The 57671-nt window shown below is 70.1% G+C and carries 43 protein-coding genes and 2 riboswitches (2 of these 45 only partly in view); of the genes, 20 read left to right on the top strand and 23 right to left on the bottom strand.

The features are described from left to right. The 3 genes from AC07OZ_RS00685 to queG all read right to left on the bottom strand — a co-directional run. Nucleotides 1-69, bottom strand: partial view of an amino acid ABC transporter permease gene (locus AC07OZ_RS00685; protein ID WP_495465265.1) — the start only. Its footprint begins 603 nt before the window's first position; only the first 69 of its 672 coding nucleotides appear in the window; the start codon lies at nucleotides 67-69; its stop codon lies beyond the left edge, outside the window. Nucleotides 70-123: 54 nt separating this feature from the next. After that, a complete protein-coding gene (locus AC07OZ_RS00680) occupies nucleotides 124-960 on the bottom strand; it encodes a transporter substrate-binding domain-containing protein (protein WP_495465264.1) in 837 nt (278 codons plus the stop codon). A gap of 149 nt (nucleotides 961-1109) precedes the next feature. Continuing rightward, complete coding sequence (gene queG / locus AC07OZ_RS00675) at nucleotides 1110-2255, bottom strand: tRNA epoxyqueuosine(34) reductase QueG (protein ID WP_495465263.1); 1146 nt, start codon at nucleotides 2253-2255, stop codon at nucleotides 1110-1112. A 5-nt stretch (nucleotides 2256-2260) separates the two neighbouring features. Between queG and tsaE the strand changes: the two genes are divergently transcribed. From tsaE to AC07OZ_RS00660, 3 genes are all read left to right on the top strand, one after another. Further along, nucleotides 2261-2779 carry a tRNA (adenosine(37)-N6)-threonylcarbamoyltransferase complex ATPase subunit type 1 TsaE gene (gene tsaE, locus AC07OZ_RS00670; RefSeq protein ID WP_495465262.1) on the top strand — a complete coding sequence of 173 codons (519 nt, stop codon included), beginning with the start codon at nucleotides 2261-2263 and terminating at the stop codon, nucleotides 2777-2779. Nucleotides 2780-2939: 160 nt separating this feature from the next. Then, nucleotides 2940-4325, top strand: a complete 1386-nt coding sequence (locus AC07OZ_RS00665; RefSeq protein WP_495466465.1) for an N-acetylmuramoyl-L-alanine amidase — start codon at nucleotides 2940-2942, stop codon at nucleotides 4323-4325. Next, nucleotides 4322-4735 carry a hypothetical protein gene (locus AC07OZ_RS00660; RefSeq protein ID WP_495465261.1) on the top strand — a complete coding sequence of 138 codons (414 nt, stop codon included), beginning with the start codon at nucleotides 4322-4324 and terminating at the stop codon, nucleotides 4733-4735. Before AC07OZ_RS00665 ends, AC07OZ_RS00660 begins: the two co-directional genes overlap by 4 nt. A gap of 45 nt (nucleotides 4736-4780) precedes the next feature. Here AC07OZ_RS00660 and AC07OZ_RS00655 read toward each other — a convergent pair whose 3' ends face one another. Together AC07OZ_RS00655 and AC07OZ_RS00650 are read right to left on the bottom strand one after the other, a co-directional pair. Continuing rightward, a complete protein-coding gene (locus AC07OZ_RS00655) occupies nucleotides 4781-8212 on the bottom strand; it encodes a S41 family peptidase (protein WP_495465260.1) in 3432 nt (1143 codons plus the stop codon). A 245-nt stretch (nucleotides 8213-8457) separates the two neighbouring features. Further along, entirely contained in the window at nucleotides 8458-9108 is a 651-nt protein-coding gene (locus AC07OZ_RS00650; RefSeq protein ID WP_495465259.1) for a DedA family protein, read from the bottom strand. A gap of 176 nt (nucleotides 9109-9284) precedes the next feature. On the opposite strand from AC07OZ_RS00650, the gene mutL reads away from it, so the two are divergent. The 7 genes from mutL (at nucleotide 9285) to AC07OZ_RS00615 (ending at nucleotide 20221) form a co-directional block, all read left to right on the top strand. Then, a complete protein-coding gene (mutL, locus tag AC07OZ_RS00645) occupies nucleotides 9285-11318 on the top strand; it encodes a DNA mismatch repair endonuclease MutL (RefSeq protein ID WP_495465258.1) in 2034 nt (677 codons plus the stop codon). A 156-nt stretch (nucleotides 11319-11474) separates the two neighbouring features. Further along, a complete protein-coding gene (locus AC07OZ_RS00640; RefSeq protein ID WP_495465257.1) occupies nucleotides 11475-13313 on the top strand; it encodes a pseudouridine synthase in 1839 nt (612 codons plus the stop codon). Continuing rightward, complete coding sequence (locus AC07OZ_RS00635; protein WP_495465256.1) at nucleotides 13310-14548, top strand: multidrug effflux MFS transporter; 1239 nt, start codon at nucleotides 13310-13312, stop codon at nucleotides 14546-14548. The genes AC07OZ_RS00640 and AC07OZ_RS00635 overlap by 4 nt, the downstream gene beginning before the upstream one ends. Beyond that, nucleotides 14545-15567, top strand: a complete 1023-nt coding sequence (miaA, locus tag AC07OZ_RS00630; RefSeq protein ID WP_495465255.1) for a tRNA (adenosine(37)-N6)-dimethylallyltransferase MiaA — start codon at nucleotides 14545-14547, stop codon at nucleotides 15565-15567. Before AC07OZ_RS00635 ends, miaA begins: the two co-directional genes overlap by 4 nt. Nucleotides 15568-15661: 94 nt before the next feature. Then, nucleotides 15662-16321: an ABC transporter ATP-binding protein gene (locus AC07OZ_RS00625; RefSeq protein ID WP_495465254.1), complete on the top strand. Its 660-nt coding sequence runs from the start codon at nucleotides 15662-15664 to the stop codon at nucleotides 16319-16321. 40 nt (nucleotides 16322-16361) lie between these two features. Further along, nucleotides 16362-18932 carry an FtsX-like permease family protein gene (locus tag AC07OZ_RS00620; RefSeq protein WP_495465253.1) on the top strand — a complete coding sequence of 857 codons (2571 nt, stop codon included), beginning with the start codon at nucleotides 16362-16364 and terminating at the stop codon, nucleotides 18930-18932. A gap of 167 nt (nucleotides 18933-19099) precedes the next feature. Next, a complete protein-coding gene (locus AC07OZ_RS00615) occupies nucleotides 19100-20221 on the top strand; it encodes a lipocalin-like domain-containing protein (RefSeq protein ID WP_495465252.1) in 1122 nt (373 codons plus the stop codon). Nucleotides 20222-20291: 70 nt separating this feature from the next. Here the strand turns inward: AC07OZ_RS00615 and AC07OZ_RS00610 are convergent, their stop codons facing one another. Next, nucleotides 20292-20795, bottom strand: coding sequence for a GGDEF domain-containing protein (locus tag AC07OZ_RS00610; RefSeq protein ID WP_495465251.1), 504 nt, complete (start codon nucleotides 20793-20795; stop codon nucleotides 20292-20294). A gap of 422 nt (nucleotides 20796-21217) precedes the next feature. Here AC07OZ_RS00610 and AC07OZ_RS00605 point away from each other — a divergent pair, with 422 nt between their 5' ends. Genes AC07OZ_RS00605 through AC07OZ_RS00595 form a run of 3 tightly spaced genes read left to right on the top strand, consistent with a single transcriptional unit; the run spans nucleotide 21218 to nucleotide 23897 of the window. Further along, the gene (locus AC07OZ_RS00605) at nucleotides 21218-21520 is read left to right on the top strand and encodes a hypothetical protein (protein ID WP_495465250.1); all 303 of its coding nucleotides are present in this window, start codon (nucleotides 21218-21220) and stop codon (nucleotides 21518-21520) included. After that, nucleotides 21454-23304 carry a sensor domain-containing diguanylate cyclase gene (locus AC07OZ_RS00600; RefSeq protein WP_495465249.1) on the top strand — a complete coding sequence of 617 codons (1851 nt, stop codon included), beginning with the start codon at nucleotides 21454-21456 and terminating at the stop codon, nucleotides 23302-23304. Before AC07OZ_RS00605 ends, AC07OZ_RS00600 begins: the two co-directional genes overlap by 67 nt. Nucleotides 23305-23324: 20 nt before the next feature. Beyond that, nucleotides 23325-23897: a GNAT family N-acetyltransferase gene (locus tag AC07OZ_RS00595; protein ID WP_495465248.1), complete on the top strand. Its 573-nt coding sequence runs from the start codon at nucleotides 23325-23327 to the stop codon at nucleotides 23895-23897. A gap of 101 nt (nucleotides 23898-23998) precedes the next feature. Here the strand turns inward: AC07OZ_RS00595 and AC07OZ_RS00590 are convergent, their stop codons facing one another. Beyond that, nucleotides 23999-24601, bottom strand: a complete 603-nt coding sequence (locus AC07OZ_RS00590) for a MarC family protein (RefSeq protein WP_377155647.1) — start codon at nucleotides 24599-24601, stop codon at nucleotides 23999-24001. 126 nt (nucleotides 24602-24727) lie between these two features. Between AC07OZ_RS00590 and AC07OZ_RS00585 the strand changes: the two genes are divergently transcribed. Beyond that, entirely contained in the window at nucleotides 24728-25240 is a 513-nt protein-coding gene (locus AC07OZ_RS00585) for an Lrp/AsnC family transcriptional regulator (protein ID WP_495465247.1), read from the top strand. Here the strand turns inward: AC07OZ_RS00585 and AC07OZ_RS00580 are convergent. From AC07OZ_RS00580 to AC07OZ_RS00555, 6 genes are all read right to left on the bottom strand, one after another. After that, nucleotides 25209-27356: a hypothetical protein gene (locus AC07OZ_RS00580; protein WP_495465246.1), complete on the bottom strand. Its 2148-nt coding sequence runs from the start codon at nucleotides 27354-27356 to the stop codon at nucleotides 25209-25211. The genes AC07OZ_RS00585 and AC07OZ_RS00580 overlap by 32 nt on opposite strands. Nucleotides 27357-27499: 143 nt before the next feature. Further along, nucleotides 27500-28465, bottom strand: a complete 966-nt coding sequence (gene xerD, locus AC07OZ_RS00575) for a site-specific tyrosine recombinase XerD (protein WP_495465245.1) — start codon at nucleotides 28463-28465, stop codon at nucleotides 27500-27502. Between the two features lie 113 nt (nucleotides 28466-28578). Then, nucleotides 28579-30180, bottom strand: coding sequence for a DegQ family serine endoprotease (locus AC07OZ_RS00570; protein WP_495465244.1), 1602 nt, complete (start codon nucleotides 30178-30180; stop codon nucleotides 28579-28581). Nucleotides 30181-30276: 96 nt separating this feature from the next. After that, a complete protein-coding gene (locus AC07OZ_RS00565; protein ID WP_495465243.1) occupies nucleotides 30277-31089 on the bottom strand; it encodes a hypothetical protein in 813 nt (270 codons plus the stop codon). Nucleotides 31090-31211: 122 nt separating this feature from the next. After that, the gene (locus tag AC07OZ_RS00560; protein WP_495465242.1) at nucleotides 31212-32681 is read right to left on the bottom strand and encodes an ATP-binding protein; all 1470 of its coding nucleotides are present in this window, start codon (nucleotides 32679-32681) and stop codon (nucleotides 31212-31214) included. Nucleotides 32682-32740: 59 nt separating this feature from the next. Continuing rightward, a complete protein-coding gene (locus AC07OZ_RS00555; RefSeq protein ID WP_088408195.1) occupies nucleotides 32741-33400 on the bottom strand; it encodes a response regulator in 660 nt (219 codons plus the stop codon). 122 nt (nucleotides 33401-33522) lie between these two features. Then, nucleotides 33523-33626, top strand: a riboswitch (glycine riboswitch). A 10-nt stretch (nucleotides 33627-33636) separates the two neighbouring features. After that, a riboswitch (glycine riboswitch) is annotated at nucleotides 33637-33756 on the top strand. A 65-nt stretch (nucleotides 33757-33821) separates the two neighbouring features. On the opposite strand from AC07OZ_RS00555, the gene gcvT reads away from it, so the two are divergent. The 4 genes from gcvT to AC07OZ_RS00535 all read left to right on the top strand — a co-directional run bounded on the left by gcvT (nucleotide 33822) and on the right by AC07OZ_RS00535 (nucleotide 39899). Beyond that, nucleotides 33822-34955: a glycine cleavage system aminomethyltransferase GcvT gene (gene gcvT / locus AC07OZ_RS00550; protein WP_495465241.1), complete on the top strand. Its 1134-nt coding sequence runs from the start codon at nucleotides 33822-33824 to the stop codon at nucleotides 34953-34955. 43 nt (nucleotides 34956-34998) lie between these two features. Then, nucleotides 34999-35370 carry a glycine cleavage system protein GcvH gene (gene gcvH, locus AC07OZ_RS00545; protein ID WP_495465240.1) on the top strand — a complete coding sequence of 124 codons (372 nt, stop codon included), beginning with the start codon at nucleotides 34999-35001 and terminating at the stop codon, nucleotides 35368-35370. Between the two features lie 71 nt (nucleotides 35371-35441). Continuing rightward, complete coding sequence (gene gcvP, locus AC07OZ_RS00540) at nucleotides 35442-38327, top strand: aminomethyl-transferring glycine dehydrogenase (RefSeq protein ID WP_495465239.1); 2886 nt, start codon at nucleotides 35442-35444, stop codon at nucleotides 38325-38327. A 180-nt stretch (nucleotides 38328-38507) separates the two neighbouring features. Further along, the gene (locus AC07OZ_RS00535) at nucleotides 38508-39899 is read left to right on the top strand and encodes an L-serine ammonia-lyase (RefSeq protein ID WP_495465238.1); all 1392 of its coding nucleotides are present in this window, start codon (nucleotides 38508-38510) and stop codon (nucleotides 39897-39899) included. Nucleotides 39900-40052: 153 nt separating this feature from the next. Here the strand turns inward: AC07OZ_RS00535 and AC07OZ_RS00530 are convergent, their stop codons facing one another. After that, the gene (locus AC07OZ_RS00530) at nucleotides 40053-40622 is read right to left on the bottom strand and encodes a Csu type fimbrial protein (protein WP_495465237.1); all 570 of its coding nucleotides are present in this window, start codon (nucleotides 40620-40622) and stop codon (nucleotides 40053-40055) included. Nucleotides 40623-40895: 273 nt separating this feature from the next. On the opposite strand from AC07OZ_RS00530, the gene AC07OZ_RS00525 reads away from it, so the two are divergent. Then, nucleotides 40896-42341 (top strand): DHA2 family efflux MFS transporter permease subunit, encoded by a 1446-nt coding sequence (locus tag AC07OZ_RS00525; RefSeq protein WP_495465236.1) that lies wholly within the window; start codon nucleotides 40896-40898, stop codon nucleotides 42339-42341. A gap of 50 nt (nucleotides 42342-42391) precedes the next feature. On the opposite strand, the gene AC07OZ_RS00520 is transcribed toward AC07OZ_RS00525, so the two are convergent. From AC07OZ_RS00520 to AC07OZ_RS00480, 9 genes are all read right to left on the bottom strand, one after another. After that, nucleotides 42392-43300, bottom strand: coding sequence for a S1 family peptidase (locus AC07OZ_RS00520; protein ID WP_495465235.1), 909 nt, complete (start codon nucleotides 43298-43300; stop codon nucleotides 42392-42394). Continuing rightward, nucleotides 43297-44601: a PilZ domain-containing protein gene (locus AC07OZ_RS00515; RefSeq protein WP_495465234.1), complete on the bottom strand. Its 1305-nt coding sequence runs from the start codon at nucleotides 44599-44601 to the stop codon at nucleotides 43297-43299. The genes AC07OZ_RS00520 and AC07OZ_RS00515 overlap by 4 nt, the downstream gene beginning before the upstream one ends. 75 nt (nucleotides 44602-44676) lie before the next feature. Beyond that, nucleotides 44677-47559 carry an XrtA/PEP-CTERM system TPR-repeat protein PrsT gene (gene prsT / locus AC07OZ_RS00510; protein ID WP_495465233.1) on the bottom strand — a complete coding sequence of 961 codons (2883 nt, stop codon included), beginning with the start codon at nucleotides 47557-47559 and terminating at the stop codon, nucleotides 44677-44679. Between the two features lie 34 nt (nucleotides 47560-47593). After that, nucleotides 47594-48961, bottom strand: a complete 1368-nt coding sequence (prsR, locus tag AC07OZ_RS00505; protein WP_495465232.1) for a PEP-CTERM-box response regulator transcription factor — start codon at nucleotides 48959-48961, stop codon at nucleotides 47594-47596. Next, nucleotides 48958-51096, bottom strand: a complete 2139-nt coding sequence (gene prsK / locus AC07OZ_RS00500; protein WP_495465231.1) for an XrtA/PEP-CTERM system histidine kinase PrsK — start codon at nucleotides 51094-51096, stop codon at nucleotides 48958-48960. Before prsK ends, prsR begins: the two co-directional genes overlap by 4 nt. Nucleotides 51097-51173: 77 nt before the next feature. Beyond that, nucleotides 51174-52550: a TIGR03013 family XrtA/PEP-CTERM system glycosyltransferase gene (locus tag AC07OZ_RS00495; RefSeq protein ID WP_495465230.1), complete on the bottom strand. Its 1377-nt coding sequence runs from the start codon at nucleotides 52548-52550 to the stop codon at nucleotides 51174-51176. A 521-nt stretch (nucleotides 52551-53071) separates the two neighbouring features. Next, entirely contained in the window at nucleotides 53072-54214 is a 1143-nt protein-coding gene (locus AC07OZ_RS00490) for a branched-chain amino acid ABC transporter substrate-binding protein (RefSeq protein ID WP_067273920.1), read from the bottom strand. A gap of 340 nt (nucleotides 54215-54554) precedes the next feature. After that, complete coding sequence (locus AC07OZ_RS00485; RefSeq protein WP_495465229.1) at nucleotides 54555-54983, bottom strand: DNA polymerase III subunit chi; 429 nt, start codon at nucleotides 54981-54983, stop codon at nucleotides 54555-54557. A gap of 47 nt (nucleotides 54984-55030) precedes the next feature. Beyond that, the gene (locus tag AC07OZ_RS00480; RefSeq protein WP_495465228.1) at nucleotides 55031-56491 is read right to left on the bottom strand and encodes a leucyl aminopeptidase; all 1461 of its coding nucleotides are present in this window, start codon (nucleotides 56489-56491) and stop codon (nucleotides 55031-55033) included. 28 nt (nucleotides 56492-56519) lie between these two features. Between AC07OZ_RS00480 and lptF the strand changes: the two genes are divergently transcribed. After that, nucleotides 56520-57671, top strand: the 5' portion of a protein-coding gene (lptF, locus tag AC07OZ_RS00475) for an LPS export ABC transporter permease LptF (RefSeq protein ID WP_495465227.1). 48 nt of this gene lie beyond the right edge of the window; the window shows 1152 of its 1200 coding nt (coding positions 1-1152); its start codon is at nucleotides 56520-56522; its stop codon lies off the right edge, out of view.

Genomic DNA, 57671 nt, shown 5'->3' with positions numbered 1-57671 from the left:
CGTCGTGAGGACGCCGCCGGCGATGAGTGCCCGGTATTCCCACAATGAAGCGAAGTCCCACTGATACATCCCGGGCGCTCCCGGCTGTTCAGCGACGACGGCCGGGCCGCTGTCCGGGGCCGTTCAAAACCGCACCTCCGGAGGGAATCTGTCGACCGCCACGTTCGCGAGCTTGTGCATGTTCGCGACGAGCGCCGCCCGCACCCGGCCGCTGGCGCGGGCCTCGGCGATCCAGGCATTCAGCGCCTGCAGGAATCGGGGATCGGATTGCTGTCGGACGCCGATGCACGACGGCGCGGACTCGTGGGGCGTGGGAATGACGAGGTGGCCGATGCCCGGCCGCTTCGCCACCAGCGCGGTGGACAGCAGGATCGCGAGGATCTGGCAGTCTGCACGACCGCTCTGCACGGCCATCGTCGCGGCGGCCGTCGAATCGAAGCGCTGCACGTTCGCATGCGTCAGCAAGCGGGTGGCGACCTGGTCATGACTCGATCCGACATCCACCGCCACGGTCACGCCGGGCTGGTCGATGTCGGCCCAGGTCTGCAACGCCAGGCCCTTTCTGGCCACGACGGTGTTCATGTTGTTGAACAGCGCCTCCGTGAAATCGACGGCCTGTCGCCGCCGTGCCGTCGGGGCGAGACCGAAGTGCGCATCGACCTTGCCGGTGCGCAGGTCCAGGACGGCATTGCCCCAACTGGTGGCCACCCATTCCACGTCGACCTGCAGATGGCGCGCCAGGTCCCGGCCCAGGTCGATGCAGAACCCCTGGTACTCACCCGAGACCAGGTCCTTCACGGAATACGGGACGGCGCCCGGGACGACGCCGAGCCGCAGCTTGCCGGTGCGCCTGATCCGGGACAGCGTCGATTCCGGCGCCTGCGCGCCCGCCAGCGGCGCGGCGCCCGAAGCGATCGCGGCGGCGGCGCCTGCGACGAACTGTCTGCGTGTGGGATGCACGGTCTTCTCCCGGAACGTGGAGGGTCCGATGGCGTCGTTGATCGGCCGTACCTTCGCAGTGTTCCGGGGGTGTCATTCAGTTCGCACGACGACGATGCGCGCGTCCATCGGCCTTGCGTCGCGTCGCAGCGGCCCAGGAGCTCAAGGCCTCAAGGATCGAGCGCCCACACGATGTGCTCCGCGAGCAACGGCGTCGCGTCCTGCAACGCGGCTTCCAGCGCGGCACGCATCTCTCGGCGCAGGTCCGGCGCCAGGTCTTGCCTCAGCGCGTTCCCCATCGCCACGGCGATGTTGCGCTGCCAGCGCGCATGGCCGATGCGGCGGATCGCGGAGCCTTCGGTGCGCTTGAGGAAGGTCGCCTCGTCCCAGGCGAAGAGTTCCAGGAGCGACGCGTGCCCGAGCGGCTCGCGCCAGGCGAAGTCCGGCAGCGCGTTCCTGCGCGCGAACTTGTTCCAGGGGCACGCAAGCTGGCAGTCGTCGCAGCCGTAGATGCGGTTGCCGATCGCCTCGCGGAACTCGATCGGGATCGGCCCGTCCTGCTCGATCGTCAGGTAGCTGATGCAGCGTCGCGCGTCGAGCCGGTACGGGGCGATGATCGCCCCGGTCGGGCAGGCGTCGAGGCAGGCGCGGCACTGGCCGCAATGCGCGGTGACGGGCTCGCTGGGCGGCAGTTCCAGGTCGAGGTAGATCTCGCCGAGGAAGAACATCGAGCCGCTGTCGCGGTGCAGCGTCAGCGTGTGCTTGCCGCGCCAGCCGATGCCGGAGCGGCTCGCGAGTTCGACCTCCAGCACCGGCGCGGAGTCGGTGAACACGCGGTGCCCCATCGGCCCGACGCGTTCCTGGATGCGGTCCGCCAGTTGCTGCAGCCGCTGGCGCAGGACCTTGTGATAGTCCCGGCCGCGGGCGTAGAGCGAGACCTGCGCACGCGACGGGTCGCGCATCGCGGCCCACTCGCGGTCCTGCCAGTCGTCGCCGGCCGCCTCGGGCAGGTAGTCCATGCGGGCGGTCAGGATGCTGATCGTGCCCGGCACCAGCTCGGCCGGCCGCGCGCGCTTGAGGCCGTGGGCGGCCATGTACTGCATCTCGCCATGGAAACCGGCGTCCAGCCAGGCCTGCAGGCCGGCTTCCGCATCGCTCAGATCGACGTGGGCCACCCCAATCTGTGAGAATCCGAACTCAAGCGCCCAGGCGCGTACCTCGACCATCAGCGCAAGCAGCGCGTCGGGGTGTCGGGAGGGGCTCACCGCGTCTTCGGAGGACGCGTCGGGCCGTGGGGTGTTGACCAGGGAATTCATCGCAGTTGAGCATTCTAGAAACCCGCCCGTACCGTTGGCCCGACGAGGCCGCCTGCGAACGTTTCGCACAGGCGTTGGCCCGCTGTCCGCAGATCGCGGACCTCAGCATCGAACTCGACGGCGGCCTGGGCGCCGGCAAGACCAGCCTGGTCCGCCATCTGCTGCGGGCGCTGGGGGTCACCGGCCGCATCAAGAGCCCGAGCTACGCGGTGGTCGAAGACTACGCCCCGCCGGGCCTGTCCGGTCAACCCGCCCACCATTTCGATTTCTACCGCTTCAGCGATCCGCGCGAGTGGGAGGACGCGGGCTTCCGCGACCTGTTCGCCGCGCCGGGGCTCAAGCTCAGCGAATGGCCCGAGAAGGCGGCCGGCATGCTGCCGACGCCAGACCTGCGGCTGTTCCTCACGGTCAACGACGACGACAGCCGCGACGTTCGAGCTGAAGCGCACACGGCGCGGGGTCAGGATTTGCTGGCCGAGCTGGACCGGCAACTCGCCGGTTTTTCCGCCGGCCATTCCGACTGATCCGGTGGCAACCGCCAAGCCTCACATGAACGCAGACATGAACGGAGACATGACCGGCCTGCCCTCCTCCCGCATGGACGCGCCCGCGGACACGGCCGCCGGGACCCCGGTGGTCCGCGCCGACACGCCGTCGCGCGGACGCCGCAAGGCCCTGGGCCGCATGGGCGCCACGGTGCTGAGCTTCTCCGTGCTGCCCGCCGTGCCGGCGTTGGCGGCGAGCTCCGCCAACATCGTCGCGGTGCGCGTCTGGCCCGCGAGCGACTACACGCGCGTGACCATCGAGTCCGATCGTCAGCTGGCCGCCAAGAGTTTCATGGCGGCGAATCCGGACCGGCTCGTCATCGACATCGATGGGCTCGAGCTGAACGCGGGCCTGAAGGAACTGCTGGGCAAGGTCAAGCCGGACGATCCGTTCATCGCAGGCGTGCGCGTGGGGCAGAACCAGCCGCGCGTGGTGCGCATCGTGCTGGACCTGAAGCAGACGGTGGCGCCGCAGGTGTTCACGATCGAGCCGGTGGCGGCCTACCAGAACCGGCTGGTGCTGGACCTGTACCCGACGCGCGAGCGCGATCCGCTGCTGGACCTGGTGCGCGGCAAGGAGGCCGCCGAGAGCGCCGCGGCACAGTCGGTGAACGACGCGCTGGGCGAGCTGATCGGCCGTATCGACCGGCCGCTGACGGCGGCCTCCTCGGCCGAGCAGGCCGCCAGCGCCGCGGCGACACCACCGCAGCGTCCTGCGAGCGCGACGGCGATCGCGAAGATCGACACCCCGCCGCCAGCCGCGCCGCCGCTGAAGGAAGTGGCGCCGGAGATGAGCCAGACCAAGCTGGACCGGCTGATCGTGATCGCGATCGATCCGGGCCACGGCGGCGAGGATCCGGGCGCGATCGGACCCACGGGCCTGAGAGAGAAGGACGTGGTGCTGGCCATCGGCAAGAAGCTGCGCGACCGGCTGAACTCCAACCCGCGCATCCGCGTGATGATGACTCGCGACGCGGACTTCTTCGTTCCGCTGAACGAGCGGGTGCGCAAGGCGCGGCGGGTGCAGGCCGACCTGTTCGTGTCGATCCACGCGGATGCGTTCATCACGCCGAAGGCGCGGGGTGCCTCGGTCTTCGCGCTGTCGACCAGCGGCGCGAGCTCGACCAACGCGCGCTGGATGGCCGACAAGGAGAACGCGGCCGACGTGATCGGCGGCGTCAACACCAAGGTGGTGAAGGATGCGGGCGTGCTGCGCGCGATGCTGGACATGAGCACCTCGGCGCAGATCAAGGACAGCCTGAAGCTGGGCGGCGAAGTGCTGGGGCAGATCGGCAAGCTGGCCAAGTTGCACAAGGGCAGCGTCGAGCAGGCCGGCTTCGCGGTGCTGAAGGCGCCGGACGTGCCGTCGATCCTGGTGGAGACGGCCTTCATCTCCAACCCCGAGGAAGAGGCCCGATTGCGCGATCCGGACTACCAGGACGACCTGGTCAAGGCGCTGGCGACGGGCATCGCGCGCTACTTCGCGAAGAATCCGCCGCTCGCCGCAAGACATCGCGCGCTGTGACGGTTCGCGACGATCAGCCTGCGGCGCCCCAGCCGCTGTTCGGTTTCGGCTCGATCCTGCTGGCGGGGTTCATCGGCGGACCACTTGCTGCAGGCGTGCTGGCCTTCTTCAACCTGCAAACAGCCCCGGCGCGCGCACGCCAACTGACGCTCGGATTCTTCGTGGCGGCGACCGCCGTCTGGTGGTGGTGCCTGATGCACGTGCCACCGGATGCGATCTCCCAGCTACTGGCCCACGTCCCGGTGTGGCTCGTCCTGAGCTTGCCCACATGGCTCATCCTGCGGGACTGTCATCGCGCTCACAAGGCGGCCGATGGGAAGTTCAAGTCGGCGTGGCTGGCAGTTGGAATTGCGATGCTCGTCAGAATCGCGTTAGGGACATTGGCGCTCGCCACATCCTTGCTCCAATGAGAAACGGGGCCGAAGCCCCGTTCTGTTCTGCATCGGCGAGATGCCTTACTTGCCGACCTGCGTCGGCATCGGCGGAGCGACCGTGCGCTGGATCGGCTTCCAGGTCTTGAGGCGTTCGAGGACGTTCGCCACACCTGCTTCCAGCTGCACATCGCGGCCGGCGTTGACCGCCACCGGATCCAGGTCGACATCGATGTCCGGCGAGACGCCTTCGTTCTCGATGCGCCACTCGCCTTCCGGCGTGAAGAAGCGGAAGAACGGCACCACCAGGAAACCGCCGTCGATCAGGCTCGGGTTCGCCGAGATGCCGATCAGGCCGCCCCAGGTCCGCTTGCCGATCAAGGGGCCCAGCCCCGTGCGCTTGAACGCATAGGGCATGAAGTCGCCGCCCGAGCCCGCGTCCTGGTCGATCAGCATCGCCTTCGGGCCGTAGATGGCGCCCGCGGGCGTGTCGTAGATCAGGCCGTCACGGTCCTTCCAGCTGCCCAGGTAGGCGCGGTTCAGCAGCTCCGTCACGTAGTTCGCCGCCTGGCCGCCGCCATTGCGGCGGTCGTCGACGATCAGCCCCGGCTTGTCCACCTGGCCGAAGAACATCCGGTTGAAATGCTGGAAGCCGGGGCCTGCCGTGTCCGGCATGTAGACGTAGGCGATCTTGCCGCCGCTCAGGCGATCCACTTCCTCGCGGTTGTGGTCGATCCAGGCCCACTGGCGCAGACGGCCCTCGGTCGCGATCGGCTCGACGGTCACGCGTCGCGCGCCCTGCCCGTTCGCGTTGGCCGACACCGTCAGCTGCACCTGCTTGCCGACCGTGTTCTCCAGCTGCTGGTACAGGTTGTGCGCGCCGTCGACCGGCTGGCCGTTGACCGCCAGCAGGTAGTCACCCTCCTTGACGCCCAGGCCCGGCGCCGCCAGCGGCGCCTTCAGGTACGGATCCCAGCGGTCGCCCTTGAAGATCGTCTTGATGCGGTACTTGCCGTTCTCGACACTGAAGTCGGCGCCCAGCAGACCCACCGCGACACGCGCCTCCTGGTGCACGTCGCCGCCGCCCACGCGGTTGTGACCGACCTGCAGCTCGCCGATCATCTCGACCAGCAGGTCGTTCAGGTCCTCGCGGCGCTGCACGCCCGCCACCAGCGGCGAGTAGCGCTGATAGACGCCCTTCCAGTCGAGGCCGTGCAGGTTCGGGTCGTAGAAGAACTCCTTCTCCATCCACCAGGTCTCGTCGAAGATCTGGCGCCATTCGGCGCGCGGATCCACGCGGGTCTTCAGACCCGACAGGTCGATGCTCTTGGTGTCGATCTTCTCCTTGGCATCGGCGATCTCGAGGCGGCCGCCGCCCGGGCTCAGCAGGATCTTCTTGCCGTCCGGGCTCAGGCTGTAGCCCTCGATCTGCGGCTTGACCATCTTCGCCTTCTTCTCCTCGAAGTCGAAGCGGTACAGGTCGCCCTTGCCGCCATTGCCGCCCTCGGCGTCGATCGACACCCCCGGCTGCTTGCGCTCGATGTAGAACAGCGCGCCGTCGTCCGCCACGCCCAGGTCGTCGTAGCGCGCGGTCGACACCGGCAGGCCGACGATGCGGTCCTTCAAGCCGGCGAAATCGATGCGCACCGGCTTGACCTTGGGCTTGACGTCCTTGCCGTCGTCCTTCTTGTCGGACTTCTTGTCGTCCTTCGAGTCCTTGTCCGACTTGTCGCTCTTGTCGGACTTCTCGTCCTTCTTGTCCTCGTCGGCCTTCTTGTCCTTGCCGTCCTCGTCACCCGCCTTGGGCTCGAGCGGCGACTTGCCGTCCGCGCGCAGCACCGCCGCGTACAGGCCCATGCGCACCGAGCGCTCCTGCGTGGACATGTCCAGGCCCACCTGCGCCGGACCCGAGTTGATCGACGCGGCGAAGAACAGCACGTCGCCCTTGGTCGAGAACGCCGGCAGGCCGGCGTGGCTCAGGCCGTCGGTGACGGTGTGCTGCTGGCCGGTCTGGAAGTCGGCGATGCGGATCTGGCTGAAGAAGTTCTTGCCGACCACCGTGTAGGCCAGGTAGCGGCCGTCGGGCGAGAAGCCGACGTCGAAACCGGCGCGGCGCTCGCTGCTGTCGATCTTGGCCAGCTTGCCCGACTGCGCGCCGGTCAGCGGGAGCTGGTACAGGTTCAGGTGGTTGTCCTGCAGCACCAGCCGCGCGCCGTCGGGCGACCACGCGAGCAGCGTGTAGTAGCCGGTTTCCGGCAGCAGCAGCTTGCGCGTGGGCTTGTTGGCGGCCTGGTCGCCGAGCTGGTCGCGGATCACGACTTGGTGGCGCATGCCGGGCTCGTCGGAGACATACGCGACCTGCTGGCCGTCGGGGCTCCACAGGCCGTCCTTCTCGCGCACGCCGGAGGTCTGCGTCAGGTTGCGCACGACGCCGTCCTTCACCGGCACGGAGAAGATCTCGCCGCGCGCGCTGACGACGACGCGCTTGCCGGTCGCCGACAGCGAGGCGCCGGTCATCGTCTTGGCCGCATCCTTCCACTGCAGGCGCGCTTCGTTGCTCGGCTCGTTCAGCGCGATGCTGAGGATGCGCGAAGTGCCGCCATCGATGCCGACTTCCTTCAGCTGTCCGCCCGCCTCGTAGACGATGCGGCCGTCGCGGCCGTCGGCGCTGCGGACGTCCCAGACGGCTTCCTTCGTCAGCTGGCGCAGCGCCTTGGTCTTGGTGTTGAACGCGAACAGGTTGGCCGCGCCGTCGTTGCGGTCGGAGATGAAGACGACTTCGTCGCCCATCCAGATCGGGTTGCTGTCGGTGGCGTTGACGTGCGGGATCTGCTCCCAGGTCTTGCCCTTGGGATCGAGGATCCAGATCGGCGGTGTCGTGCCGCCGCGGCTCTGGCGCCAGCCGCTCGGGCCGGAATACGCGGCGCCGTTGGGCCGGTAGGCCAGGCGCGTGCCGTCGGGCGACCACACGCCCTCGTAGGCGACGGCCTCCATCACCTTCTGCTCGAAGCCGCCGTCCACCGGCACTTCGAACAGCTGCTTGCTGCGGGTGTTCAGCACCTCGCGGTTGGAGGCGAACAGCACGCGCTTGCCGTCAGGGCTCCAGCCGGTCACCTGATCGGCGGCCGGGTGCCAGGTCAGGCGGCGCGGTTGACCGCCGCTGGCGGCGATCACGTAGACATCGGTGTTGCCGTCGTAGCCCGCGGAGAACGCGATCCACTGGCCGTCGGGCGAGAAGCGCGGCGCGAATTCACCGGCCGCGTGACCGGCGAGCCGGCGCGGCTGGCTGCCGTCACGGTTGGCGATCCACAGGTCGCCGCCGTAGACGAAGGCCAGATGGCGCGCGGACACGGCGGGATCGCGCAGCAGCATCGTCACGGCGGGCGCCGGCGCGGCAGTCGCGGTGGCCGCGGCAGAAGCAGTCGCGGCCTGTTGGGCCTGCGTGGGAGCTGCCGCGATGACGGCGGTCAGACTCAGGGCCAGGGTGATGGCCTTGCTGAGGAGGCTGGGTTGCATGAGCGTGATCGGCGGTGAAAACAGCGGGCGAGAATAGCCCTGCGGATTCACCGTGACGAAGCTCACCCCCGGGGTTTGCGCGCTCTGCGGGTCGGTGTTTTCCCTTTGCAGGCTGCCTACCTGCCACGGTCAGTGCGTTGGCCGCTGGTGCAGGGGGCCACAGGCGTCAAGCGCCTGAACCCCCAGCACCACCGTCCCCGATCACTCGTGGTGTACGCCGTGTTGGGGCTCGCTGTCGGCGTCGATCAGGCAGTGGTGGTCTTGGCGCGCGAGGCGCGCCATCCGCCATACAACGCGATCAGGCCCGGGATCAGGATCATCGCCCAGATGATCTTGCTGAGATGGGTCTGCACGAACGGGATGTTGCCGAAGAGGTAGCCCGCGATCGTGAGACCCACGACCCAGATCACGCCGCCGGCGACGTTGTAGGCCGTGAAGCGGCTGCGGGTCATCGCCGCGACGCCAGCCACGAAGGGCGCGAAGGTGCGGATGAAGGGCATGAAGCGCGCCAGGATGATGGTGACGCCGCCGTGCTTCTCGTAGAACTCGTGCGCCGCGTCGAAGGCGCGCTTGTTGAAGAAGCGCGACTGCTCCCACTGGAAGACCTTGGGCCCGAAGTAGCGCCCGATCGTGTAGTTGCACTGGTCGCCCAGGATCGCGGCCACGAGCAGCACGGCGATCGCCAGCGGCAGGCTCATCATGCCGGTCCCGCACAGCGCGCCGACGACGAACAGCAGCGAGTCGCCCGGCAGGAACGGCATCACCACGAGACCGGTCTCGACGAACACGATCAGGAACAGCAGCGCGTAAACCCACATCCCGTAGGCGGCGACGAACTCGGCGAGGTGCTTGTCGACGTGCAGGATGAAGTCGATGAGGAAGTGCATCAGATCCATGGGCGCGGATTATGGCGGGCGCATTCTTATGCGCTCGTGAAGAAACGGGAACGCAGGAACGGGAGAACGTGGAGATCGATCCCCCCGGAAGTCCGGTGTGGTCCACCGAACAGAGTCAAGCCCTCAGATGCGCAGTGGTCGGCCCTGGAACTGCGCCACCTCCTACAATCGCCCCCATGGATGACACCCTCGCCCCCACGGCGAACGCCGCGGTCGCCTTGGCCCCCGCCCCCCCCGCCGGCCGGCGCGCGATCCGCGAACTCCCCGATGAACTGATTTCCCAGATCGCCGCCGGCGAGGTCGTCGAACGCCCGGCTTCCGTGGTCCGCGAACTCGTGGACAACGCGCTGGACGCCGGCGCGGGCCAGATCCAGCTCAAACTCATCGCCGGCGGCGTCCGCAGCCTCATCGTCGAGGACGACGGCCACGGCATCCCCGACGGCGAACTGCCCCTGGCCATCAAGCGCCATGCCACCAGCAAGATCGGCACGCTGGACGACCTCGAGGCCGTCGCCACGATGGGCTTCCGCGGCGAGGCGCTCGCCGCCGTCTCGTCCATCGCCGAACTGGCCCTGGTCTCGCGCTACAACGGCGCCGCGCATGCATGGCGGCTGGAAGCGCGCACGGGCGAACTCAGCCCTGCCGCCCGTGCCAGAGGCACCTCCGTCGAAGTGCGCGAGCTGTTCTTCAACACGCCCGCCCGCCGCAAGTTCCTGAAGAGCGAGAGCACCGAGCTCGCCCACTGCCTCGAAGCGCTGCGCCGCCATGCGCTGGCCCGCCCCGACGTCGGCTTCGCCGTGTGGCACGAGGGCAAGCTGGTCGACCAGTGGCGCGCCGCGCCGCTGCCGCAGCGGATCGCGGAAGTGCTCAACGAGGACTTCATCGCGCAGAGCCGCGAGGTCTTCGCTGAGGTCGGCCCGATGCGCATCCATGGCCGCGTCGGCCTGCCCGAGGCCGCCCGCGCCCGCGCCGACATGCAGTACGTCTACGTCAACGGCCGCTACGTGCGCGACAAGCTGATCTCGCACGCGATCCGCTCGGCTTTCGACGACGTGCTGCACGGCCACCGCCAGCCGAGCTACGTGCTCTTCATCGACGTCCAGCCCGAACTGGTCGACGTCAACGTCCATCCGACCAAGATCGAGGTCCGCTTCCGCGACGGCCGCGAGATCCATCAGCAGGTGCGCCGCGCCGTGGTGGCCGCGCTCGCGCTCTCGCGCAGCAGCGAAGACGCCCAGCACACCGCCGACGGTCCGGGGTCGACCGAATCCGCGCCCCCGTCCGGCCGCCAGCGCTGGACCGGCACGCCGGCATGGGAACAAGGCGGCATGGCCGGCGCAGGAACGTCGGGCACCGACGGACAGGCGCCAGGAAACGCGACTTCCGGCCAGAGCGCCTACGAGCCTCCGGCCGCCTACACCGCGCCCTCCGCCCGGTTCGCCGGCCCCGAGGGCTGGCGCGCGCCGATCCCCACCCGCGCGCAGACGGCACTCGCGCTGGAACAGGCCGAGGCGCTCTATGCGTCCGGTCCGAGAGGCGGCCTGCCGACCGCGGCGGCATCGGCTTCCGCGCTGTCCGCGCTCGGCGCGGCGCCTGCCGGACCGCTGCCGTCCAGCCAGGCCGGCGAATGGCCGCTGGGCCGCGCGATCGCTCAGATCCAGGGCGTCTACGTGCTGGCCGAGAACGCGCAGGGCCTGATCATCATCGACATGCACGCGGCGCATGAGCGCGTCGTCTACGAGCGCCTGAAGGCCGCGCTCGTCGAGACGCGCATCGACTCGCAGCCGCTGCTGATCCCGGTGACCTTCGCCGCGACGCCGGCCGAGATCGCCACCGCCGAGGCGCAGGCCGAGACGCTGCAGCGCCTGGGCCTCGACATCGCCCCGCTGTCGGCGAAGGTGCTCGCGGTGCGCGAGCGCCCGGCGCTGCTGGCCGGTGGCGACGTCGTCGAACTCGCGCGCGGCGTGCTGGCCGAACTGGCGCAGTTCGACGCCAGCCATGCGATCGAGCGCGCGCAGCATGAGATCCTGGCGACGATGGCCTGCCATGGCGCGGTGCGGGCCAACCGGCAGCTCACGATCGATGAGATGAACGCGCTGCTGCGCGATATGGAACGCACTGAGCGCGCCGACCAGTGCAACCATGGCCGCCCGACCTGGCGACAACTGACCCTCCGCGACCTCGACGCGTTGTTCCTGCGCGGGCGCTGAGTCCGGGCGACTCACCGCGCCCGCCCATCGTCCGCTCCGCTTTTCATTCCGTTTCCGTTCCTGCTTCCGTTCCTGTTTCCGCTCCCGTCTCCGCACCGCCCGCCTCCCGTCTCCTTCCGCCCCGCGATCCCGCAATTCACCCGACGCAGTACCGACATGGCCACGCTCAAACTCAACAAGAACAAACCGGCCGATGCCAAGTCGGCGGACAACGCCACCGACAAGGGGCCGCGCCGCGCGCCGCTGCGCGGCAAGGGCGTCAACAAGCCGCGCCCGACGCTGGCGCAGGCCCAGGCCGACCGCGCCGAACGCGAGGCCGCGTTCCAGCAGCGGCTGGCCGAGGAAGGCCGGCAGCGCCAGGGCCCGCGTCGTGACGATCGCGGCCCGGATGCCCGCGGCCCGCAAGGCCGCGACGACCGCCGTGGCGGCCCCGGCGGCCGTCCGCCGCGCGAAGGCGGCAGCTACGGCGACCGGCCCGATCGCGGTCCGCGCCACGACGATCGAGGCGGCCAGGGTGGCCCGCGCGGCCAGGGGGACCGCCCCGGCTTCTCCGGTCGACCCGAGGGTGGCGAGCGCCGTCCGTACGGCGACCGTCCGCGCTCGGATGACCGTCCCCGCTTCGAGGGCGACCGCCCCCGCCGGGATGACCGATATGGCGATCGCCCTGCCCGCCCCCAGGGGGACCGCCCGCAAGGAGACCGTCCTTACGGGGACCGCCCGCAAGGCGATCGTTCCTATGGGGACCGGCCGCAAGGGAATCGCTCGTACGGCGATCGTCCGCAAGGGGATCGACCCTACGGCAACCGTCCTCAAGGCGATCGTCCTTATGGAGACCGTCCTCAGGGCGATCGGCCCTATGGTGATCGCCCGCAGCGCGACCGCGCCTATGGCGACCGCCCCCAAGGCGACCGGCCGCGCGATGATCGGCCCTATGGCGATCGTCCCTACGGTGACCGGCCTCAAGGGGATCGTCCTCAAGGCGACCGTCCCTACGGCGATCGCCCGCGTCGCGACGATCGCGGCGGTGACCGCTACGGCAACGGCCCCGGCACTGGCCCGGGCAACCGCTACGGCGACGAACGCCCGCGTCGCGCGCCCTACGGCGACCGCGATCCGGGCCATCCGTCCGACGTCCACGCCCGCGCAGAACGCGAGGAGCGCGCCGAGCGCACGGACCGTCCGCGCCAGCCGGACGCGCCGCGTCAGCCCGCGCCGGTGCGCCTCGCCGACCAGGACGCCGGCGAGCGCCTGTCCAAGCGCATGAGCGAACTCGGCCTGGCCTCGCGCCGCGAAGCCGACGAGTGGATCGAGTCCGGCTGGGTGACCGTCGACGGCCAGCTCGCGACGCTCGGCCAGCGCGTCGGCCCGGACGCGAAGATCGAGGTCGACCCCGCCGCCCGCGAACAGCAGGCGCAGCGCGTGACCATCCTGCTGAACAAGCCGATCGGCTACGTCTCCGGCCAGGCCGAGGACGGCTACGAGCCCGCCTCGGTGCTGGTCAAGGCCGACACCCATTGGGGCGAGGATCCGTCCAAGATCCAGTGGGCGCCGGGCCACGGCCGCGGCCTCGCGCCGGCCGGCCGGCTGGACATCGACTCGACCGGCCTGCTGGTGCTGACCCAGGACGGCCGCATCGCGCGCCACCTGATCGGCGAGGACTCCGACGTCGAAAAGGAGTACCTGGTCCGCGTCGCCGTCGAAGGCGGCGATCCGGAGCAGGCCCCGCAGCACGCGCTCGACCCGCGCGCGGTCGCCATGCTGATCCACGGCCTGGAACTGGACGGCGTGCAGCTCAAGCCCGCCAAGGTGAGCTGGGCCAACGAGGACCAGTTGCGCTTCGTCCTGCGCGAGGGCCGCAAGCGCCAGATCCGCCGGATGTGCGAACTGGTCGGCCTGAAGGTGCTGGGCCTGAAGCGCGTGCGCATCGGCCGCATCCCGCTGGGCCAGCTCCCGCCGGGACAGTGGCGCTACCTCGCGCCCTGGGAGCGTTTTTGAGCGTTCCGTCGCCCACGGCGGCTGACCGCGGCGCGAGCCCCGCGCCCGCGCTGCAGGTCGTCGCGCTGGCGATGCTGCTCGGCCTCCAACCGGTCACGACCGACCTCTACCTGCCCGCCCTGCCCGGCCTCCGCGCCGACCTGCACGCGGGCATGGGGGCGACGCAGCTGACGCTGTCGGCGTTGATGCTCGCGTTCGGGCTGTCCCAGTTGCTGCTGGGCCCGCTGGGCGACCGCTTCGGCCGCCGGCCGGTGCTGCTGGGCGGGCTGTCGCTGTACGTCGTCGCCGCGATCGGCGCGGCGCTGGCCTCGACGATCGAGGGCCTCGTCGCCTGCCGCGCGCTGCAGGGCCTGGGTCTGGCGGCGTCCGTCGTCGTCGCCCGCGCGATGCTGCGCGACTGGTTCGAGCCGCAGGAAGGCGCGCGCATGATGGCCAAGGCGCTGTCCGGCCTGGGCGTGATCGCGCTGGCCTCGCCGCTGATCGGCGGCGTGCTCGCGGCCGGCGTCGGCTGGCGCTGGGCGATCCTGGCGACCGCCGTCTTCGGCGCGGCGACGCTGGCGCTGATCGCATGGCGCATCCCCGAGAGCCTGCCCCGTCCCGACCCCGCCGCGCTGCGCCCCTCCGGGCTCATCGCCAACTGGCAGACCGTGCTCTCGAACCCGACCTTCCGCGCCTATGCGCTGCTCACCGCGCTGGCCTATGCGACGCTGTACGCGTTCCTCGCCGGCTCGAGCTTCGTGTTCATCGAGGTCCTCGGCCTGCGCCACCCCACCTACGGCGCGCTCGTCGCCGGCGGCGCCGCGCTCTACGTCACCGGCACGCTGATCTGCCGGCGCTGGCTGCGCACGCTGAGCATCGCCGACACCGTCGCGCGCGGCGCCTGCTTCACCGCAGTGGGCGCGCTGGGCATGGGCCTCGCGGCCTTCGTGCTGCCGCCGTCGCCCTGGGCGCTGATGATCCCGCACGTGGGCATCATGATCGGCCACGGCGTGCTGCAACCCTGCGGCCAGGCCGGCGCCGTCGGTCCGTTCCCGCGCCAGGCCGGCGCGGCCGCGGCGCTGTCGGGTTTCGCGATCGCGCTTGCCGCCTTCGCCGTCGGTGCGTGGCTCAGCGCCAGCCTGAACGGCACCGTGACACCGCTCGCCGCCACGATGATGGTGCTGGGCCTGTGCACCGCCACCTGCGCCTGGACGCTGGTCCGCCGGCACGGCCAGCCCTCCCCTCGTCCCGCATGAGCGACCTTCCCCTCCCCGACCCCGGCGTCGATACCAACGCCAATGCCAATGCCGGCGCAGGCGCAGGCGCCGACCTCGCTTCCGGGCACGACCTGACCCCGCTCTGCCTCGCCGGCCCGACCGGCTGCGGCAAGACCGCCGCGGCGCTCGCGCTCGCGCGCCGCCAGCCGGTCGAGATCATCAGCATCGACTCCGCGCTGGTCTACCGCGGCATGGACATCGGCACGGCCAAGCCGACACCGGAAGAACTCGCGTCGGTGCCGCATCACCTGATCGACATCCTCGAGCCGACGGAGAGCTACTCCGCCGCACAGTTCGTCCGCGACGCGCTGCGCCTCGTGCCGGAGATCCAGGCGCGCGGCGCGCGTCCGCTGCTCGTGGGCGGCACGATGCTGTACTTCAAGGCGCTCTTCGACGGGCTGTCGGAGCTGCCGCAGGCCGACCCCGCGCTGCGCGCGCAACTCGACGCCGAGGCCGCGCGCGACGGCTGGCCCGCAATGCATGCGCGTCTGGCCGCGCTCGATCCCGAGACCGCCGCGCGGCTGGCGCCGCTGGACTCGCAGCGCATCCAGCGCGCGCTGGAGGTCTGCCTGCTCAGCGGCGAGCCGATGTCGGCGCTCTACCGGCGCCAGCGCTCGCAAGGTGTCGACTGGCCGCTGATCTCGCTCGAACCGTCCGACGAGGCCCGCGCCTGGCTGCATGCGCGGCTCGCACAACGCTTCGCGCTGATGCTGGAACAAGGCTTCATCGACGAGGTCCGCCGCCTGCGCGCGCGCGGCGACCTGCACCTGGGCCTGCCGTCGATGCGCTGCGTCGGTTACCGGCAGGCGTGGGAACTGCTCGACGCGGACGAGGCCGCGCCCGACCTCGCGGCCTTGCAGGAGCTCGGCACCGCCGCCACGCGGCAGCTTGCCAAGCGCCAGATCACCTGGCTGCGCGGCATGCCGGCACGCCGCATCGTGCCGGCCGAGGCGCCGGACGCGCTCGACCGTCTGATCGCACACGTCGACACGATCTGACCCGTCCTGCGGCGGCACAGGCGCCACAATCCATCGATCGACCTCCGGCTCCTCCACGACGATTGGGAAGATGGTTTCGACGATGGTTCCGACGATGGATGTCCCGCTCCTCACGGCCACCGGCCTGACCAAGCGCTACGGCACGCAGACGCTGTTCGAGCACCTGTCGCTCACATTGCAGCGCGGCGAGATGCTCGCGCTGCTCGGCGAATCCGGCAGCGGCAAGTCCACGCTGCTGAACGGCCTGGCCGCGCTGGAGCCGCTGGACCGGGGTCAGGTCGTGCTGCTGGGCCGCGACATCCTGTCGCTGGACGAATCCGGCCAGGCGCAGTTGCGACGCGAGCAGCTGGGCTTCGTGTTCCAGGCCTTCCACGTGCTGCCGCATCTGAACGTGCACGACAACGTCGCGCTGCCGCTGCTGCTGCAGGGCAAGCCCGATGCGAAGCGCGTGGCCGAGATGCTCGACGCCGTCGGCCTGGCCGCGCAGGCGCGGCACCTGCCGCGGCAGTTGTCCGGCGGCCAGTTGCAACGCGTCGCGATCGCCCGCGCACTCGTGCACCGGCCGGTGCTGGTACTGGCCGACGAGCCCACCGGCAACCTCGATCCGTCGCATGCCGATCAGGTCATGCGGCTGCTGCGCCAGCAGTTGCTCGAGCAGAACGCGGCCTGTCTGCTGGTGACGCACTCGGCGCATGCGGCGGAACATGCGGACCGCCGGCTGCGGCTCGAGAACGGTCACCTCGTCGAGGCCTGAGCCCGAGATGAGCCCGAGATGAGTCCGAGATGAGCCCGCAATGAACCAGGTCGTCGCCTCCTCCGCATTCGCCGGCCTGCGCCGCGCCTGGGGCTGGTGGTGGCAGCTGTCGTGGCCGGCATTGCGCCTGCAGTGGGGCCGCCAGCTCGCGGCGCTCCTGACGATCGCGCTGGGGCTGGCGCTGGCCGGCGCGGTGCACTGGATCAACGCATCGGCGCTGGCGCAGTTCGAATCCGCCGCGCGCCAGAGCAGCGCGGTGGCCGACACCGAACTCAGCCCCGCGCCCGGCGCCGCGCCGCTGTCGGACCGCTACTTCGCCGAACTCGCCGCGCGCGACGACATCGCGGCCCTCGCGCCGCGGCTCGACGCCAGCATCCGGCTGCAGGGTCGCGACGGGTCCTGGCAGCGCGTCCGCCTGATCGGACTGGATCTGGTGCAGCTCGGCGCCTTTCATCCGCAATGGTTCCCCCGGCTGGACGGCGCCGACCTCGGCCGCGCGCTGCGCGAGCCGGCGCTGCTGGTCAGCGACGCGGCGTGGACGCGGCTCGGCTTCGATGTCCCTCCCTCATCCCTGCGCGTCGATCTCCCGGACGAGCCGAACCCGCTCCCGGTCGCCGGCCGCGTGCCGGACCGCCAGCAGCCGCTGGTGATCGTCGACATCGCCTGGGCGCAGCAACTGCTGCATCGCCCCGGCCAGCTCGACGCGATCCTGCTGCGCATGGCCTCGGGCCGCGCGGTGCCCACCGACTGGCCCGCCGGCGTCCAGGCCCGCGCGCCCGAGGACCAGGCCCGCCAGCAGGCCGACGAGGCGCGCCGCCTCACGCGTGCCTACCGGCTCAATCTCGGCGTGCTGTCGCTGATGGCGCTCTTCGTCGGCGCGTTCATGGTCTTCGCGGTGCACAGCCTGTCGGTGGCGCAGCGGCTCCCGCAACTCGCGCTGCTGGGCGTGCTCGGCATGAGCGCGCGGCAGCGGCTGGCGCTGCTGGTGTCGGAGGCGCTGGCGCTCGGACTCGCCGGCGCGGTGTTGGGACTGGGGCTGGCCGTCGCGCTCGCGGAACTGGGCCTGCATGCGCTCGGCGGCGATCTCGGCAGCGGGCTGACCGGGCTCAGCGGCGGACGGCCCGAGCTGCAGCTCTCCGGCGCCTCGATCGCGGGCCTGCTTGCGCTGGGACCGCTGGTGAGCCTGGGCGCGGCGGCCCTGCCGCTGGCGCGTCTGCGCGGGCTGCCGGTCGCGCAGGTGCTCAAGGGCCTGGGCAGCGGCGGCGAGGCCGGCCGCTGGTGGTGGATGGGCCCCGTGCTGCTGGTCGCGGCCGTGCCGCTGACGGGGATGCGCCTGGTCTTCGGACTGCCGCTCGGGACCTACGCGGCGATGGTCGCGCTGCTGCTCGGCGCGCTGGGCACGGTGCCCTTCGTGCTGCGCGCGATCACGGGCCTGCTGCGCGGCTGGGCCGCGCGGCGCGCGCTGCCGCTGCTGGCCGTCGAACGCGCCCGCGACCAAGCCGGCGAAGCGGGCCGATTGATCGCCGGCGTGCTGGTCGCGCTCGCACTCGCCGTGGCGATGCTGGTGATGGTCGCGAGCTTCCGCAATTCGCTGGACCAATGGCTGAGCGACATGCTGCCCGCCGACCTCTACCTGCGACAGACCGCCCGCGACAGCGCCCAGCAGGGCCAGCCGATGCCGCCGGGCCTGGCCGCGTCGGCGGCGGCGTTGCCGGGCGTCGAACGCGTGGCGGCGCAGCGCACGCGCGCGATCGGGATCCGGGTGCGCGGCATGACCGGCGGCACGACGCTGCTGGCGCGGCCGCTCGATCACCGGCTGCCGCTGCAGGGCGAGGCCGCCACGCTGCCCGACGGCCTGCAGCCGGTCTACATCAACGAAGCGATGCGCGATGAGCTCCGCCTCGCGCCCGGGGACCGCTTCATGCTCCGGCTCGACGGACGTCAGTTGCCGGTCGGCGTGAAGGCGATCTGGCGCGACTACAGCCGCCAGAGCGGCGCCGTGCTGATGGAGCGGCGAGACTGGGAGCGGCTCAGCGGCGATGCCGCGATCACCGAGCTCGCGCTGTGGCTGAAGTCCGGCGCCGATCCGATCGCCGTCCAGCAGGCGCTGCGCGACGCCACCGGCGCGCCGGAGTCGCTGGAGATCGCGTCGGCCGGCGAGCTGCGCCGTTTCTCGCTCGCGATCTTCGACCGCAGCTTCGCGATCACCTACTGGCTGCAGGCGGTGGGACTCGGACTGGGACTGTTCGGCGTCGCCGCCAGCCTGTCGGCGCAGCTGCTGGCGCGGCGGCGCGAGTTCGGCCTGCTCATGCACCTCGGCCTGACGCGCGCGATGCTGCGCCGGCTGGTGCTCGCCGAGACGCTGCTGCAGGCGCTGGCCGGCGCGGTCATGGGCCTGCTGGTTGGCCTGGCCATCAGCGCGGTGCTGGTGTTCCGGCTCAATCCGCAGAGTTTCCACTGGAGCATGGACTGGTCGGTCCCCGGCTGGCGCGTCGCGGCGCTGCTGGCGGCCAGCCTGCTCGCCACCGGCGCGACGGCCGCCTGGGCCAGCGCGCGCGCGCTGCGCGCCGGCAGCGGCGAGGCCCTGCGCGCCGTGCGGGAGGACTGGTGATGATCGGACGACGCCCGCTGCTGGGCGGATTGGGACTCGCAGCGCTCACGACGACGCCGGGGTCTGCCTTCGCGCAGAGCCGGAGGGTCCCTGCCACGAAGGCATCGGCGCCGCCATCCGCAGCCGCATCGACGGCCTTATCGACGGCCTCATCGGCTTCTGAAATCTTGTCCGCCGCGCCGCTGCATTTCCCGCGCGACCATGGCGCGCATCCCGAGACCCGCGTCGAGTGGTGGTACGTGACCGGGGTGCTGTCCGCGGGATCGACTGCCAATGAACCGGCAGCCAGGACCGGCAAGGACGGCGCCGGCAGCCCGCGCCCGGACTTCGGTTTCCAGCTCACCTTCTTCCGCGTCCGCAACGACCTGAAGCGTCCGTTGCAATCGGCTTTCGTCCCGGACCAGATGATGCTGGGCCATGCGGCGATCTCGGACCTGGGCCGGCAGCGGCTGCTGCACGACCAGCAGGTGCTGCGGCACGGTTTCGCCAACGCGCGGACCGAGCTCGACGACACCCGCGTGCGCCTGGGCAACTGGCAGTTGCGCCGCATGGCGGGTGCGGGCGGTCCCGGCGCGGCTGACGGACGCGGCGGCCACAGCCGCTACACGCTGCTGATGGCGAGCGAGCACGCCGGCTTCGCGCTCGAGCTGACGCTGGACGCGCCACAGACGCCTCTGCTGCAGGGCCGCGCCGGCTGGTCGCGCAAGGGACCCGGCGCGCAGCAGGCGAGCCGCTACGTCAGCGAGCCGCAATTGAGCGGCACCGGCCGGCTCGCCTTGCGCGAGGACGGCACGCACGGCACACGCGACGTGCGCGCCCGGGCCTGGCTCGACCACGAATGGAGCAACCAGTATCTGGGCCGCGGCGCCGACGCGGCACCGGACCGCGCGGTCGGCTGGGACTGGCTGGGGCTGAACCTCGACGACGGCGCGTCGCTGACGCTGTTCCGGATGCGGGGGCAGGACGGCACGGTCATCTGGACCGGCGGCAGCTGGCGCGCGGCGACGGGCGGCGCGCCGGTCGACTTCGAACAGCAGCTCCAGTTCGAGCCGCTGGCGTTCTGGAAGAGTCCGGTCAGCCTGGCCACCTACCCGGTCCGGTGGCGGATCCGCACGCCGCGCGGCACCTACATCGTGGAGGCCGCCTACGCGGCCCAGGAGATCGACGCGCGCCGCAGCACCGGGTTCCCGTACTGGGAAGGCGTGGCGCGCGTGGCGGACGAGGCCGGCCGCACGCTGGGCTGGGGCTACCTGGAGATGACGGGCTACGCGGGCAAGGTGCCGTTGTAGCGCCGGCCACGCGGCCAGGAGGCGTGATGGCGGCGTGCTACGCCGGCAGGCGTACCGTTGTTGCGCCCGGCTAGGCCGGCCTGGTGCCGCTGTAGCGGTTGCGCCCCGACGGGATCGCCGCGTAGGCGCGCACGCAGTTGCAGCCGGCGCCGCGCGCCATCGCCAGCGCCTGGCGGGCCTGCTGCAGCAGCTGGTCCGCGCCCTGCTGCGGCTCGCGCCGCCAGTCCTGCCAATGGGCCAGTCCCAGGCTCGCGCTCAAGGGCAGCGCCTGCCCCGACCAGCGGTAATCGAGGGTCGCCACGCGGGCGCGCACCCGGTCGGCGGCGTCCAGCGCGCCCAGCGGATCGGTGCACGGCAGGTAGGCGGCCCACACGCCGCGCGGCAGGGGCAGCAGCCAGTCGCCGCCGCGCAGCTGCTGCCGCACGAGCTGGTCGAGCCGCTCGTCCAGCGCCTGGATGCAATCGTCGCCGTACTGCTGCTGCAGGCGCGCCCAGGGATCGAGCTCCAGCAGCATCAGCACGCCGTCGTGGCGGTGCCGCTGCGCGCGGGCGGCCTCGCGTTTGAGGTCGTCCATCAACTGCGCCTCGTCGGCGGCGGCGATCCGCGCCGGAGGCTCGCGACGCGCCAACCAGCGCCGCCGCAGGGAAGTCCACCAGGCCCCTGGGCCCCTGTCCGAGTCTTGAGCCATGCCGCCCACCTTCGCCGGAGATGAGGATCGATTGCAGCACAGGAGCAAGCCGCGCGCCGCCCCCTTGAGCGAGGGAGGATAGGCGCTTGCGCCACGGTCCGTCTCGCCAGTTGTAACGAATCCGGACGCGCCGCAGGGACGCGTGCCGCCGGTCCGCGCCTGCTCTACAGTCAACGGCTGTGTCCAGCGCCCGCGGCCCCGCCGCCCTGCCCGTGCACGCCACAACAGAACAAGGTTCGCGAGATCCGGGAGACTCGCCAGACGCCACGTTCCATGAACCGGGCGTCCCGCCGTCCGGCGACCTGCCGATGCCGGCCGTGGTCGGCGCGCTGCTGGTCCTGCTGACCGGCCTGGCGCTGACGCTCAGCGCGATGCTGTGGAACCGCAACCGCGTCGTCGCCGAAGGTCACCGCGTGCTCGAGGCCCAGATGGAACGCCTGCAGCACGACGTCGTCCAGCGCTTCATGCAACCCGCCTCAAGGGCGCGCGCGGCACGATCGCCGCGCTGCACGGCCGGCTGGACCGCAACGCGTTCCGCGCCTATGTGCAGTCGCGCGACCTGCCGCGCGAATTTCCGGGCGTGCGCGGCTTCGGCTTCGTGCCCCGCGTGATGCGCGAGGACCTCCCCGCCTTCATCGCCGCCGAACGGGCCGACGGCGCGCCGCAGTTTTCAGTGCGAAGCTTCGGCGACTCCGCGCCGGACCTCTTCGTCGTCGCGCACATCGAGCCGCTGGCGCAGAACTATCCGGCCTGGGGCTTCGACCTCGGATCGGAAACGGTCCGCCGCCGGGCCATCGAGCAGGCGATCGCCGCCGGCGAGGCGACGCTCTCCGCGCCGGTGCCGCTGGTGCAGGACCGCGCCCACGGGCCCGGGATGCTGCTGCTGGTGCCGGTGTTCCGCGACGGCGCCGATCCGGCCACCCCCGAGCAGCGTCGCCAGGCGCTGCTGGGCGTGCTCTACGCGCCGCTGGTGGCGCAGGAGATCCTGCACGGGCTCAAGGAGGGGCTGGCGGCCGCGCCGATGGACTTCCGGCTGCTGGTCGACGACCACACCCCGGTCGAGGACCTGCTGCTGGATTCGGCCACCGGCATCCAGCCGCTGGACGCCCCGCCGGGCGCGCGGGCCGGCTTCGACAACCGCGTCGTCGCCGTCGAGCATCGCGTCGAGATCGCGGGCCGCGCCTTCCGCGTGGAAGCCGCGTTGACGACGGCCTACGAGCGCGCGGTCATCGACGCCGCGGGCTGGGGGCCGGGGCTGATCGGTCTCGTGCTGACGGCGCTGCTGGCGGTGACGACCTACCTGCTGGCCGCCGGGCGCGCCCGCGCGCAGGCGCTCGCCGACGCGATGACCGAGGACCTGCGCCGCCTGACGCTGGACCAGCAGGCGATGCTGGACACCGAGGTCATCGCCATGGCCAAGCTGCGCGGCCGGCGCATCGTGTGGAAGAACGGCGCGCTGGAACGGCTGTTCGGCTTCGGCAGGGACGAGATGCTGGGACTGCCGGTGCGCGAGCTCTACCTGGACGAGGACAGCTTCGTCGCACTCGGCCAGAACGCCTATCCCGTGCTGCGGCGCGGCGAGCACTACCGCAGCCAGCAGCAGATGCGGCGCAAGGACGGCGGCCTCGTCTGGGTGGACCTGAACGGCGTCGCGCTGCCGGGCGAACGCGACGAGGAGATCACGCTGTGGATGATGGTCGACATCACGCAGAGCAAGGCCTACGAGGCCCGCGTGGAGCGCGCCGCCTTCCACGACGCGCTCACCGGCCTGCCCAACCGCGTGCTGCTGGCGGACCGGCTGCGCCAGTCGATCGCCTCGGCGCAACGGCTGAAGCAGGCGGTGGCCGTGGTCAACCTGGACCTGGACGGTTTCAAGGCCGTCAACGACACGCACGGCCACGACGCAGGCGACGAGGTGCTGAAGGCCGTTGCGCAACGGCTGCTGGCAGGCATCCGTGCGACGGACACCGCCGCGCGCCTGGGCGGCGACGAGTTCGTGGTGCAGCTCTCCCCGCTGCCCGCCCCGACCGACAGCCGGCCCATCTGCGAGCGGCTGCTGCGGGCGATCCTGGAACCGGTGCGGCTGAGCTCGGGCGCGATGGTGCAGGTCGGCAGCAGCATCGGCGTCGCGCACTACCCGCTCGACGGGGTCGACGCCGAGGTGCTGATGAGCCGCGCGGACCAGACCATGTTCGAGTCCAAGCGCGCCGGGCGCTGCCGGATCCGCTGGCTCAACGGGGCGCTGCCGCCGCACGAGATCGATCTCTCGGCGTTGCGGCAGTCCGCGGCGGCAGCCTGGACCGCGGCGGGTCGCGAGAGGCCTGGGCCGCCAGGATCGCCCGAGTCGCCGGAGTCGCCGGAGTCGCACGAAGGTGACCACAGTCACGCGCGCTGAGCGCGTCGTACAGTGTGGCGATGACGATCCTGACCACCGCCCGGCTCCGCCTCGAGCCGATGACCGACGCCCACCTGGACGGGCTGTTCGAGATGAACCGCGACCCCGAGGTGATGCGCTACATCACCGGCAAGCCCGACACGCTGGCGGACACGCAGGCCATGATCGACCGGGTCAAGAAGCGCTGGGGCGACTGGGGCTTCAGCTGGTGGACCTTCTTCGAGATCGAGACCGGCGAGATCGTCGGCGCCGGCTGCATCCAGCATCTGCGGGGCGAGACGACGAACCCGCACGAGATCGGCTGGCGCCTGCGCCGCGACCGCTGGAGCCGGGGCTACGGCTCGGAGGCGGCGCGCCGGATGGCGGCCTTCGCGTTCGACGACCTGAAGGCCCCCGAGATCGTCGCGGTCTGCGAGCCGGAGAACGAAGGCTCGGCCCACATCATGAAGAAGCTCGGCATGAGCTACCGCGAGACGCAACGCTGGCACGACGCGGACATCGCGGTCTATGGCATGACCGTCGACGAATGGCGCCGCTCGCCGTCCGCCGCGAAGGCGGCAGAAGAGATGTCGCCGATCGCTCGCGGCGTCTGACGCGGCGTCGGTTTGGGATGCACCGCTAGGCGCAAACCGGAGCCATAGCAGCGCTATGGCGAGGATTTGCAACGACGCGGAGCGCCCAAACCGGCGCTGCGTCAGAGGCCGCCGACGAAATAGCGCTTCAGGCCGGACAGGATCATCTCGACCGCGATGGCGGTCAGGACCAGGCCCATCAGCTTCTCGATCGCGGAGACGACCGAGTCGCCGAGCAGCTTGCGGATCCGGTCCGCCAGGATCAGCGCGAGGAACGAGATCACCATCGCCGTGAACAGCGCGCCTATCCACTCGGCGACGCGGTCCGGCTGGCGCGAGGCCAGCAGCAGCACCGTCGCCATCGCCGACGGGCCGGCCAGCAGCGGCACGGCCAGCGGGAAGATGAAGGGCTCGCGGCCGGTCTCGACGCCGTAGGCCGATTCCCCCGCGTGGCTGAAGATCATCCGGATCGCGATGATGATCAGGATCACGCCGCCGGCCACCTCGAGCGAACGCTCGGACAGGTGCATCAGCCGCAGGAAACCTTCTCCCAGGAACATGAACGCGAGCAGCACGCCGAAGGCGATGGTCACCTCCCGCAAGGCGACCTTCAGCCGGCGTTCGCGCGGCACGGCCCGCATGATGGGGATGAAGATCGGCAGGCTGCCGAGCGGGTCGAGCACCAGCAGCAGCAGGATGAGGGCGGAGAGAAAGCTGTGATCCATGGGGCGGGATTCTCGCCGATGGCGACCCGCGGGCGGCCGGACGTTGGCGCGCCGCCACGCACGCTTCGTTCACTGGTCTCCATAGAATCGCAAGGATTCCTCGCCACGATGCCGATGACGAACAAGATGACCACCCGGAAGGACAAGAAGACCACGCCCGCCCGGCCGACGGGCCCCGTGGCGCTGGATGCGATCGACCTGCGGATCCTGGAGGCGCTGCAGCGCGACGGCCGGATGTCCAACGTCGAGCTCGCGACCCAGGTCCACCTGTCGGCGCCGCAGTGCTTCCGCCGCGTGCGCGCGCTGGAGGAGCGCGGCGTGCTGCGCGGCTACCGCGCCGACGTCGCCCCGCTCGCGCTGGGGCTGAGCGTCACCGCCTACGTCAGCCTGAACATCACGGCGCAGGCCTTCGTCCGCGTGCGGGAGATCGAGTCGCTGATCCGCGACTTCCCCGAGATCCTCGAATGCCACACCGTATCGGGCGACTCGGACTACCTGCTGAAGGTGGTGGCGCGCGACCTGCAGGCGCTGTCCAAGTTCCTCACCGACAAGCTGATGCAGCTGGACGGCGTGGCCGACGTGCGCTCGATGATCTGCCTGGAGGAGATCAAGCCGCCGGCGGGGCTGCCGGTCGGCTAGCTGGGACCTGCTTGGACGGCACGGCGGATTCCAGGGCCGCGATCGTGTAGTTCAAGGCCTCGTGCTCGCGTTCAGCAGTCCGGAACGCCGGACTCAGGCTACCGGGGTCACCCGACACGGGGTCGCTCGAGCGGGCCAGGCGTGTCATGGTCGTCAGCAGGTCGTCCCGCTTGTCGCGAAGCGCCGCCAGTTGGCCGCCATCGCCATGGAACGCGCGGATGAGTCGCAGGCGGGTGTCCGGTTGCAGGTCATCGAACGCGTGGCCGGCGGCCTTCGCGAGGCTCTGGAGGATGAAGTCGGCGTCGTCGCCGGTCTTCGTCCTGGCGCCTTCGCGTGCCGGGTCCCGCTTCGCATGGAGACGGCGGAGCTGGTCGACGACGAGTGTCATCCGGTCCGTGACCTCGTCCGCCCATGGGCCCGCTCCCTTGCCGAACGTGACGGCGCGCTTCAAGGTCTGAACCAGCCCCTGGGAGCTCTCGATCTCCCGGAACAAGGTCCCCATCGCCCTCCGCAGCGGCCGCTCGCGCGACGTCGTCCCCAGCGTGGGTTCGCTCGCGGCGCGCGCCTGGGCCAGGGCGCGCGTCGTCGCCGCTTCGGCATCCCTGGCGGAACGCAGGAGATCCGGGGCCGAGCTGGACCTCGGCAGCGCGGTGGGCGAATCCGGCGCACGGGCCATCGCCGAGATGATCCTGCGATCCTTGAGCCGGGCGGCCGCGCGATCGTCGGCTTCGGGGTCATGCGTTGCCACGGCGGGCAGGCGCGCCAGCATCCGATCGACTTCCGCGAGGGTGCTTGCCCGCGTCGGCATCAAGGGCTGAGGCAAGTCGGTGCCGGTGGGGATCGGCTCATCCAGCAGCGCTGGTTCCGCGTCCCGCTGTCGAACGGGCGCCCGGGGCTCCTGCGCGATGACGGGTGTCGATGCCGGCGATGCTGGCGATTCCGACGCGTCCTCGACGACGACGAAAGATCCCTCGCCTACGCTGCCGGACTCGAACACGTCGTCCTCTGTCCAATCGACATCGCCCAGAGACGACACATCGCTGATGCTGTAGCAGCCGCTGGTGCTGCTGCCACGGCTGGTGCCGCTGCCACTGCTGCTGCTCCCATCGCTGTCGCGGCCGGAGTCCGGTGGCATTCGGCGTGGCCTCCAGACGAAAGGCGGCTGGAACAGTGCTTCCGGCGGAGAAGGCCTCGCTCCGGCCCGGCCCTCCGAGCCGTCGCGGCGGCCGTCCGCCGGCCGCCCCGCGGTCGGGTTCAGGAACAGTTCCTGGTTCTCGGCGAAGGCTGACCCGCGCCTGCGCGCGCCCTCGCCGATGAACTCGTTGTCGGCCCACCGGAGCTCATCGGAAGGCACGGTCGCACCGGGGCGTCCGCTGAACTCATGAGCCTGCTGATGGCTCATCTGTCGCAACAGCACCGCCGCGGCGCCGGAACGGCCGGCACCGTCGTCGCAGACGACCGCCATGCGCGCATCCTGGCCCTCGGCCGCATGGCGCATCCATGACGCATGTCCACGCGCCACGCCGTCCCGGAACGCCTGGGGACGGCGCGGATCCGCGATGACCTCGTGCGCCCGCACGAGCTGCGAGGAGACCGTCCGCCCGCCGCAGGACACGTCGGCCTGGATCAGCCAGCTGCCGTCGTCGGTCGGCACGTCGACGCGGTAAAAGGTCGCCGTCACCGGCTCGCCGTCGGGCCCCGGCATCTGCCAGCGCTGCGACCCGCCCGGCTCGCGGAGCCTGGCCAGCAGCGGCCCCGGCACATGGCCTTCGGCCACGATGAGGTCGGTGATGCCGAACTCATTCAGGGCACTGGCGAACAGGATCGCGCCATGTGACTCCATGGTCGCCTGCGACAAGGGCAAGGCCGCCTGCATCACGGGCGGAAAACCCCGGAAGGCCGGCGTCATCGCCGCGTTGAGCATGGCCGGGACGATGCCCGCCAGCCAGCCGCCGGGCGCCGCCGCGGCCAGCATCATCAGGTTGGCCTCCAGGATGCCCGGTCCCAGGGACGGCCAGGGTTGATGGAGGAGGGAGCCGGCACCGCCAGCGGCCAGGCCGCCTTGAAACGGGGTCGACCTCACCTCGAACGAATGCGGATGGGCGTGGAGATACATGGGGAGTCGGCATTCCCGATGCGGGACTGCGGCCAGGTGCTGGAATGTGGGATTGGTGCTCCCTCGCCCGGCTCCGGTTCCCCCAGCGGACCGCCGCCGCCCGCTCACCCCGCCCGCTCACTCCGCCCGTTCACTCCGCCCGTTCACCCCCGCGGGTGATGCGCCGCGTGCAGCTGCTTGAGCCGCTCCCGCGCGACGTGCGTGTAGATCTGCGTCGTCGACAGATCCGCATGCCCCAGCAGGAGCTGGACCGCGCGCAGGTCCGCGCCATGGTTGAGCAGATGCGTCGCGAAGGCATGCCGCAGCGTGTGCGGCGAGATCGGACTCGTGATCCCCGCGATGAGCGCGTACTTCTTGACGATGCGCCAGAAGCTCTCCCGCGTCATGGCCTGGCCGAAGCGGCTGAGGAAGAGGTCGTCGGTATTGCGCGCGCTGAGCAGTTGCGTGCGCCCTTCCTTCAGATAACGCATCAGCCAGACGTGCGCCTCCTCGCCGAACGGCACCATCCGCTCCTTGTCGCCCTTGCCGGTCACGCGCAGCACGGCCTCCCGCAGCCCCACGTGCACGCTCTTGAGCGTCACCAGCTCGGTCACGCGCAGGCCGCTCGCATACATCAGCTCCAGCATCGCGCGATCGCGCAGGCCCTGCGCGGTGCCGACGTCGGGAGCGTCGAGCAGCGCCTCGACCTGCTGCTGCGACAGCGTCTTGGGCACGCGCATCGGCTGCTTGGCGGTGATCAGCTTGAGCGTGGGGTCGCGCTCGATGCGGCGCTCGCGCAGCGCCCAGCGGAAGTAGCGCTTGAAGACGGACAGGCGCCGGTTCGCCGAACTCGCCTTGCCGCCGTCATGACGCGCGGCGGCGTAGCCCATCAGGTCCAGTTCCTCGACCTGGTCGAGGGTCCGGTCCCGCTCGGCGGCGACCCAGTCGGCGAGCAGCTGCAGATCGCGCCGGTAGGCCAGCTGCGTGTTGCGCGAGAGGCCTTCCTCGATCCAGAGCGACTCGACGAAGGCATCGATGGCCCGCCCGCTGCGCTCGCGCGCGGCGGAAGGGGAGACCGGTCCGGTGCCGGAAGAAGACGGGAATGTGGACGCGGAGGTGGACGACGACATGCCGCGCATGATGCGCGAAAAAAAAGGGCCCGCGCCACCACGCGCGGGCCCTACGGAGCAACCGCCACAGGCAGCGGTTGGTTGGGGACCGGGAAAGAGGAAGACTCGGCGCGTCAGCCGATGCGCACCGGCACGAAGATCTTGTCGCCGCCACGCTGCACCAGCAGCGCGACCGACTTCTCCGCGCCCTTCACGGCGCTGCGGACCTGATCGATGGATTGCACCGGCGTGCCGTTGACCGCCAGCAGCACGTCGCCGGGGCGCACGCCCGCCCGCGCCGCCGCGCTGCCGTCGCCGACCTCCTGGATCAGCAGGCCGTCGCGGGTGCCGAGCTGGCGGCGCTCCTCGGGCTGGAGCGGCCGCAGGGCCAGGCCCAGCTTGACGTGATCCGCGTCCGCATCGCCACCGCCGTCGCCGCCCTTGGCGACCTTGGCGCCCTTCTCGTTCGCGTCGCCGAGGGTGGCGGTGATGGTCTCGCGCTTGCCGCCGCGCCAGACGTCGATGTCGACCTTGTCACCGGGCAGCGACTGGTCCACCAGCGCCGGCAGATCGCCGCTGGACACGATGCGCTGGCCCTTGAAACCGAGGATCACGTCGCCCGAGCGCAGGCCGGCCTTCGCGGCCGGGCCGTTGTCCTCGACGTTGGCGACCAGCGCGCCCTCGGGACGGTCCAGCTTGAAGGAGTCGGCGAAGCCCTGGTTGACCTCCTGCACGACCACGCCCAGCTTGGCGTGCTGCACCTTGCCGCCCTTCTCGATCTGCTGGCGGACCTTGTTGGCCACCTCGACGGGAATGGCGAACGACAGGCCCTGGTAGCCACCCGACGCGCTGTAGATCTGCGAGTTGATGCCGACCACTTCGCCCCGCGCGTTGAACAGCGGACCGCCGGAGTTGCCGGGGTTGATCGCGACGTCCGTCTGCAGGAACGGGACGCGGCTTTCGTCCGGGCCCAGCGAGCGGCCCTTGGCGCTGATCACGCCGGCGCTGACGCTGTTCTCGAAGCCGAAGGGCGAGCCGATCGCCAGCACCCATTCGCCCACGCGCAGGTCCTTGGTCGCGCCCAGCCGGACCGTCGGCAGGTTCTTGGCCTCGATCTTCAGCACGGCGACGTCGGTCGACTTGTCGCTGCCCAGGACCTTGGCGCGGTACTCGCGGCGGTCGGTCAGCTTGACGACCACTTCCTGCGCGTCCTGCACGACGTGGGCGTTGGTGAGGATCACGCCGTCGGTGCTGACGATGAAGCCGGAGCCTTGGCCGCGGATCTCGCGGCTGCCGCCCTCGCCGCCACCACCATTCGGACCACCGGGCATGCCCGGCACCCCGAAGCGGCGGAAGAACTCGTAGAACGGATCGTCGGGATCGATCTGCGGCGCGCGCGCGGCCCGCGTCTTGACGGTGCCGGACACGCTGATGTTGACGACCGCCGGGCCTTGCGCCGCGGCGATCTGCGCGAAGTCGGGCATGCCCGAGGGCGGCGGCGTGAAGTTGCCGGCCGGAGCGGCGGCGTTCGCCAGCGGCGTCGTGACCGCGGCCACCTGGGTGTCGCCCTTCGACGTCGAGGCGCCGTCGGTCGACGCCGGCGCCGAGGTCTGCGCGACCGGCATCAGCTTCCCGTTGCGCATCGCGAGCGCACCGCCCGCGGCCCCCAGCACGCCGGCCGCGGCCAGCGCCCACACGAGTTTCTTCACCGGAATCATCTTCTCCACTTGAGCCATCTGAACCTCCAGATTCACTGGGAGTCGGGGACCAGGGCGGAGGGCCTTGGCGCCGACTCGATGGCTGAAGTTTGAGCAGCTTCGCTTAGGTCGCTCTTAATCCGGTGCGGGCCCGCGTGAAGCGGTCCGTGGCAGCTCGCGCATCGCGTTCAGCAGGTCCCGCATGACGCGATGGCGCTCCGGGCCCGGCCCTCCCTGGCCCTGCTCGAGCACGCACCGGCGATCCAGATGACGCAGCGTCGCGGCGAACGCGCCCCGCGTGGCCGTCGTGCGGCGGATCCAACGCTGCTTGCCTCGCTCGTCCAGCGCGTCGAAGGCCCGGCTCACCACCGTCTTGCAGATCTCCGCACTGACCGAGCGCCGCAATCCGGATTCCAGGTGCTTGGGCAACCTCGCCAAGGTCGGTGCCGCGAGGCTCATCGCCAGCCCCGAGACGGAACTCTTCTTCGGCTTGAGCAGCCCGGTGAGCCAGCCCGACAGCCCCGTGGGCCGGGTCATGCGCCGGGCCAACTGATCCGCGGAGATCTTCAGCGCCGGAACACGCACGCCGCTCGCGTACAGGTCCTCCTGCTGGCGCACCGTTCGGCCCGGCGCGGCGGAGAAGCGGCCGGAGGGGGGCTCGGGGCCGCGATAGGCCCCGTTCTCGATGCCGGGCACCTTCGGGATCGCCTTCTCCGGACGGTCCTCGTGGGCGGGCGTCGCCACCCGCTGGGACGCTTTCAGGCGCTGGTGGCCCCAGAAGCGGGAGAAGCGCGACGGCGCCCTGTCCGCGGGCGCCCCAGGACCGGACGGCCGGCCCGTGTCGACATCGACATCGGCGCGGGCTTGCCGCGGCAGATCGAGCGGCGCGTGCTCCAGGCCGGTGACCGAACTCGCGGGCGTCCAACCGCCGAGACTGTGGATTGACATGACGGGACCTCGTGACAGCCTAGGGAGTCACTGGGTGGGCGCTCAGGGGCTCGGGTTCGCCGGAAACCCGAGCCGCGGCGCGCCGTCCGCCAGCAGTCCGCCAGCAGTCCGCCAGCGGCCGGTCAGCGGCCGACGGCCGGGCCGTTCGAATCGTTCGGACCGTTCGAGTCGTTCGAATCGCTCAAGGGGATCAGGCCCGTCGCGATCGCGGTCCCGGGCGCCGGCAGCACGGCGGCCTGCGCGGTCCTCGACAAGGGCATCGCCAGTTCGACCCTCAGCCCGCCCAGCGCCGTGCTGTGACCCAGCCGCAGCGTGGCGCCGTGGTCGTCGGCGATGCTGCGCACCAGCGCCAGCCCGAGACCGCTGCCCGGCGCCTGCTGCGCCTGCGATTCGGACCGGTAGAAGCGGTCGAACACCCTCCCCCGCTCGGCGTCGGGGATGCCGGGGCCGTCGTCCTCGACCACCAGCAAGGCCTGACCCCCGCTGCGCTCCAGACTCAGGTCCACGCGGCCGCGCCCGTACTTGATGCCGTTGTCCAGCAGGTTGCGCAGCAGCATCGTGAGCGCCTCGCGATGGCCGTCGACCAGCACCGCATCGCAGCGCTCCATGCCGAGGTCGATGCCACGCGCCTGCGCCAGCGTCGCGCCGTCGATGACGGCATCGCGGCACAACGCGTCCAGCGCGATCGGCTGCGCCGGCGCCTGCACCTTGGCGCTGTCCTGGCGCGCCAGCGCCAGTAGCTGCTCGATCAGGTGGGACGCCCGGTCGATGCCCAGGCCGAGCTTCTCCAGCGCCTGGCCGCGCGCCGCCTCGTCCGGCGCGCGGCGCAGGGACTGCAGCTGCAGCTTCAAGGCGGCCAGCGGGGAGCGCAGCTCGTGCGCGGCATCGGCGACGAAGTGCTGCTGCTGCTCGAAGGCCTGGCGCACCCGGTCCAGCAGCGCGTTGAGTTCGGTGACCAGCGGCTGGACCTCGGCGGGCACGTCCTCCTCGTCGACCGGGGCCAGGTCTTGCGCGGCGCGGCGCGAGAGCTGCTGGCGCACCCGCTCCAGCGGCGCCAGCGAATGCGACACCACCCACCACACGACCAGCGCCAGCATCGGCAGCATCAGCGCGGTGGGCAGCACGGTGCGCCACGCGAGCTGGCCGGCCATGCGCTGGCGCACGGCGATGTCCTGCGCCACCTGCACGACCTGGAAACGCCCCTGCACCGCGAAGACGCGGTAACGCTTGCCGCGCAACGCGACGTTCGAGAACCCCAGCACCGCGCGCTGCGGCAGCCAGTCCGGCCCGGCCGAGCGGTACAGCGGCGTGCCGTCCAGGCCCCAGACCTGGACGATCAGGTCGATGCTCTGCTCCTCGCCGAGCGGCAGCGGCAGGCCCGTGCCCATGCCCGCGCGCAAGGAGAGCGCCACCTGCTGCATCTGGTAGTCGAAGATCTCGTCGGTCTCCATCAGCGCGTTGCGGTAGGCGCTCATGCCCTGCACCAGCGCGCCGGTCAGCACCGCGCCCAGCAGGAACAGCAGCAGGCGGTAGCGCAGCGAGCTCGGCAGCAGCTGCATCCGCCCCGTACCGCGGCCGAAGATGCGGCTCAAGATCCGGCCGATCCGGCTCCAAGGACCGCGGCGGCCCGCGCCGGCCCCGGCGTCCGGGGTCATTCCTTGGGAACGCGGTAACCGACGCCGCGCACGTTCTGGATCAGTTCCGCGCCCAGCTTCTTGCGCAGGCCGTGGATGTAGACCTCGACGGCGTTGCTGCTGATCTCGTCTTTCCAGCCATAGAGCTTTTCCTCGAGCTGCTGGCGCGAGAGCACCATGCCCGGGCGCGCCAGCAGCGGCTCCAGCACGGCCCACTCGCGCTGCGACAGGGTGACCGGATGGCCGTTGGCGGTGACCTCTCGCGTGGCGGGATTGATGCTGACGCCCATGTGCTCGTAGACCGGCTCCGCGCGGCCGGCGGCGCGGCGCAGCAGCGCGCGGATGCGGGCGAGGAGCTCGTCGAGCTCGAAGGGCTTGAGCACGTAGTCGTCCGCGCCGGCGTCCAGGCCGGCGACCCGCTGGGCGGTCGCGTCGCGCGCGGTGGCGATCAGCACCGGCACCGCCTGCTTGCGGCCGCGCAGCGCCTGCAGCACGCTCATGCCGTCGCGCTTGGGCAGGCCCAGGTCCAGGATCACCAGGTCGTAGGTCTGGGATTGCAGCGCGGTGTCGGCGATCTCGCCGTCACGCACCCAGTCCACGGCATAACCCTCGGCGCGCAGCAGCTCGAGCAGCTGCTCGCCGATCATCAGGTCGTCTTCCACCAGCAGGAGTCGCATGGGCGCGATTGTGCACGCGGCGGCAAAGTTGCAGGCAAGCGGGCGGGCGGACGGGCACCTCGGCCGCCGCGCGTCGACCGGCCCGGTCGGCGCCTCATCGTTCCCGATTCCATGACTACAATGCGCGCCTGTCAGGAGAGAGTTCCCTCGCGGGAGCCGCCGAAGGCGCAGTGGCACTGGTGATCCCACGCTGCGAACGCTCAGGCAAAAGGACTGACGAAACGCTCGAGACATCGGGCGTCCTCACTGGAGAGAGACGGGGCGGACCTTGCGGTCGAGCCCGTCCACCGAAGGGGCAAGCCACCGGTCAAACGCCGGCGGCCAATCTCTCAGGTAAAGCGGACAGCGAGGGCATCTCCCCCACCTTGACGTGACAGGTTCACAGTCGGGGTGGTCACGACGAATGCCCTCGGAGCGAGACATGTCCGCTGATCAGACCCTGAATACGCCCCTGCACAAGACCCCCCTGCACGCGCTGCACGTCGAGCTGGGCGCCAAGATGGTCCCCTTCGCCGGCTACGACATGCCGGTCCAGTACCCCGCCGGCGTGATGGCCGAGCACAAGCATGCGCGGGCCAAGGCGGGCCTGTTCGACGTGTCGCACATGGGCCAGGTGCTGCTGGTCGGCGACGACGCGGCCGCCGCGCTGGAGACGCTGGTCCCCGTCGACATCGTCGACCTCGGCCTGTTCAAGCAGCGCTACGCGCTCTTCACCGCCGACGACGGCGGCATCCTCGACGACCTGATGGTCGCGCGCCGCACCGACGGCCTGTTCGTCGTGGTCAACGCCGGCTGCCGCGACCAGGACATCGCGCACATGCAGAAGCACCTGTCGGGCCGCTGCGAGGTGCGCCCCCTGCCGGACCAGGCGCTGCTGGCGCTGCAGGGCCCGCAGGCGGTGACGGCGCTGTCGCGCCTGAACGCGGACGTCGCCAAGCTCGTCTTCATGACCGGCGGCTTCTTCGAGCTGGACGGCATCCCGACCTTCGTGACCCGTTCGGGCTACACCGGCGAGGACGGCTATGAGATCTCGGTGCCGGCCGACCGCTCGGTGGAACTGGCCCGCAAGCTGCTGGCCCAGCCGGAAGTGATGCCCATCGGCCTGGGCGCGCGCGATTCGCTGCGCCTGGAAGCCGGCCTGTGCCTCTACGGCCACGACATCGACACGACGACCACCCCGATCGAAGCCTCGCTGACCTGGGCGATCCAGAAGGTGCGCCGCGCCGGCGGCGCCCGCGCCGGCGGTTATCCGGGCGCGGTGGTCATCGACAAGCAGTTCGCCGAAGGCGTCGCGCGCAAGCGCGTGGGCCTGGTCAGCTCGGAACGCATGCCGGTGCGCGAAGGCGCGAAGCTCGTCAACGCGGACGGCCTGGAGATCGGCGTCGTCACCAGCGGCACGCTGGGCCCGACGGTCGGCAAGCCCGTCGCGCTGGCCTACGTGCAGACGCCGTACGCCGCGCTCGGCACCGAACTCTTCGCCGAAGTGCGCGGCAAGCGCACCCCGATGACGGTCTCTTCCACGCCGTTCACGCCCAACGGATACTTCCGCGGCTGATCCGCGATCCTGGGTCACGTTTATCCCTACACGGAGCCTCTCCATGAGCATCAAGTACACGCCCGACCACGAATGGGTCGACACCACCGACGGCATCGCGACCGTGGGCATCACGGTCCACGCGCAGGACGCGCTGGGCGACGTCGTGTTCGTGGACCTGCCGGATGTCGGCAAGTCCTTCGCCGCCAAGGAAGTGGCCGGTGTCGTCGAGTCGGTCAAGGCCGCCGCCGACGTCTACGCGCCGGTTTCCGGCGAGATCGTCGAAGTCAACGAGGCGCTGCGCGCCGACCCGTCGCTGGCCAACAGCGACCCGCTGAAGACCGGCTGGTTCTTCAAGGTCAAGCTGTCCAACCCGTCGGAACTCGACGAGCTGATGGACACCACGGCCTACGACGAGCTCGTCAAGAACAGCTAATCACCGAGCGATGCGCGCAGGGCCTGCGGGCCCTGCAGCAATGAATTCATTTCTCCAGGATCGCCCCCGCCATGTCCGCCCTGCCCTCGTTCGCCGAACTTGAAAACGCTTCCGAGTTCCACGCCCGCCACATCGGCCCCGACGCCCATGACGAGACGCTGATGCTGTCGGCCATCGGCGCCGCGTCGCGCGCCGCGCTGATCGACGCCATCGTCCCGGCCGCCATCAAGCGCGCCGCGAAGATGGACCTGCCGGACGCCGTGACGGAGTCGCAGGCACTGGCCGAACTCGAGGCCATCGCGGGCAAGAACCAGATCCTGAAGAGCTTCATCGGCCAGGGTTACCACGGCACCATCACGCCGGGCGTGATCCTGCGCAACATCCTCGAGAACCCCGCCTGGTACACCGCCTACACGCCCTACCAGGCCGAGATCTCGCAAGGCCGCATGGAGGCGCTGGTCAACTTCCAGACCATGGTCTGCGACCTGACCGGCATGGCCATCGCGAACGCGTCCATGCTCGACGAGGCCACCGCCGCCGCCGAAGGCATGACGCTGGCCGCGCGCATGGGCAAGAGCAAGAGCCAGGTGTTCTTCGTCGCCGACGACGTGCTGCCGCAAACGCTGGAAGTCGTGCGCACCCGCGCCGAACCGCTGGGCATCACCGTCCAGGTCGGCAAGGCCGAGGACGCGGGCAAGACCGAATGCTTCGGCGCGCTGGTGCAGTACCCCGGCGTGACCGGCGTGGTGCGCCCGCTGCAGGCGATCGCCGACGCGGTGCACGCGCAGGGCGGCCTGCTGGTGGCCGCCGCCGATCTGCTGGCGCTGACGCTGATCGCGTCGCCGGGCGAGCAAGGCGCCGACATCGCCGTGGGCACGACCCAGCGCTTCGGCATGCCGATGGGCGCCGGCGGCCCGCACGCCGCCTACATGGCCTGCCGCGACGAGTTCAAGCGCTCGCTGCCGGGCCGCCTGGTCGGCGTGTCCGTCGACTCGCACGGCAAGCCGGCCTACCGCCTGTCGCTGCAGACCCGCGAGCAGCACATCCGCCGCGAGAAGGCCACGTCCAACATCTGTACCGCGCAGGTGCTGCCGGCCGTCGTGGCCAGCATGTACGTGGTCTATCACGGCCCGCAAGGCCTGAAGCGCATCGCGCAACGCGTCGCCGCCTATGCCGCCGTGCTGGCGCAGGGCCTGAAGGCGCTGGGCCTGACGCTGGTCCATGAGACCTCGTTCGACACGCTGCACGTGAAGACCGGCGCGCACACCGGCCCGGTGCTGGCCGCCGCCGTCGCCGCCGGCATGAACCTGCGCCGCGCGAGCGAGGACAGCATCAGCCTGACGCTCGACGAGACGACCACCCGCGCCGACCTGCAGGCGCTGCTGACGGTCTTCGCCGAAGGCAAGCCGGTCGCGGACGCCTTCGCCGGCGCTTCGGCCTCGACGCTGATCCCGGCTGCGCTGGCCCGGACCAGCGCTTACCTGACGCATCCGATCTTCAACATCCACCACTCCGAAACGGAGATGCTGCGCTACATCCGCCTGCTCTCCGACAAGGACCTGGCGCTGGACCGCAGCATGATCCCGCTGGGCTCGTGCACGATGAAGCTGAACGCGACCAGCGAGATGATCCCCATCACCTGGCCCGAGTTCGCGCAGGTGCACCCGTTCGCGCCGCAGAGCCAGCTGCAGGGCTACGCGCAGCTCGACCAGCAGCTCACCGCCTGGCTGTGCCAGGCGACCGGCTATGCGGGCGTCTCGCTGCAGCCCAACGCCGGCTCGCAGGGCGAGTACGCCGGCCTGCTGATCATCAAGGCCTGGCACGAGTCGCGCGGCGACGCGCACCGCAAGATCTGCCTGATCCCGGAATCGGCGCACGGCACCAACCCGGCGTCGGCCCAGATGGTGGGCATGCAGGTGGTCGTCACCAAGTGCGACAAGGAAGGCAACATCGACCTGGCCGACCTGAAGGCCAAGTGCGAGCAGCACAGCGCCAACCTGGCCGCGATCATGATCACCTACCCCTCGACGTACGGCGTGTTCGACACGCACGTCAAGGAGATCTGCGCGCTGGTGCATGAACACGGCGGTCGCGTGTACGTCGACGGCGCCAACATGAACGCGCTGGTCGGCATCGCCGCGCCGGGCCAGTTCGGCGGCGACGTGTCCCACCTGAACCTGCACAAGACCTTCTGCATCCCGCACGGCGGCGGCGGCCCGGGCGTCGGCCCGGTCTGCGTGGTCGAGGACCTCGTGCCCTTCCTGCCGGCGCACCGCTCGGCGGGCCTGGGCGAGAAGACCGCGATCGGCGCCGTGTCCGCCGCGCCGCTGGGCAATGCGGCCGTGCTGCCGATCTCGTGGATGTACATCCGCATGATGGGTGAGGTCGGCCTCAAGGCCGCGACCGAGACCGCGATCCTGTCGGCCAACTACGTGGCCGCGCGCCTGTCGGACCACTTCGACATCCACTTCAGCGGCAACATCGACGGCGTCAAGGGCGGCGGCGTGGCCCACGAGTGCATCCTGGACCTGCGCCCGCTCAAGGACAGCTCGGGCATTTCCGCCGAGGACGTCGCCAAGCGCTTGATCGACTACGGCTTCCACGCGCCGACGCTGTCGTTCCCGGTCGCGGGCACGCTGATGGTCGAGCCGACGGAAAGCGAATCGAAGTTCGAGCTGGACCGCTTCATCGCCGCGATGATCCAGATCCGCGAGGAGATCGCGAAGGTCGAATCCGGCAAGTGGACGCGCGAGGACAACCCGCTGGTCAACGCACCGCACACGGCCGAAAGCCTGCTGAAGACCGAGTGGTCCCACGGCTACAGCCGCGACGACGCCGCGTATCCGGTGCCCGCGCTGCGCCACGTGAAGTACTGGTCGCCGGTGGGCCGCGTGGACAACGTCTACGGCGACCGCAACCTCGTGTGCTCCTGCCCGCCGATGTCGGCCTACGAGTGACCCCCTTCCTTCGTATCGCCTAGCACCAGGAGGGGGACGGAGCCCTGTTTTCTCCATGTCCCCCGACCGCTCCGCGGTCTCCTCCTAATACTTCCGAAAACAGGGCTCCGTCCCCCTCCTCCACCAACGCCCTGCCCTTCGCAGACGTCGGAGAAAGGGGGATCCACTTCGAGGTCCGCCATGGCAGTCTCCGTCTTCGACCTGTTCAAGATCGGCATCGGGCCCTCGAGCTCGCATACCGTCGGCCCGATGCGCGCCGCGCGCATGTTCGTGCAGCGCCTGCGGCATGAGGGCGTGCTCGACCGCACCGTGCGCGTCGCCACGGCGCTGTACGGCTCGCTCGGTGCGACCGGCAAGGGTCACGGCAGCGACAAGGCCGTGCTGCTCGGGCTGGCCGGGCACGAGCCCGACACCGTCGACATCGAATCGATTCCCGGCATCCTCGAAGGCATCCGCAACGACAAGCGCATCGCGCTGGGCGGTGATCACGTCGTGGCCTTCGACGAGGCGCGCGACCTCGTCATGTACCGCCGGCAAAGCCTGCCGCTGCACGCCAACGGCATGCGGCTGATCGCCTACGACGCCGAGGGCAACGAGATCCAGAACCGCGTGTACTACTCGGTGGGCGGCGGCTTCGTCGTCAGCGAGGAGGTGCTGGCCGACGGCAGCAAGCAGAAGCAGATCGCGCCGGACACGACCGTGCTGCCCTATCCCTTCAAGTCGGGCGCGGAGCTGCTCGAGTTGACCGAGAAGGAAGGCTGCTCGATCGCGGAGATCATGCGCCGCAACGAGCGCCACTGGCGCACCGACGAGGAGACCCGCACCGGGCTGCTCAAGATCTGGCACGTGATGCAGGAATGCGTCCAGCGCGGCTGCCGCACCGAGGGCGTCCTGCCGGGCGGCTTCAAGGTGAAGCGCCGCGCGGCCGCGCTGTATCGCGACCTGATCGCGCATCCCGAGGCCGCCTTGCGCGATCCGCTGCAGGTGATGGACTGGGTCAACCTGTACGCGCTGGCGGTCAACGAGGAGAACGCGGCCGGCGGCCGCGTCGTGACGGCACCGACCAACGGCGCGGCCGGCATCGTGCCGGCGGTGCTGCATTACTACGCGCGCTTCGTGCATTCGGCCAATGAGGACGGCATCGTCGACTTCCTGTTGACGGCCGCGGCGATCGGCATCCTCTACAAGGAGAACGCGTCGATCTCGGGCGCGGAGGTCGGCTGCCAGGGCGAGGTGGGCGTGGCCTGCTCGATGGCCGCCGCGGCGCTGTGCGCGGTGATGGGCGGCACGCCGGCGCAGACCGAGAACGCGGCCGAGATCGGCATGGAGCACCACCTGGGACTGACCTGCGATCCGGTCGGCGGCCTGGTGCAGATCCCCTGCATCGAGCGCAATGCAATCGCATCGGTGAAGGCCATCAACGCGGCGCGGATGGCGCTGCGCGGCGACGGCACGCACCACGTCAGCCTGGACAAGGTCATCAAGACCATGCGCGAGACCGGCGCCGACATGATGACCAAATACAAGGAGACCGCCCGGGGCGGTCTCGCGGTGAACATTGTCGAGTGCTGACACGCCGCCGACGTGTCAGAGGGGGAGGCCGATTCGCGTGCCCCGGCGGTACTGCTGGCCGGAATCAATCGCGAGTCTGCGGCGAAAGCTGTCAGCACTCGAGCAAACGGTCGGTCCTGATGGCACAGGATCGGGACCGGGATCGAATCAGCCTCAGTAGCTGATCGTCACGGTGACGGTGTCGGTGTAGCTGCCCGGCACGACGCTGGCCAGCGACGGGATGCGGCCGTAGACCGACAGCGACTGGGCCGAGCCCGAGCCGGTGCCGTTCTTCGCGCTGGAGGACGAGGTGCCGTCGCCCCAGACCGAGCTGCGGCCCGAGTCCAGGTACAGCTGATAGCCCAGGGTGTCGGAGCCGCTCTTCATCGTGCGGCTGCTGAAGTTGGTCGCGCCGCCCGCGTTCGCGCCGGCGTTCAGCGCCACCGTGTAGGGCGTCGTGTTGGAGCAGGTGACGGTCAGCGTGGACGTGGCGTCCAGCGGCGTGCCGGCGACCAGCGGATCGATCGCGGAACCGAAATTCAGGTTGGAACCGGACACCGTGCAGGAGCTCGTGATCGTGGCCGTCACCGGGAAGGTGTTGGTCACCGGCGTGGCGCCGCGCGCCTCCTGGACCGCGCTGAACAGCAGGCCGGCGCCGATGGCCAGGCTGCTCAGCAGCATCGCGGACTTGAAGCCGCTGTTGCGTTCGGCGCGGATCGCCTTCAGATACTTGGTCGTGCTCATGTGGTGTCCCCCTGTTGATGGAACGAATCTTCCGCCTCAGTGCGTTGGCGCGGCAGACGCGCATGCCTCATCGCGCGGTGCACGGATGTCGGCAGGCCGTGTAGGCGATCGACCGACAGCTGACAGCCCGCGGCAGCAGGAAACGCCGGGCAGGCGAACGGCACTGGCGGCCAGGCCCCGCGCGCTGCTACAAGCGCGTCCGTGTCGATTTCACGAAGGCCCGCGCGTCGTGGGGGCAGACACCCTTCCCTCCTCGACGAAACGATTCATGCCATGACATCCCACCTTGATCCGAAACGGCGCCGCTGGCTGGCGCTGGGCGTGCTGTGCCTGGGCGTGCTGATGATCGTGCTGGACACGACCATCGTGAACGTGGCGCTGCCCTCGATCCGCGCCGACCTGCATTTCACCGAGACCTCGCTGGTCTGGGTGGTCAACGCCTACATGCTGACCTTCGGCGGCTTCATGCTGCTGGGCGGGCGGCTGGGCGACCTCTACGGCCACCGGCGCATGTTCCTGGCGGGTCTGGCGCTGTTCACGGCCGCGTCGGCAGCCTGCGGGCTGGCGCACACGCAGGAGCTGCTCATCGCGGCGCGCGCCGTGCAGGGGCTGGGCGGCGCGGTGGTGTCGGCGATCTCGCTGTCGCTGATCATGAACATGTTCACCGAACCCGGCGAACGCGCGAAGGCCATGGGCGTGTACGGCTTCGTCTGCGCGGGTGGCGGCAGCATCGGCGTGCTGCTCGGCGGGCTGCTGACCAGCACGCTCAGCTGGCACTGGATCTTCCTGGTCAACCTGCCCATCGGCGCGGTCGTGATCGGACTCTGCCTGTGGCTCATCGAGCGCGGCGGACCGACCGCGCCGGACGAGTCGCTGGACTGGGCCGGCGCGGTGACGGTCACGCTGTCGCTGATGCTGGCGGTGTACGCGGTGGTCAACGGCAACGAGTCGGGCTGGACCTCGGCACGCACGCTGGGGCTGCTCGGCACCGCGGTCGCGCTGCTGGCCGCCTTCCTGGTGCTGGAGACGAAGGTCGCGCATCCGCTGATGCCGCTGTCGCTGTTCCGGCTCCGGTCGGTGGCGGTGTCCAACGTGATCGGCGTGCTGTGGGCGGCGGCGATGTTCGCGTGGTTCTTCCTGTCCGCGCTCTACATGCAGCTGGTGCTGGGCTACGACGCGATGCACGTGGGCCTGGGCTTCCTGCCGGCCAACCTGATCATGGCCGTGTTCTCGGTGGGCCTGTCGGCGAAGCTGGTCATGAAGCTGGGGCTGCGCAAGCCGCTGTGCGGCGGGCTGCTGCTGGCGGCGCTGGGGCTGGCGCTGTTCGCGCGCGCGCCAGCGGACGGCGGCTTCTGGCTGGACGTACTGCCGGGGATGCTGCTGCTGGGACTGGGCGCGGGGGTCGCGTTCAACCCGGTGCTGCTGGCGGCGATGAGCGAGGTCGCGCCCAGCGAGTCCGGCCTGGCCTCTGGCGTGGTGAACACGTCCTTCATGATGGGCGGCTCGCTCGGGTTGGCGGTGCTGGCCAGCCTGGCGGCGGCGCGCACGGCGGAGTTGGGCGCGCTGGGCGCCGCGATGCCGGCCGCGCTGGCGGGCGGCTACCGCGTGGCGTTCGCGGTCGGCGCGGTGTTCGCGGCGTCGGGCGGCCTGCTGGCGCTGTTGCTGCGCGAGCCCGCGCCGCAAGCCGGCGCGGCGGCGCCGGTGGCGCATCCGGGGTGAGTCCCTGACCTCTCGGTCAAGGCCGCGATCACTCAGTGATCACGCGCCGGTCACTTCCCCAGCAGCGGCCACACGTACTTCACCGGCACCGCGTAGGTGATGCCGCTCGGCGCGCTGAGCGCCGATTCACGGGTGCCCTTGAGCACGACCATGTTGACGATGCCCACCACCTTGCCGGTGCGGATGTCCAGCAGCGGACCGCCGCTGTTGCCCGGATAGGCCGTCGCGTCGAGCTGCAGGAACTCCATCGCGCCTTCGCGCAATTGGCGCACCGCGCGTTCGGACAGGGTGTTCGAAGTCGGCGCCGGCAGCGCCGCGCGCGTGATCGCGGCCACGGTGCCGCGGTGCGTCGCCATCGTCACGCCCAGCGCGGTACCGATCGGATAGCCCATCAGTGCGATCGCGGCGCCTTCGCGCACGACCGGTTGGTCGCCTTCCACCTCGGCCAGCGGCAGGACGTCGACGAGCGCGCCCTTGTCGTCGGCCAGTTCCAGGATCGCCAGGTCGCGCGCCGTGTCCCGGCGCAGCAGCTTCACGGCCCGCAGCTGCGGCTGACCGGACGCGTTGCCCGCGGCGGGCACCATGACCATCAGGTCCTTCTCGACCGGATTCGGGATCACATGCGCGCAGGTGACGATGCGCCTGCCGTCGGCGACCGCGAATCCCGTGCCACGGAAACCGAAACGCGGGTTGTCCGTCGCCGCGAACGTGCCCACGGCCACCACGGCCTGCCGGCTGCGGTCGATCAGGTCGGGCAGCGTGTTGGACATCTCCTGCGCCCGCGCCGGCGCGGACGCGCCGAGCAGGCCGGCCATGCCCAGGGCGCCCCCGGCGCCCAGCGCCAGCCACTCGCGGCGGCGCGTTGCGCCCGCGCGCGTGCCCGCGGTGATCGGCTCATTCGCCGCATCCCTCTCCGGATCGAGCAGGGGATCGAACTTCGGATCAAGACGACCAGTCATGCGGCCAGGTCCTTCGTCGTGGTGCCCATCTCCAGCGTGGAGACGAAGCTGCGCCAATGGCGGTCGGGTTCGTCGATGCGGAAGCCATAGAAGCTTCCCTGCTCGGTGTCCTTGCGGCGCACCGCGCGTGCGGTCACGTGCGCGGTCTCGTTGTGGCCGAGCTCGATCTCCACCGTGCCGTCCTGGTTCAGCGGCAGGTCGTGGTCGCACTCGGCCTGGAAACCGTGCGCCGAGACCTCGATCACATCCAGGTCGAAATGGCCCAGCTGGCTGTCGTTGGCCGCGCGGATGTCGAGGTGCCCCGGGCAGCGGATCGAGTAGCGCGGGTATTGCCGCAAGGAACGCCCCAGGTCCTGGCCGCCGCCGCTGAGCATCGGCAGCACCTCGCGGAACTGGGCGTCATCGCGATACACGGACCACAGCAGCGCCTTCTTGCGGTCGTCCATCGTCGGGAAGACCGGCACGACGCGGTTGAAGAAATGGTCGAGCAGCGCCGGCGTCATGACCGGGTCGTTGGTCGTGTGGAAGCGGCGCTCCGGCAAGCGGATGTTGGGCAGCCGGTGGCGGAAGAAGTAGTGGTGCAGGTTCTTCTCCGGCCGGCGGCCGCGGTAGCGGCGCTCGAACAGCGCGTCCGCCTCTTGCAGGTCCAGCGTCGCGCCGACCGCGGGCGCGCCGTTGGCGAAGTCGTACTCCGCCACCGTCTGCTCCCGGAGTCTCGTGAAGGACAGCAGCGCCTCGTAGAGCTCGATCTTGTCGGGGTTCACCGCGATCACCAGGTGCCGCGTGTCGAAGTACTCGGTGCAGTACTGGTGCATGAACTTCATCAGCGGGAACAGGATCGCGCCGCCGGTCTTGCGGAACGCCGGCGCGACCGCCAGCGCGGAGATCTCCGCGACCTTCCCGCCCTTGGCGCGCACGCCCTCGAGGTCGAAGACCGACTGCAGCGGGAAGCCGAAGACGCCCTCGCGCACCATCGAGATCGTGCCCACCACCACCCCGTCGTACTTGGCGCACAGCGTCGTGGTCGTCGGCAGCGCGTGATAGATTGTCACGCGCATGCCGCTGGGGTCGGGCTTCATGAAGCCGCTGCCGACGTAGGCGTCGTGCAGGATGCGGAAGCAGGCGTCGAGTTCCTCCTGCGTGTCCGCGACCTTCAGCTCCAGGCGCTCCGACGGGGCGGGATCGCAGTCCACCATGCGCCGGTAGACCGCGAAGCGCATCGGCTTCGGCAGCGAAGAGAACAGGCGCCGCAGCCCCTGATGGAGCCGCTTGCGCAGGCTGGATCGTCGAATCTGGCTCATGACCGTCCCCTCCCCGGGCGCGGTGGTGCCACCGTCACGCCATCCCCGCGGCGATCGACCTCTGGATCGGACGCCTCAACGGATCGCGGCCTGCAGCTTGCGCACCTCGGCTTGTTGCTCGAAATTCGGTCCCAGGTCCGCCAGGCGCTTGAGTTCCGCCTCGGCCTCGCCCTTGTTGCCGCCGGCCACGTACAGCTGCGCCAGGCGCAGCCGGTACGCAGGGATGGTCGGCGCCTGCTTCACGGCATCCTTCTGCACCTCGATGGCCTTGGCGTTCTGCCCCTTGGCGGCGAGCGCCTCGGCCAGCGTGTCCATGTACGGCGGCACATTGGGACGGAGCTTGTTCGCTTGCTGGGCAAATTTCAAGCCCTCGTCCGCCTTGCCGGCCCGCAGCCTCAGCCAGGCGACGTTGTTGGCCGCTGCCGCGTTCTCCGGATTGACCGCCAGCACCGCCTGGTAACGCTGCTCGGCCTCAGGATAACGACCGGCGTTGAGCGCCACGTCGCCAAGGTGATACGAGAACAGCTCGTCCGACTTGAACTTCGCCAGATAGGCGGTGCCCCAGCGGTCCGCCTCGTCCTTCTTGCCGGCCTCGATCAGCGCGCTGTGCAGCGCGATCGCGAGTTCGGTGTTGGGCACCGTCGCGCCGGCCTCCGTGGCGAGCTGATCCGCCTTGCGGTAGGCCGCGATCGCAGCCGGCAGATCCTTGCGCGTGCGGGCGATGTCGCCCTCGAGCTTCCAGCCCAGGCCGAATTTCGGCTGGGCCGTCTGCAGGCCCTTGGCCGTCGACTGGGCCAGATCGAGCAGCCCCAGCTGCAGGCTCTTCTCGACCACCTTGCGGGCCAGTTCCCCGTCGCCGGGCGAGATGGCCTGGGCACGCTTGAGCGCCGCGGTCGCCGCGGCCTTGTCGCCCGCCTGCGCATGGAGATCGGCCAGTCGCAACGGCCCCAGCGGCGATCGCGGCTGCAGCGTCGCCACCTTGTTGAAGCTGCTGATCGCCTGCTGCCGGTCTCCGGTCGCCGCCTGCACCTGTCCGAGCAGGTCGACGAGCGACGGGTTGTCCGGGCTGGCCGTCACGCCTTCCTGGGCCAGCGAGAGCGCCGTCTTGAAGTCCTTCTTCTCCATCAGCAGGCCGACGGCCGCCTGACGCGGCGCGGGCTCGTCCGGATGCTGCTTGGCGAGTTCGACCAGGCGCTTGGCCGCCGCGTCCTTGTCGATCAATTGATGCGTCAGTTTCAGGCCCAGGATGGCCATCTCCGCGCGCAGGTTCTTCGGGTCGGCCTTCAGCACCACCTCGTAGCGCTTGACGGCCTGCTCGGCCTTGCGATCCTGCAGATCCTGCGCCGCGAGGCTGTTGGCGGCGGTCATCGAGCCCGGGTCGCGCTTGACCGCTTCCTCGAAGCCGGCCCGCGCGCCCGCGCGGTCCCCGCGCAGCAGCGCCAGGCGGCCGCGCAGCTCGGACGGCGTCGCCGACTTGGGATCCTTCTTCTCCAGCGCCGCGATCGCCTGCGAGGCGCCCTCGCTGTCCTTCTTGCGCGCCAGGACGCTGATCAAGGCGATGTCGGCCAGCGTGCCCTTGTCCTCGGCCGCCAGCTGCCGCAGCGCCGTCAGCCCGGTCGCTTCCTGGCCCTTCTGGATCTGGTTGAGCGCCAGCCCGACGCGGCTGCGCACGTCGTTCGGATTGGCTTCGGCGGCGCGCGCCAGGAAGCGTTCCGCTTCGGCGCCCTGCCCCTGCTTGAGGCGGATCTCCGCGGCCAGCGCGAGCGCCTCGGACGAGGTGAGCTTCGCGTCGAGCGCGGGTTGCAGCGTCGTCATCGCCTGCTCGGCGTCGCCGCCGCGCAACTGCAGCTGGGCCAGCGCGACGCGGGCCGACTGGGCCTCGGGGCTGGTCTGGATGATCTTGCTGTACTGCGCCTCCGCCTGGCGGAAGTCGCCGTTGGCCTGCGCCACGCGGCCGGCCAGGAAGAGCGCGCGCTCATTGGTCGGCGCCGCCTTCAGCAGGGCCTGCGTGAGGTCGGTCGCCTCCTTGACCTGGCCCGAGTCCATCGCGAACACCGCGCCGTAGTAGTAGGTCTGCGGATGCTGCGGCGCCGCCGCCTTCATCGCGGCGACCGCGTCCTTGGCGCCGGCCTTGTCGCCGGTGCGCATCAGCTGGTTGATCAGGCCGGCATGCGCGCCGACCAGCTTCTTGTCGATCTCCAGCGCCTTGCGGAAGCTCGCGATCGATTCCGCCGAGGGGGCTTCCGCCAGCACCTGCAGCTCGCCCTTGAGCAGCCAGGCCTCGGCGGATTGCGGCGACTTCTCGAGCATGCGGTCGACCTCGGCGCGGGCCTCGGGCAGCTTGCCTTCGCTGGACAGGAGACGCACGTTGACCAGACGCACCGCCGCGTTGTCAGGGGCCGCGCGCAGCGCCGCGTCGGCGGCCCTGCGGGCCTCGGCCATCTTCTGCTTCGCGACATAGGCGCCGACCAGCGTCATCTGCAGGTCGGCCTCGTCGGCGGCGTTCTGCAGATGGGCGTTGCCGTACCGGCCGAGCAGCTCGTCAACCTTGCCCTGCATCAGCAGCAGGCGCACCTGCAGCGCGACCAGCGCGTCGCCGCCGAAGCCCTGCGTCTTGGCCTTCTCGGCCTCGATCGCCGCGCCGGCGACATCGCCGCTGTCCAGCAGCGCCTTCGCGAGCAGGAAACGCGCCTCGGCCAGCGTCTCGTCCTTCTGCAGCGCGTTCTTGAGCTGGATGATCGCCGCCTTGTTGTCCCGCTTCTCCAGGTGGCCCTTGGCGGACTTCACCAGGTCCTGCGCCGACTCGCCGAAGCAGCCCGCCAGCAGCAGCGCCGAGCCCAGCGCCAGCGCGGTGGCGCCGCGCCGCAACGCGCGGCCGGCGTCCTCCACGCCGCGGTCCGCGGACAGGGCAGCAGGCAGGGGTCCGGACATCTTGGTGTTCTCAGGCTTGCGGGACATGCGTCGTCTCTTTCGCTGTCGGGTTGATCAACACTCAGGCCTTGACGCCGAGGCGGGCCATCAGATCGTACAAAGTCGGCCGGCTGACCCCCAGCAGGTCGGCGGCCTTGGCGATGTTGCCGTCGGTGCGGGCCAGCGCGGCCACCACCGCCTGACGCTCGGCGCGCTCACGCACCGTGCGCAGATCGAGGTCGGCGGCGTCCGCCGGCGCGTCGCCGCCGGCCGGCACCGGCAGGTTGAGGTCGTCGGCCGTGATGCGGTCGCCGTCGGCCATGATGGACGCGCGCTTCATGACGTTCTGCAGTTCGCGCACGTTGCCGGGCCAGCGGTGGGCCTCGACCGCGCGGATCGCGTCGTCGGCCAGGCGCAGGATGGGGCGGCGCTGCTCCGACGAGAAGCGGCGGAGGAAGGCGTGGCTCAGCAGCACCGCGTCGCCGGCGCGGTCGCGCAGGGGCGGGATGTCGACCACGATCTCCGCCAGGCGATAGAACAGGTCTTCGCGGAACAGGTTCTGCTCGATCTTGGCCTTCAGGTCCTGGTGCGTCGCGCCGACGATGCGCACGTCGACCGGGATCTCCTGGCGGCCGCCCAGGCGCTCGATGCTGCGCTCCTGCAGGAAACGCAGCAGCTTGGCCTGCAAGGGCATCGGCAGATCGCCGATCTCGTCGAGCATCAGGGTGCCGCCGTGCGCGGTCTCGATCTTGCCGACCGTGGTCTTGGTCGCGCCGGTGAAGGCACCGCGCTCGTAGCCGAACAGCTCGCTCTCGAGCAGCGCCTCGGGGATGGCCGCGCAGTTGATCGCGACGAAACGGCCCTTGCGCTTGGACGCGTCGTGCAGAGACTGCGCCAGCACTTCCTTGCCGGTGCCGCTCTCGCCCAGCAGCAGCACGGTGGCGTCGCTGCCCGACACGCGCTCGACGGTGCGGCAGATGCGCTGCATCTGCGCGTCGCGCGTGATCAGCTTGCCGGTGGGTTCGCCGTCCTGCTGGGTGAGCAGCCGCTGGTTCTCCTGCTGCAGCTCGTGCAGGCGCATCGCGCGCTCGACGGTCAGCACCAGCACGTCCGGGTCCACCGGCTTGGCCAGGAAATCGTAGGCGCCCATGCGGATCGCGCGCAGCGCGTTGGCCTGGTCGTTCTGGCCGGTCAGCACGATGACCTTGGTGCCGGGCTCGAGCTCGATCAGCTTCTCGAGCAGCTTGAAGCCCTCGGAGGTCGAGTCCTGATCGGGCGGCAGGCCGAGGTCCATCGTGACGACCGGCGGCTTGTGACGGCGGAACTGCAGCACGGCACTGGCGACGTCGTCGGCGGTGACGGACTCGAAGCGGTCCATCGACCACTTGAGCTGCTTCTGCAGCGAAAGATCGTCCTCGACGATCAGCAGCGAAGGCGGTTGTGCACTCATCGCGCCTCCACCAGGCCCGCGTCGCTGCCCGACTGGGCAAAGAACAGCGGCAGCAGGATGGTGACCTTGGTGCCTCTTCCGGGCTCGCTTTCCACGATGATCTTTCCTCCGAGTTCCTGCAGGTACTGGTAGCTCTCGTAGGCGCCGATGCCCATGCCCGCCGCCTTGGTCGTCTGGAACGGCTTGAACAGCCGTTGATCGATGAACTCCTGCGACATGCCGCAGCCAGTATCTTCCACTTCCACCTGCGCGTGGCTGCCCACGCGCTGCAATCGCAGCGTCACGCGGCCGTCGATCGGCGTCGCGTCCAGCGCGTTCTGCACGACGTGACCGAGCACGCGCTCGATGCGTTCCTCATGACCGCGCGCGCTGACCTCGTCGCGCAGTTCCAGTTCCAGCGCGCGGCCCTTGCTCACGGCCGCCGCGGCCAGCCGCCGCGCGATCGCCGTCAGCGCGACGCCGCCGGCGCTGCCGTGATGCGGCTTGTCGCCCTCGCGCAATTGCAGCATCAGCTGCCGCATCTTCTCCAGCGAGTTTTCCACCGTGTCCAGCATGTCCTGCTGGAACTCCGGGTTGTCCCGCAACCGCTTGGCGTTCTTCATCATCAGCGACAGCTGCGTGACGATGTTCTTGAGGTCGTGCACGACGAAGGCCGACATGCGGTTGAAGGCCTCGAACTTGCGCGCCTCCAGCAGCGCTTCCGCCGCCTGCATCTGCGCGAGATAGCTGGCCGCCTGCTGGGCGGCGGTGCGCAGCAGGTCGCGCACTTCCCAGTTCAGCTCCAGCCGCGTGCGCGGCTGGCCCAGGATCACCCAGCCGGTCAGCACGCCCGCATTGAGCAGCGGGATCAGCAGCCAATGGCGCGCATCGCCGGCGATCGCCTCTGGCAGCGGTGCATGTTCATAGGCACCCGGATCGCGGCGCCATTCGTCGAGGTCGACGATCCACGCGCGCTCCTGCAGCAGCCGCAGCAGCGGCTCGTCGGCGGTCAGCGGCTGGCGGTCGTCGTTGAGGTTCCAGCGCGCGGCCTGCTGGTACTCCGCGGCGGCGGCCATCGCAGGCGCCCGGCGCAACCACAGCGCGCCGGCGGGGCTTTCCACCAGGTGGGCCAGCCCACGGATCACCGATTCGCCCAGCTCCGCCGGCGACGCGCTGGCCGACAGCATCGCGGTGAAGCGCAGCCACTCCTGCCGGTAGTCGTAGCGGTAGCTGAAGAAATGCTTGCTGATGTAGACACGCAGCTTCGCGCGCAGCGACCCCGACAGCCCCATCGTCAGCAGCGCCAGCACGCCCACCATGAGCAGCACCTGCTGCAGCGCGCGCCCCCATTCGCCACCGGTGTAGCGCACGTAGTAGCCGATGCCGGACACGCCGAGCAGGTACACGCCGACGATCAGCAGCGTCGCGGAGTGGAAGGCCGCGGTGCGCGAGACATGCAGCTTGTCCAGCCACTTCTTGTGCCGGCGGCTGGCGAGCCACAGCAGCGGCACGGCCAGGCTGTGCACGGCGGCGCGCACGCTGAGGGCATCGCCGTCGAACTGCGCGAACAGCGAGGCCTGCGAGAACACGAACACGTCGAACGCGAAGACCGCGCCCAGGCCCAGGCTGACCGGCTTGGCATTCCAGCGCGCATCGCTGTCGATGTTGCGCAGCATCTGCTCGATGAGCACCAGTCCGAACACGCCCAGGCCCAGCCAGGCCATGGTCATCGGACGCTGCATCGCGACCAGCGGCGTGTCGCCCCAGTAGCGCCACAGCGGCAGCGCCACGGCCGCGGCCACGCCGCCCCATGCCAGCCATTGCAGCGGTCGCGCGACGCCGGCGCTGCGCGCCCGGCCGTCGTCGTCGCGCGATTCGATCAGCGCCAGGATGAAGGAGAACCACGCGCCGTAGCGCAGCGCGTCGCAGATGGGGAGGAGCACCAGCGCGGGCCATTGGTGGCCGCCGAGCCAGCCCTGCTCGACCGCGGCGTCAAGGCCGGCCCACAGGGCCGTCAGCAGCAGCGCGGCCTGCAGCCGCAGCGCGCGGCGACGATGCTGACCGAACTGGGGCAGCACCACGACCGCCAGGGCCAGATGCGCGAATACCGCGACCATCCCCGACGCGGCGCCGAGGCTCAAGGTGTTGGCCCACATGGATCAGGGTCCCGGCGCGTGGGCCGCGATCGGGAACGGGAACGGGACGCCGGGAGCGGAACGCTCCGACGTCGCGCTCAGCGCGCCCCCCGGCCCGTCAGGACCACGGCCACCGTCTCGAGCATGATCAGCAGGTCGAGGAACAGCGTGTGGTTCTTGACGTAGTACAGGTCGTACTGGAGCTTCTCCAGGGAGTCCTCGATGGTCGAGCCGTATTCATAGCGGACCTGGGCCCAGCCGGTCACGCCCGGCTTCACGCTGTGGCGCACCGCGTAGTACGGGATCTGCGCGACGAGCTCGTCGACGAAGAACGGACGCTCGGGACGCGGACCCACCATGCTCATCTCGCCGCGCAGCACGTTGATCAGCTGCGGCAGCTCGTCGATGCGGACCTTGCGGATGATGTTGCCGACGCGCGTGACGCGGGCGTCGTTCTTGGTCGCCCACTGGGGGCGGCCGTCCTTCTCGGCGTCGTTGCGCATGCTGCGGAACTTGATCACCTTGAAGGTCGCGCCGTTCAGGCCCACGCGCTCCTGCGTGTAGAAGATCCCGCCGGGCGATTCCAGCTTGATGAGCAGCGCGGTGACGGCCATGATCGGCGCGGTCGCGACCAGCAGCACCAGCGAGGAGACGAGGTCGAAGGCGCGCTTGACGGCGCTGCGCAGCACGCCCTGGTTGAAGCCGTCGCCGAAGATCAGCCAGCCGGCATGGACGTGGCTGATCTTGATCTGCGCCAGCGTCTTCTCGAAGTAGGTGGCCAGGTCCACGACACGGATGCCGTAGAGCTTGCAGTCCAGCAGCTGGCGCAGCGGCATGCTGCCCCCACGGCGCTCGGACAGCGCCACGACGATCTCGTCCACGCCCAGTCGCATGGCCGCGTCGGTGAGGCTTTCGGCCGCCAGCAGTTCGTGCGCGGGCACCTGCGGGTCGACCTCGTTCGGGCCGGGCAGGAAGCCGACGATCTGCGCGTGCGGGTCGGCGGCGCGCAGGCTCTCGCTCACGGCCAGCGCGGCGTGGCCGCTGCCGAAGATCAGGATCTTGGTCCGGCCGGCGCCCTGCGCGCCGGAATGCGCGGCGTACACGCGGTGCACCATGACCAGCGCGACGGCCAGCATGGCGGTCGTGGTCAGCAGGTCGCGGTGGGACACGGTGGCGGGAATCAGGCTGAACAGGCCGTAGGCCAGCGGCAGGCCGATCAGCAGCGCGAAGAGCGCGCGGGCGCAGGACTGCGTCAGCGATCGCTTGTGGGATTGCGAGTAGAGGCCGGACGCGGAGTTGATGACGAACATGCCGCCGGCGAGCGAGAGACCGTAGGACGCGGCGAAGCTCACCATGTGCTCGCTGCTGCCTTGGCTCAATGCGACCGCAAACACCGCCGCCACGATCAGGCCCAGGTCGAAGAGCACCTGGACCAGGGTACGACGATGGAGGTAATGGTTAAAAATTCGAATCATGCCCGTCCCCAAAGCTGGTCACGGCACCCTCTTGGGATGCTGTCGCCGACCCGGGTGAACCTCTCAGGACTGCTCATCGCGGACAAGCCCTCCGCCAGAGGAGGCCCCATTCGCTGCGGGGGGCATCATGCCTCCCACCCCCAGGCTTGAAAGCCCCCTGTTTGCAGGGGCGTTCGCCTTGCAATCCGGCTCGGTTGAACCCGTCTCGCCGTCCGCCTCCGGATCTCCGAATCGACCCATCGGCGCGCTGACGGGGGCCATTGTCTGTAGGCCCTGTGAGGTGCGAACCCCCTGACTGAATGCTTTGAGGGGCTCTCGTGCGGGAATGCACGTGAGTGAGGGGGTGACCCCTCGATCAGGGGACAGGACGGTGTCGCGCCGTCGTCGTCCTGTCAGAGAGAAAACGTGAAGGATGGACGAGGCCGCCGAGGACGAAAAAAAACGCCCACCGAAGTGGGCGTTCTTGCGATTTCCATGACTTCCGAAGCCCCTCCAGGGAGGGACCCGGCGCGTCGATGAAATCAGCGCACGACGGCGAGCTGCTCGCGGTTGCCACCCTTGTAGGTGTACAGGGTCAGCGCGCCGTTCTTGATGTCGCCCTTGGCGTCGAACGCGATCGTGCCGGTCACGCCCTTGTAGTCGGCCGTCTTGGCCAGCACCGGCAGGTAGACCTTCGGATCGGCGGACTTGGCCTTGACCATGGCGTCGACCATCACGTTCACGGCGTCATAGACGTACGGGGCGTAGATCTGCACCTCGACCTTGTACTTGTCCTTGAACTTGGCCTTGAAGGCGTCCAGCGACTTCTTCGACTCGCCTTCCACGCCGCCCGCTTCCGCGCAGACGACCTGGCTGTCCGAGATCGTGCCGGCCGACAGCTTGGGCAGTTCGGCCGTGCAGATGCCGTCGCCGCCCATGAACTTGGCTTCGATGCCCAGCTGCTTCATCTGGCGCAGCATCGGGCCGGCCACGGCGTCCATGCCGCCGAAGAAGACGACGTCGGGCTTCTTGCCCTTCAGGGAGGTCAGGATGGCGGTGAAGTCCGTGGCCTTGTCGTTGGTGAATTCACGACCGACCACCTTGCCGCCGGCGGCCTTGACGCCCTTCTCGAACTCGTCGGCGACGCCCTGGCCGTAGGCCGTGCGGTCGTCGATGACGGCGATGGACTTGCCCTTCAGCGAGGTCACCGCGTACTTGCCCAGCGTGCCGCCCAGGTGCACGTCGTCAGCCACGACGCGGAATGCCGTCTTGTAGCCGTTGCGGGTGTACTTGGGGTTGGTCGCCGACGGCGAGATCTGCGGGATGCCGGCGTCGCTGTAGATCTTGGACGCGGGGATCGTCGTGCCGGAGTTCAGGTGGCCGATGACGCCGTTGACCTTGGAGTCGACCAGCTTCTGGGCGGCGGCGGTGCCCTGCTTCGGATCGCCGGCGTCGTCTTCGGCCAGCAGTTCGAACTTCACCTTCTTGCCGCCGATCGTCACGCCCTTGGCGTTCAGCTCGTCGATGGCCATCTTGGCGCCCAGTTCGTTGTCCTTGCCCAGGTGCGCGATGGCGCCGCTGGTGGGACCCACGTGGCCGATCTTGACCACCGCATCCTGCGCCAGGGCGGCGCCGCTTGCGGCAATGGCGATTGCGCCCACGATCACATTCAGCTTGGATTGCATCTAGGAACCTCCGACTCGGGATATGTGGAATGACGTTGAGTTCTCAACGCGAGCGACCATACCCCGAAAGACGGAAGCGTTTCCATAGTGAAAATGCTGTGAACGTGGTCACGGCGGCAGCGTTGTCGCGCCCCTGTCACCGGGGCAAACCCGGATGGTTTTCGCAGGAGTGCGACAGCGCGCACACAGGTCGCACGTGGAGTGCGGATTTCCGCCCAATCGATCGCGTATCAGGGGGATCAGCGCCCTGTCCACGGGCTCCGCGGCACCACGACGGCGCAGCCCGGCACCGACCCGGCGCGGGCTTCGCCTGACGACGAAATAGCAGGAATCGGTCGGCTCAAGCCGACATCACGTGGTGATTCAACGTCAGCCCGAGCGCCTTGTAGGCCTTGAATCGACCGCGTCCCGCGGCGACCTGCTCGGCGTCGGTGGAGACCAGCTCCAGCACGCGTTCGAAACGCTCGAGGCCGGGCGGCACGCCGGGCTCGAAATTGAGCAAGACCTGGCACCCCGCCAGCGCATCCAGTTGGTCCGACAGGAGGATCGGCGTGCGATCGCGCAGCGGCGCCGGGGTGCCGGCGCGCAGCAGCAGGTGGGGGAGGAATTCGCCGGGCTCGAAGGTCCAGAGCGTCTGGTCCAGCCGCTCCAGCAATCTCATCGGACCCCAGATGCCGACGGTCAGCCCCGCGGCCTGCGTCTTGCGCAGCAGGCGGCAGGCGTAGACCTGCCGGTCGGGCACGCCGGTATAGAAGTTGACTTCCGTCACCGGACGAACCCTTCCCGCTTCAGCTTCCGGAAGAACGCCGACGGCGCTCAGCGGACCTGCGACAGCACGAAGTGCGTCAGCAGACCGACCGGACGGCCGGTGGCACCCTTGGCGCCGCCGCCCTTCCAGGCGGTACCGGCGATGTCCAGGTGACCCCAGCGGTACTTGGAGGCGAAGCGCTGCAGGAACTTCGCGGCGGTGATGGAACCGCCCTCGCGACCGGCGACGTTGGCCACGTCGGCGAAGTTGGTCTTCAGGCCGTCGGCATAGTCGTCGTCCAGCGGCAGGCGCCAGCACGGGTCCAGCGCCGTCTCGCCGGCGGCGCTCAGCGCGGCGGCCAATTCGTCGTCGCTCGCGTACATGCCGGAGCGCACGCCGCCCAGCGCGATCACGCAGGCGCCGGTCAGCGTCGCGACGTCGACGACGGCCGCGGGCTTGAAGCGCTCGGCGTAGGTCAGCGCGTCGCACAGGATCAGGCGGCCTTCGGCGTCGGTGTTCAGGATCTCGATCGTCTGGCCCGACATCGAGGTCACCACGTCGCCCGGCTTGACCGCGCGGCCGCTGGGCATGTTCTCGCAGGCGGCGATCAGCACGACCAGGTTGATCTTGGGCTTGAGCTCGACCACGGCGCGCAGCGTGCCCAGCACGGAGGCGGCGCCGCCCATGTCGAACTTCATCTCGTCCATGCCGGCGCCGGGCTTCAGCGAGATGCCGCCCGAGTCGAAGGTGATGCCCTTGCCCACCAGCACGACGGGCGCCTGCGTCTTGGCGGCGCCTTCGTACTTGGCCACGATGAAACGCGGCGGCACGTCGGAGCCCTTGGCCACCGACAGGAAGGACCCCATGCCCAGCTTCTCGATGCCCTTCTGGTCCAGGACCTCGACCTTGATGCCGTGGCTCTTGGCCAGCGCCTTGGTCTGGTCGGCCAGGTAGGCCGGCGTGGCGACGTTGGGCGGCAGGTTGGCGCATTCGCGCGCGACGGCGATGCCGGCGCCGATGGCCTGGCCGCGGGTCAGGCCGGCCTTGACCGCCTTCACGTCATCCTTGCCGTGCAGCAGGGCGATCTTCGTCAGCTTCGACGCGGCGGGCGCGCTCGGCTTGGTCTCGCGGTAGACGTAGGTGGCTTCCAGCGCGGCGAGCACGGTCTGCTCGACCAGGGACTCGGTCAGTTCGGCGCCGAAACCGGCGTAGGCCACCGACGCGCCGGTCGCGCCCTTGCCCTTGAGCTGGCCCAGCGCGGCGCCCAGCGCGGCGCGGGCGGCCTTCAGCGTGGCGCCGCTGGCTGCGACGATCAGTCTGGGGGCCTTCAGGCCGGCGGGACGGACCAGGGACAAGACCTGACCCGCCTTCAGCTCGAAGTCGCCGAGCTTGACGGCATCCTTGACCAGCGCGGTGACGGTCTTGTCGAGCGACGCCGGCAGGCTGTCGCCCGCGACGACCAGCACGAGAGCGTCGGCGCCGTGCGACGACAGGGCGTCGAGGGAAACGAGCTGAGAGCGGAAGTCCATAATGCCCAGAAGTAGATAAAGTGCCCGGATGTTATTCGATTCAACCGTACGCAAGGAACTGGCCCGCAGTTTCGGATTGGCCTTCGTGGTCATCCTGACCATCGTCGTGACGATGCTGCTGGTGCGCTCGCTCGGCATGGCGGCCAAGGGGACGGTGGCCCCGCAGCACGTGCTGCTGTCGCTGGGTTATCTGGCCCTCGCACAGTTGCCGGTGATGCTGAGCCTGTCGCTGTTCGTCGCCGTCGTCATGTCGCTGGGGCGCATGTACAAGGAATCGGAGATGACCATCTGGTTCGCCAGCGGCCTGGGCCTGACGCGCTTCGTGCGGCCGGTGCTGACGATGGCCTCGCCGGTGCTGGTGGTCGTGGCGGTGCTGATGACCGTCGTCTGGCCCTGGAGCAATGACAACAGCGCCCAGCTGCGCGCGCAGTTCGAGCAACGCAGCGACCTGTCGCGTGTCGCGCCGGGCCAGTTCCAGACCTCCAACGACGGCTCGCGCGTGTTCTTCATCGAGCGCGACCCCACCGACGAGGCCGCGGCGCGCAACGTCTTCATCATGAACAACACCGAGCACCTGGAGTCGGTCACGACCTCGGCGCGCGGCGCGCTGCAGTACAAGGACAACCAGCGCGTGCTGGTGCTGGACCACGGCCAGCGCAACGACGTCGACCAGCGCAACGGCGACAAGTCGGTGGCGCGATTCCAGCAGTACCAGGTCGTCGTCGACGAGGAGGTGATGCGCGTCGGCGGCGCGCGCCCGCCCAAGTCGCGTCCCACGCTGGACCTGCTGGTCGAGCGCACGCCGCAGAACGACGGTGAACTGGCCTGGCGCTTCGGGATGATCCTGGGCTGCGTCAACCTGGTGCTGCTGGGGATCGGCATCTCGGCGACGAATCCGCGTCGCGCCAGCAACTGGAACCTGCTCTTCGCGCTGCTGGCGTTCATCGTCTACTTCAACCTGATCAACCTGACCCAGACCTGGGTGGTGGCCGGCAAGATGAAGCTGGGCCCGGCGCTGCTGGCCCTGCACGGCGGCGCCTTCCTGGTGACGCTGCTGCTGCTGCTCTGGCGCGAACAGGGCGCCCGCCTGGGCGCTCCGCGCAGCGGCGTGATCCCGGCCCCGCCCGAGAAGCCGGGTTATGACGAGACCGTCTTCGCCGCGCCGCCGGCCGGCATGGTG

The organism is Roseateles sp. GW821-FHT09G03, assembly GCF_059416045.1.
The sequence above is the reverse complement of the archived record's forward strand: the minus strand, read 5'-3'. Positions and strand labels throughout refer to the sequence as shown.

Coding starts and splice junctions, on each gene's coding strand:
- queG (WP_495465263.1), bottom strand. CDS start 2,255: ATGAATTCCCTGGTCAACACCCCACGGCCCGACGCGTCCTCCGAAGAC.
- AC07OZ_RS00665 (WP_495466465.1), top strand. CDS start 2,940: ATGGGCGCCACGGTGCTGAGCTTCTCCGTGCTGCCCGCCGTGCCGGCG.
- AC07OZ_RS00655 (WP_495465260.1), bottom strand. CDS start 8,212: ATGCAACCCAGCCTCCTCAGCAAGGCCATCACCCTGGCCCTGAGTCTG.
- AC07OZ_RS00650 (WP_495465259.1), bottom strand. CDS start 9,108: ATGGATCTGATGCACTTCCTCATCGACTTCATCCTGCACGTCGACAAG.
- mutL (WP_495465258.1), top strand. CDS start 9,285: ATGGATGACACCCTCGCCCCCACGGCGAACGCCGCGGTCGCCTTGGCC.
- AC07OZ_RS00640 (WP_495465257.1), top strand. CDS start 11,475: ATGGCCACGCTCAAACTCAACAAGAACAAACCGGCCGATGCCAAGTCG.
- miaA (WP_495465255.1), top strand. CDS start 14,545: ATGAGCGACCTTCCCCTCCCCGACCCCGGCGTCGATACCAACGCCAAT.
- AC07OZ_RS00625 (WP_495465254.1), top strand. CDS start 15,662: ATGGATGTCCCGCTCCTCACGGCCACCGGCCTGACCAAGCGCTACGGC.
- AC07OZ_RS00620 (WP_495465253.1), top strand. CDS start 16,362: ATGAACCAGGTCGTCGCCTCCTCCGCATTCGCCGGCCTGCGCCGCGCC.
- AC07OZ_RS00610 (WP_495465251.1), bottom strand. CDS start 20,795: ATGGACGACCTCAAACGCGAGGCCGCCCGCGCGCAGCGGCACCGCCAC.
- AC07OZ_RS00605 (WP_495465250.1), top strand. CDS start 21,218: ATGCCGGCCGTGGTCGGCGCGCTGCTGGTCCTGCTGACCGGCCTGGCG.
- AC07OZ_RS00595 (WP_495465248.1), top strand. CDS start 23,325: ATGACGATCCTGACCACCGCCCGGCTCCGCCTCGAGCCGATGACCGAC.
- AC07OZ_RS00590 (WP_377155647.1), bottom strand. CDS start 24,601: ATGGATCACAGCTTTCTCTCCGCCCTCATCCTGCTGCTGCTGGTGCTC.
- AC07OZ_RS00585 (WP_495465247.1), top strand. CDS start 24,728: ATGACCACCCGGAAGGACAAGAAGACCACGCCCGCCCGGCCGACGGGC.
- AC07OZ_RS00580 (WP_495465246.1), bottom strand. CDS start 27,356: ATGTATCTCCACGCCCATCCGCATTCGTTCGAGGTGAGGTCGACCCCG.
- xerD (WP_495465245.1), bottom strand. CDS start 28,465: ATGTCGTCGTCCACCTCCGCGTCCACATTCCCGTCTTCTTCCGGCACC.
- AC07OZ_RS00570 (WP_495465244.1), bottom strand. CDS start 30,180: ATGGCTCAAGTGGAGAAGATGATTCCGGTGAAGAAACTCGTGTGGGCG.
- AC07OZ_RS00565 (WP_495465243.1), bottom strand. CDS start 31,089: ATGTCAATCCACAGTCTCGGCGGTTGGACGCCCGCGAGTTCGGTCACC.
- AC07OZ_RS00555 (WP_088408195.1), bottom strand. CDS start 33,400: ATGCGACTCCTGCTGGTGGAAGACGACCTGATGATCGGCGAGCAGCTG.
- gcvT (WP_495465241.1), top strand. CDS start 33,822: ATGTCCGCTGATCAGACCCTGAATACGCCCCTGCACAAGACCCCCCTG.
- gcvH (WP_495465240.1), top strand. CDS start 34,999: ATGAGCATCAAGTACACGCCCGACCACGAATGGGTCGACACCACCGAC.
- gcvP (WP_495465239.1), top strand. CDS start 35,442: ATGTCCGCCCTGCCCTCGTTCGCCGAACTTGAAAACGCTTCCGAGTTC.
- AC07OZ_RS00535 (WP_495465238.1), top strand. CDS start 38,508: ATGGCAGTCTCCGTCTTCGACCTGTTCAAGATCGGCATCGGGCCCTCG.
- AC07OZ_RS00530 (WP_495465237.1), bottom strand. CDS start 40,622: ATGAGCACGACCAAGTATCTGAAGGCGATCCGCGCCGAACGCAACAGC.
- AC07OZ_RS00525 (WP_495465236.1), top strand. CDS start 40,896: ATGACATCCCACCTTGATCCGAAACGGCGCCGCTGGCTGGCGCTGGGC.
- AC07OZ_RS00520 (WP_495465235.1), bottom strand. CDS start 43,300: ATGACTGGTCGTCTTGATCCGAAGTTCGATCCCCTGCTCGATCCGGAG.
- AC07OZ_RS00515 (WP_495465234.1), bottom strand. CDS start 44,601: ATGAGCCAGATTCGACGATCCAGCCTGCGCAAGCGGCTCCATCAGGGG.
- prsT (WP_495465233.1), bottom strand. CDS start 47,559: ATGTCCCGCAAGCCTGAGAACACCAAGATGTCCGGACCCCTGCCTGCT.
- prsR (WP_495465232.1), bottom strand. CDS start 48,961: ATGAGTGCACAACCGCCTTCGCTGCTGATCGTCGAGGACGATCTTTCG.
- prsK (WP_495465231.1), bottom strand. CDS start 51,096: ATGTGGGCCAACACCTTGAGCCTCGGCGCCGCGTCGGGGATGGTCGCG.
- AC07OZ_RS00495 (WP_495465230.1), bottom strand. CDS start 52,550: ATGATTCGAATTTTTAACCATTACCTCCATCGTCGTACCCTGGTCCAG.
- AC07OZ_RS00490 (WP_067273920.1), bottom strand. CDS start 54,214: ATGCAATCCAAGCTGAATGTGATCGTGGGCGCAATCGCCATTGCCGCA.
- AC07OZ_RS00480 (WP_495465228.1), bottom strand. CDS start 56,491: ATGGACTTCCGCTCTCAGCTCGTTTCCCTCGACGCCCTGTCGTCGCAC.